Source organism: Bradyrhizobium sp. USDA 376 (assembly GCF_054063675.1).
This window is the reverse complement of sequence record NZ_JBSSGN010000001.1, coordinates 6723926-6780978: the sequence shown is the minus strand read 5'-3', so window position 1 is coordinate 6780978 and position 57053 is coordinate 6723926. Positions and strand designations below refer to the sequence as shown.

Annotated in this window: 53 protein-coding genes and 2 pseudogenes (1 of these 55 cut by a window edge); 34 read left to right on the top strand and 21 right to left on the bottom strand. The window is 65.1% G+C overall.

Annotation, left to right across the window (positions count from 1 at the left end; all coding sequences use genetic code 11):
• Positions 1–77, bottom strand: partial view of a transcriptional repressor LexA gene (gene lexA / locus ACVJ19_RS31550; RefSeq protein ID WP_453953041.1) — the 5' end (the start) only. The gene continues 625 nt to the left of window position 1, outside the view; the window shows 77 of its 702 coding nt (coding positions 1–77); it begins with the start codon at positions 75–77; its stop codon lies off the left edge, out of view.
• Positions 78–252: 175 nt separating this feature from the next.
• The gene (locus ACVJ19_RS31545; RefSeq protein ID WP_453953040.1) at positions 253–1464 is read right to left on the bottom strand and encodes a molybdopterin molybdotransferase MoeA; all 1212 of its coding nucleotides are present in this window, start codon (positions 1462–1464) and stop codon (positions 253–255) included.
• Between the two features lie 80 nt (positions 1465–1544).
• Here ACVJ19_RS31545 and ACVJ19_RS31540 point away from each other — a divergent pair, with 80 nt between their 5' ends.
• Together ACVJ19_RS31540 and ACVJ19_RS31535 are read left to right on the top strand one after the other, a co-directional pair.
• Entirely contained in the window at positions 1545–1826 is a 282-nt protein-coding gene (locus ACVJ19_RS31540) for a hypothetical protein (RefSeq protein ID WP_453953039.1), read from the top strand.
• A complete protein-coding gene (locus ACVJ19_RS31535) occupies positions 1823–2032 on the top strand; it encodes a type II toxin-antitoxin system RelE/ParE family toxin (RefSeq protein WP_453953038.1) in 210 nt (69 codons plus the stop codon). The genes ACVJ19_RS31540 and ACVJ19_RS31535 overlap by 4 nt, the downstream gene beginning before the upstream one ends.
• A gap of 180 nt (positions 2033–2212) precedes the next feature.
• Here the strand turns inward: ACVJ19_RS31535 and ACVJ19_RS31530 are convergent, their stop codons facing one another.
• From ACVJ19_RS31530 to ACVJ19_RS31520, 3 genes are all read right to left on the bottom strand, one after another.
• Positions 2213–2407, bottom strand: a complete 195-nt coding sequence (locus tag ACVJ19_RS31530; protein ID WP_018642274.1) for a hypothetical protein — start codon at positions 2405–2407, stop codon at positions 2213–2215.
• A gap of 156 nt (positions 2408–2563) precedes the next feature.
• Positions 2564–3196: an HAD family hydrolase gene (locus ACVJ19_RS31525; RefSeq protein WP_453953037.1), complete on the bottom strand. Its 633-nt coding sequence runs from the start codon at positions 3194–3196 to the stop codon at positions 2564–2566.
• A gap of 8 nt (positions 3197–3204) precedes the next feature.
• On the bottom strand, positions 3205–4338 hold the full coding sequence (locus ACVJ19_RS31520; protein ID WP_453953036.1) for an alpha-hydroxy acid oxidase: 1134 nt from the start codon (positions 4336–4338) through the stop codon (positions 3205–3207).
• Between the two features lie 294 nt (positions 4339–4632).
• Between ACVJ19_RS31520 and ACVJ19_RS31515 the strand changes: the two genes are divergently transcribed.
• Positions 4633–5970 (top strand): S41 family peptidase, encoded by a 1338-nt coding sequence (locus tag ACVJ19_RS31515; RefSeq protein WP_453953035.1) that lies wholly within the window; start codon positions 4633–4635, stop codon positions 5968–5970.
• A gap of 68 nt (positions 5971–6038) precedes the next feature.
• Here ACVJ19_RS31515 and ACVJ19_RS31510 read toward each other — a convergent pair whose 3' ends face one another.
• Complete coding sequence (locus ACVJ19_RS31510) at positions 6039–6794, bottom strand: SDR family oxidoreductase (protein ID WP_453953034.1); 756 nt, start codon at positions 6792–6794, stop codon at positions 6039–6041.
• A gap of 311 nt (positions 6795–7105) precedes the next feature.
• Positions 7106–9826 (bottom strand): bifunctional diguanylate cyclase/phosphodiesterase, encoded by a 2721-nt coding sequence (locus tag ACVJ19_RS31505; RefSeq protein ID WP_453953033.1) that lies wholly within the window; start codon positions 9824–9826, stop codon positions 7106–7108.
• Between the two features lie 313 nt (positions 9827–10139).
• Here ACVJ19_RS31505 and ACVJ19_RS31500 point away from each other — a divergent pair, with 313 nt between their 5' ends.
• The gene (locus ACVJ19_RS31500; RefSeq protein ID WP_453953032.1) at positions 10140–10304 is read left to right on the top strand and encodes a Flp family type IVb pilin; all 165 of its coding nucleotides are present in this window, start codon (positions 10140–10142) and stop codon (positions 10302–10304) included.
• A 4-nt stretch (positions 10305–10308) separates the two neighbouring features.
• Here ACVJ19_RS31500 and moaC read toward each other — a convergent pair whose 3' ends face one another.
• From moaC to ACVJ19_RS31480, 4 genes are read right to left on the bottom strand one after another with little or no spacing between them, the layout of a single operon-like run.
• Complete coding sequence (gene moaC / locus ACVJ19_RS31495) at positions 10309–10824, bottom strand: cyclic pyranopterin monophosphate synthase MoaC (RefSeq protein WP_453953031.1); 516 nt, start codon at positions 10822–10824, stop codon at positions 10309–10311.
• Between the two features lies 1 nt (position 10825).
• On the bottom strand, positions 10826–11647 hold the full coding sequence (gene trpC, locus ACVJ19_RS31490; protein ID WP_453953030.1) for an indole-3-glycerol phosphate synthase TrpC: 822 nt from the start codon (positions 11645–11647) through the stop codon (positions 10826–10828).
• Between the two features lie 7 nt (positions 11648–11654).
• Positions 11655–12668 carry an anthranilate phosphoribosyltransferase gene (gene trpD, locus ACVJ19_RS31485; RefSeq protein ID WP_453953029.1) on the bottom strand — a complete coding sequence of 338 codons (1014 nt, stop codon included), beginning with the start codon at positions 12666–12668 and terminating at the stop codon, positions 11655–11657.
• Positions 12669–12682: 14 nt separating this feature from the next.
• A complete protein-coding gene (locus ACVJ19_RS31480) occupies positions 12683–14581 on the bottom strand; it encodes a SurA N-terminal domain-containing protein (RefSeq protein ID WP_453953028.1) in 1899 nt (632 codons plus the stop codon).
• A 257-nt stretch (positions 14582–14838) separates the two neighbouring features.
• On the opposite strand from ACVJ19_RS31480, the gene tpiA reads away from it, so the two are divergent.
• The 3 genes from tpiA to ACVJ19_RS31465 all read left to right on the top strand — a co-directional run bounded on the left by tpiA (position 14839) and on the right by ACVJ19_RS31465 (position 17918).
• Positions 14839–15594, top strand: coding sequence for a triose-phosphate isomerase (gene tpiA / locus ACVJ19_RS31475; RefSeq protein WP_453953027.1), 756 nt, complete (start codon positions 14839–14841; stop codon positions 15592–15594).
• Between the two features lie 139 nt (positions 15595–15733).
• On the top strand, positions 15734–16120 hold the full coding sequence (gene secG, locus ACVJ19_RS31470) for a preprotein translocase subunit SecG (protein ID WP_453953026.1): 387 nt from the start codon (positions 15734–15736) through the stop codon (positions 16118–16120).
• A gap of 166 nt (positions 16121–16286) precedes the next feature.
• Positions 16287–17918 carry a CTP synthase gene (locus ACVJ19_RS31465; RefSeq protein ID WP_453953025.1) on the top strand — a complete coding sequence of 544 codons (1632 nt, stop codon included), beginning with the start codon at positions 16287–16289 and terminating at the stop codon, positions 17916–17918.
• A gap of 3 nt (positions 17919–17921) precedes the next feature.
• Here the strand turns inward: ACVJ19_RS31465 and ACVJ19_RS31460 are convergent, their stop codons facing one another.
• From ACVJ19_RS31460 to ACVJ19_RS31450, 3 genes and pseudogenes are all read right to left on the bottom strand, one after another.
• Positions 17922–18584, bottom strand: a complete 663-nt coding sequence (locus ACVJ19_RS31460) for a class I SAM-dependent methyltransferase (protein ID WP_453953024.1) — start codon at positions 18582–18584, stop codon at positions 17922–17924.
• Positions 18585–18691: 107 nt separating this feature from the next.
• Positions 18692–20071: pseudogene (locus tag ACVJ19_RS31455) on the bottom strand (sensor histidine kinase).
• A gap of 10 nt (positions 20072–20081) precedes the next feature.
• Entirely contained in the window at positions 20082–20759 is a 678-nt protein-coding gene (locus tag ACVJ19_RS31450) for a response regulator (RefSeq protein WP_211402030.1), read from the bottom strand.
• Positions 20760–20957: 198 nt separating this feature from the next.
• Between ACVJ19_RS31450 and ACVJ19_RS31445 the strand changes: the two genes are divergently transcribed.
• The 4 genes from ACVJ19_RS31445 (at position 20958) to glsA (ending at position 25466) form a co-directional block, all read left to right on the top strand.
• Positions 20958–21284: an NIPSNAP family protein gene (locus ACVJ19_RS31445; protein WP_453953022.1), complete on the top strand. Its 327-nt coding sequence runs from the start codon at positions 20958–20960 to the stop codon at positions 21282–21284.
• A gap of 126 nt (positions 21285–21410) precedes the next feature.
• Positions 21411–22274 carry a 3-deoxy-8-phosphooctulonate synthase gene (kdsA, locus tag ACVJ19_RS31440; RefSeq protein WP_453953021.1) on the top strand — a complete coding sequence of 288 codons (864 nt, stop codon included), beginning with the start codon at positions 21411–21413 and terminating at the stop codon, positions 22272–22274.
• Positions 22274–23482, top strand: a complete 1209-nt coding sequence (locus tag ACVJ19_RS31435) for an MFS transporter (RefSeq protein WP_453953020.1) — start codon at positions 22274–22276, stop codon at positions 23480–23482. The genes kdsA and ACVJ19_RS31435 overlap by 1 nt, the downstream gene beginning before the upstream one ends.
• A 109-nt stretch (positions 23483–23591) precedes the next feature.
• A complete protein-coding gene (gene glsA, locus ACVJ19_RS31430) occupies positions 23592–25466 on the top strand; it encodes a glutaminase A (protein ID WP_453953019.1) in 1875 nt (624 codons plus the stop codon).
• A gap of 170 nt (positions 25467–25636) precedes the next feature.
• Here the strand turns inward: glsA and ACVJ19_RS31425 are convergent, their stop codons facing one another.
• The 3 genes from ACVJ19_RS31425 to ACVJ19_RS31415 form a co-directional block, all read right to left on the bottom strand.
• Positions 25637–26434, bottom strand: coding sequence for a substrate-binding domain-containing protein (locus tag ACVJ19_RS31425; RefSeq protein WP_453953018.1), 798 nt, complete (start codon positions 26432–26434; stop codon positions 25637–25639).
• Between the two features lie 16 nt (positions 26435–26450).
• The gene (gene queF / locus ACVJ19_RS31420; protein ID WP_453953017.1) at positions 26451–26903 is read right to left on the bottom strand and encodes a preQ(1) synthase; all 453 of its coding nucleotides are present in this window, start codon (positions 26901–26903) and stop codon (positions 26451–26453) included.
• 137 nt (positions 26904–27040) lie between these two features.
• Positions 27041–28018: a Vgb family protein gene (locus ACVJ19_RS31415; RefSeq protein WP_453953016.1), complete on the bottom strand. Its 978-nt coding sequence runs from the start codon at positions 28016–28018 to the stop codon at positions 27041–27043.
• A gap of 174 nt (positions 28019–28192) precedes the next feature.
• On the opposite strand from ACVJ19_RS31415, the gene eno reads away from it, so the two are divergent.
• The 17 genes and pseudogenes from eno (at position 28193) to ACVJ19_RS31330 (ending at position 46675) form a co-directional block, all read left to right on the top strand.
• Positions 28193–29476, top strand: a complete 1284-nt coding sequence (gene eno / locus ACVJ19_RS31410) for a phosphopyruvate hydratase (protein ID WP_453953014.1) — start codon at positions 28193–28195, stop codon at positions 29474–29476.
• A 50-nt stretch (positions 29477–29526) separates the two neighbouring features.
• A complete protein-coding gene (locus ACVJ19_RS31405; RefSeq protein WP_453953013.1) occupies positions 29527–30666 on the top strand; it encodes a zinc-binding dehydrogenase in 1140 nt (379 codons plus the stop codon).
• A gap of 116 nt (positions 30667–30782) precedes the next feature.
• Entirely contained in the window at positions 30783–31781 is a 999-nt protein-coding gene (locus ACVJ19_RS31400; RefSeq protein WP_453953012.1) for an MBL fold metallo-hydrolase, read from the top strand.
• A 182-nt stretch (positions 31782–31963) separates the two neighbouring features.
• On the top strand, positions 31964–32515 hold the full coding sequence (locus tag ACVJ19_RS31395) for an NADPH-dependent FMN reductase (protein ID WP_453953011.1): 552 nt from the start codon (positions 31964–31966) through the stop codon (positions 32513–32515).
• 215 nt (positions 32516–32730) lie between these two features.
• On the top strand, positions 32731–33048 hold the full coding sequence (locus tag ACVJ19_RS31390) for an FtsB family cell division protein (RefSeq protein ID WP_453953009.1): 318 nt from the start codon (positions 32731–32733) through the stop codon (positions 33046–33048).
• A gap of 206 nt (positions 33049–33254) precedes the next feature.
• Positions 33255–34226, top strand: coding sequence for a GAF domain-containing protein (locus ACVJ19_RS31385; RefSeq protein WP_453953008.1), 972 nt, complete (start codon positions 33255–33257; stop codon positions 34224–34226).
• A gap of 277 nt (positions 34227–34503) precedes the next feature.
• Entirely contained in the window at positions 34504–36021 is a 1518-nt protein-coding gene (gene adh / locus ACVJ19_RS31380; protein ID WP_453953006.1) for an aldehyde dehydrogenase, read from the top strand.
• 192 nt (positions 36022–36213) lie between these two features.
• On the top strand, positions 36214–37551 hold the full coding sequence (locus ACVJ19_RS31375; RefSeq protein ID WP_453953005.1) for a glycerophosphodiester phosphodiesterase family protein: 1338 nt from the start codon (positions 36214–36216) through the stop codon (positions 37549–37551).
• Between the two features lie 255 nt (positions 37552–37806).
• On the top strand, positions 37807–38829 hold the full coding sequence (pdhA, locus tag ACVJ19_RS31370; RefSeq protein WP_453953004.1) for a pyruvate dehydrogenase (acetyl-transferring) E1 component subunit alpha: 1023 nt from the start codon (positions 37807–37809) through the stop codon (positions 38827–38829).
• A 29-nt stretch (positions 38830–38858) separates the two neighbouring features.
• A complete protein-coding gene (locus tag ACVJ19_RS31365; RefSeq protein ID WP_453953003.1) occupies positions 38859–40241 on the top strand; it encodes a pyruvate dehydrogenase complex E1 component subunit beta in 1383 nt (460 codons plus the stop codon).
• 3 nt (positions 40242–40244) lie between these two features.
• A pseudogene (locus tag ACVJ19_RS31360) lies at positions 40245–40551 on the top strand (DUF5076 domain-containing protein).
• Positions 40552–40553: 2 nt separating this feature from the next.
• A complete protein-coding gene (locus ACVJ19_RS31355; protein ID WP_018642238.1) occupies positions 40554–41006 on the top strand; it encodes a nucleoside deaminase in 453 nt (150 codons plus the stop codon).
• 62 nt (positions 41007–41068) lie between these two features.
• Entirely contained in the window at positions 41069–42421 is a 1353-nt protein-coding gene (locus tag ACVJ19_RS31350) for a pyruvate dehydrogenase complex dihydrolipoamide acetyltransferase (protein WP_453953002.1), read from the top strand.
• A 22-nt stretch (positions 42422–42443) separates the two neighbouring features.
• Complete coding sequence (locus ACVJ19_RS31345) at positions 42444–42677, top strand: hypothetical protein (RefSeq protein ID WP_212336090.1); 234 nt, start codon at positions 42444–42446, stop codon at positions 42675–42677.
• A 17-nt stretch (positions 42678–42694) separates the two neighbouring features.
• Positions 42695–44116, top strand: coding sequence for a dihydrolipoyl dehydrogenase (gene lpdA / locus ACVJ19_RS31340; protein WP_453953000.1), 1422 nt, complete (start codon positions 42695–42697; stop codon positions 44114–44116).
• 219 nt (positions 44117–44335) lie between these two features.
• Complete coding sequence (locus ACVJ19_RS31335) at positions 44336–45577, top strand: threonine synthase (RefSeq protein ID WP_453952999.1); 1242 nt, start codon at positions 44336–44338, stop codon at positions 45575–45577.
• Between the two features lie 126 nt (positions 45578–45703).
• The gene (locus tag ACVJ19_RS31330) at positions 45704–46675 is read left to right on the top strand and encodes a tripartite tricarboxylate transporter substrate binding protein BugD (RefSeq protein WP_453952998.1); all 972 of its coding nucleotides are present in this window, start codon (positions 45704–45706) and stop codon (positions 46673–46675) included.
• 59 nt (positions 46676–46734) lie between these two features.
• On the opposite strand, the gene ACVJ19_RS31325 is transcribed toward ACVJ19_RS31330, so the two are convergent.
• The 3 genes from ACVJ19_RS31325 to ACVJ19_RS31315 all read right to left on the bottom strand — a co-directional run bounded on the left by ACVJ19_RS31325 (position 46735) and on the right by ACVJ19_RS31315 (position 50297).
• Positions 46735–47121, bottom strand: a complete 387-nt coding sequence (locus tag ACVJ19_RS31325; protein ID WP_453952997.1) for a response regulator transcription factor — start codon at positions 47119–47121, stop codon at positions 46735–46737.
• Between the two features lie 87 nt (positions 47122–47208).
• Positions 47209–47874, bottom strand: a complete 666-nt coding sequence (locus tag ACVJ19_RS31320) for a response regulator transcription factor (protein WP_453952996.1) — start codon at positions 47872–47874, stop codon at positions 47209–47211.
• Positions 47871–50297, bottom strand: coding sequence for a PAS domain-containing sensor histidine kinase (locus tag ACVJ19_RS31315; RefSeq protein ID WP_453952995.1), 2427 nt, complete (start codon positions 50295–50297; stop codon positions 47871–47873). Before ACVJ19_RS31315 ends, ACVJ19_RS31320 begins: the two co-directional genes overlap by 4 nt.
• A gap of 717 nt (positions 50298–51014) precedes the next feature.
• Here ACVJ19_RS31315 and ACVJ19_RS31310 point away from each other — a divergent pair.
• From ACVJ19_RS31310 to ACVJ19_RS31300, 3 genes are all read left to right on the top strand, one after another.
• A complete protein-coding gene (locus ACVJ19_RS31310) occupies positions 51015–51410 on the top strand; it encodes a hypothetical protein (protein WP_456739474.1) in 396 nt (131 codons plus the stop codon).
• Complete coding sequence (locus ACVJ19_RS31305) at positions 51407–51595, top strand: hypothetical protein (protein WP_453952993.1); 189 nt, start codon at positions 51407–51409, stop codon at positions 51593–51595. Before ACVJ19_RS31310 ends, ACVJ19_RS31305 begins: the two co-directional genes overlap by 4 nt.
• A gap of 186 nt (positions 51596–51781) precedes the next feature.
• Positions 51782–51937 (top strand): hypothetical protein, encoded by a 156-nt coding sequence (locus ACVJ19_RS31300; protein ID WP_453952992.1) that lies wholly within the window; start codon positions 51782–51784, stop codon positions 51935–51937.
• A gap of 83 nt (positions 51938–52020) precedes the next feature.
• Here the strand turns inward: ACVJ19_RS31300 and ACVJ19_RS31295 are convergent, their stop codons facing one another.
• Positions 52021–54207 (bottom strand): lytic transglycosylase domain-containing protein, encoded by a 2187-nt coding sequence (locus ACVJ19_RS31295; protein WP_453952991.1) that lies wholly within the window; start codon positions 54205–54207, stop codon positions 52021–52023.
• Between the two features lie 318 nt (positions 54208–54525).
• Between ACVJ19_RS31295 and ACVJ19_RS31290 the strand changes: the two genes are divergently transcribed.
• The 3 genes from ACVJ19_RS31290 (at position 54526) to ACVJ19_RS31280 (ending at position 56932) form a co-directional block, all read left to right on the top strand.
• On the top strand, positions 54526–56262 hold the full coding sequence (locus ACVJ19_RS31290) for an adenylate/guanylate cyclase domain-containing protein (protein WP_453952990.1): 1737 nt from the start codon (positions 54526–54528) through the stop codon (positions 56260–56262).
• Between the two features lie 127 nt (positions 56263–56389).
• Positions 56390–56566 (top strand): hypothetical protein, encoded by a 177-nt coding sequence (locus ACVJ19_RS31285; protein ID WP_453952989.1) that lies wholly within the window; start codon positions 56390–56392, stop codon positions 56564–56566.
• Positions 56567–56719: 153 nt separating this feature from the next.
• A complete protein-coding gene (locus ACVJ19_RS31280) occupies positions 56720–56932 on the top strand; it encodes a hypothetical protein (protein ID WP_453952988.1) in 213 nt (70 codons plus the stop codon).
• Positions 56933–57053: the final 121 nt, after the last annotated feature.

Genomic DNA, 57053 nt, shown 5'->3' with positions numbered 1-57053 from the left:
AAGGAGGGCGGCACGCCGCTTTCCTTCAGACGCTCGCTGATGAATCGCAGAAGCTCGTATTGTTTGCGCGTTAACATCTCGACCAAATCCCCCGGTTGATGTCGTTCGATTCCGAGACGCTGGGTTCAGCGATAAGTCGCTGCATGCTCGAAACAAATCATGAACGGACACTATATGTTCGATACATGTTCCGCAACTGCTTAATTTACCGTGAACAAGGCAAAGTTCGCGGAACGCGTGTGGCCGTGCAGCTCAGACGGGCAGGCGCAGCACCTCGCAAGGCGAGCCGGCGTCGGCCTTCGGCGCGAACGGCGCGCGCACGAGAAGTACCTGTGCCGCAGCGAGATTCGCAAGCAGTGAGGAATCCTGATGATTGACGGGAAGGGCGATCAGCGTGCCGTCGTCGCGCATTTCCAGGCGCGCGCGGAGATAATCCTCGCGCTGGTCGTTGGCATCGAGGTCGCGGCCAAGCACGGCGTGCTCGCGGCGATGGTGAATCACGGTGCGGCCCGACAGCGCGCGAATCAACGGCACCATGAACAGGAAAGCACAGACGTAGGATGACACGGGATTGCCGGGCAGGCCGATCACGCGCATCGTGCCGAGCCGCCCGTGCATCATCGGCTTGCCCGGCCGCATCGCGATCTTCCAGAACGACATCGCGATCCCCTCGGCCTTGAGCGCCTGCTGGACCAGATCGTGGTCGCCGACCGAGGCGCCGCCGGTCGTGATCAGGATGTCGGCGCCGCTCTCGCGGGCCCGGCGGATCCCGGCGGTGGTGGCTTCCAGCGTATCGGCGGCCACGCCGAGGTCGACGGTATCGGCGCCCTCCTGGCGGGCGAGTGCGTGCAGGGCATAGCCGTTGGAATAGACGATCTGGGCGGGGCCGGGTGTCGCGCCCGGCATCACCAGTTCGTCGCCGGTGGCGAGGATGGCGACCTTCGGACGGCGCTGGACGGGAAGGTGCGGATGATTCATCCCGGCAGCGAGCGCCAGGTCGCGGTCGGTGAGCCGGGTTCCCCTGCGCAGCAGCACGTCGCCCTCGGCAAAGTCGACCCCGGCGCGCCGGATGTGCCGTCCTGGAATCGCTGCTTCCTTGATCGTGATGCGCTTGCCGTCCGCGACCGTATCCTCCTGGATCACGACCGCGTCCGCGCCGGCGGGGACGACGCCGCCGGTGAAGATCCGGACCGCTTCGCCGGCGCCGACCGACCCGGCAAACGGCCGCCCGGCCGCGACCTCGCCGATGACCATCAGCCGGGAATCGATCGTCGCCGCATCGGCCGCACGCACGGCATAGCCGTCCATCGCCGACATCGCCTGCGGCGGCTGCGTGCGCCGCGCCGCGATGTCGCTGGCGAGCACGCGGTGGTAGGCTTGGTCGAGGGAGACCGTTTCTTCGGCCAGAGGCTCTGCACCCGCGAGCACGGCGGCAAGCGCATCGGATACCGGCATCAGGGCCACGGTGAACTCCCGCAACAATCGAAGGACTCGGTTGGCAGGGTTCTAGCCGAGCGGAGAGGCTGAAGCAAAAGGGCTCCTCAATGGAGCGAGAAGCCACACTTCCTTTTGGCGCAGGCGCGGCTTATCTTCCGTCAATGACAAAACTGCTCGAAAAAGCGCTCCAGGCCGTGCGGCAGCTTCCTGCGGATAGCCAGGACGAAATTGCGCGCGCGATGCTGGCCTTGACCGGCAACGCAGGAGAAGCCGAGGAGATCGACCCAGGGCATCTTCCAGCGGTCCTTGAGGGGCTTGCACAAGCCAACCTCCGGCAGTTTTCATCTGACGCCGAGGTGGAAGCCGCATTTCGCGGCTTCGAGCGATGAAGCTCCGATTCACCCCGCGCGCGACACAAGATCTCATCAGCATTGCCGAATATGTTCGGGAGTACAGCCCGCAAGGCGCGTTGCGCGTGCGTGCTGCGATCCTTCAATCGCTTCAGAATCTCGTTCGCTTCCCGCGACTTGGTAGACCGCAGCAGGTTGAGGGCGTGCGCAAGCTGGTGACGCGGCGATACCCGTATTTGGTCTAATATGCGCTGGATGAGGGCGCCGGCGAAGTCGTTCACGATCCAGCATCCCGCGCGGGAACGCGAGCATTCGGACACCTGAGGAACTCAAATCCTCCGCGGCATGATCCGGAAGGCGAGACAGACCGGCACGAGGACGGCCATGGCGAGCACGAGAAGAACGAGCGCCACGGCCAGCATCGGTCAACTCCCGGCCGGCGCGTCCGGACTGACATCCGGCGCTTTGGGACCCTGATCCTTATCGGGCAGCGGGTCGGCCTGGGATTTCAGGTCCGCGGCCTTGCTGATCAGCTTGGCGGATAGGTCGGAGTCCGAGGTGGTTCTTGCGAACTCGAGCAGGAGAGAGGCTTGCTTGGTGAGGTAGGATTTGCCCAGCACGTCGATCAGTCCAATGTAGAAGTCCCAACGGACTCAAGAGTCCGGAAGGGCGGATTCTGTTCCCGGAACTCCGTACAAAAATGCACAAAGGTGATTTGGTTCCTCATTTTGGGCGGAAACGAGTTTCTGGAACCGCGCCTGCCGGGGTGGGGGCCGTCAAATCCCGAGCTTTTTCAGCGCATCGCCGACGTCGCGGGGGGAGGTCACGTGCACCGTGGTCAACCCCCGCGCCCGTGCGCCCTCGATGTTCTCGGCAAGGTCGTCGAAGAAGACGATGCGGCCCGCCGGCACGCCTATTGCCGCCACGACATGGTCGAAAGCCTCCGCGTCCGGTTTGCGCAGGCCGATGCTGGACGACAGATAGAGCTCGCGGAAATGGCCGAGCAGGCCGGCATATTCCTTCGAGAAATGATCGACATGCGGCCGGTTGGTGTTGGAGAAGGCGTAGAGCGGCATTTGACTCGCCGCACGCGGCAACAGCTCGGCGATGTCAGGCATCTCGCCGGCGAAGATCGCGTTCCAGCCCTCCAGGAACTGCGCGTCGGAAATCGCGATCCCGAGCGAGTGCCGCAGCGAGGCGAAATAATCCTCGTCGCTGATCTTGCCGACCTCGTGCAGCCGATAGGCTTCGCTGTCGCGCACATAGCGCGCGACGATGGCCTCGGGCTGGCACCGGGCATGTCCCGCCCAGCAGGCGATCGCCCTGGAGAAATCGATGTCGAGCACCACGCGCCCGAGATCGAACAGAAGCGCATCGGCGCTGCCGGGAGAGAGCGAGGTCACGTGCATCCTTTCACTCAGTATCGGTACGGGTCGTGATCGAACAGCGGGAACGCGCTGAACACGCTCGGCGCGTTGGTCGCGGTGGCCGGATGCAGGCAGGACTTGCCAACCTCGGCGAACGAGGTGGCGCCCAAAAGGCCGAGGCAGCGCAGCACCTCGTCTTCCAGCAGCTCCAGCATCCGCGTCACGCCGGCTTCGCCGGCCGCCGCCAGGGCCCAGCATTGCAGCCGGCCGATGCCGATGAGGTCGGCGCCTGCCGCAATCGCCTTGACGATGTCGGTGCCGCGGCAGAAGCCGCCATCGACCATGATCTTGGCACGGCCTTTCACGGCATCGACGATTTCAGGCAGCACATGCATGGCGCCGCGCCCGTGATCGAGCTGGCGGCCGCCATGGTTGGAGACGTAGATCCACTCGACGCCGTGATCGAGCGCGATCTGGGCATCCTCGGCGGTGGCGATGCCCTTGAGGATCAGAGGGATCTTGAACTTCTCCTTGATCATCTTCACGGTCCGCCACTCCAGGCCCTTCTGGTAGTCGCCGCCAGTGGCGCGCAGGCGGCTCTCGCGAACATAGCGCTTGGCGATGTCACGTTCGCGACGGCTGTAATGGGCGGTATCCACGGTCAGGCAGAAGGCGGCGTAGGCGTTCTTCTCGGTGCGGCTGACGACATCGGTGACGAAGGCGTCGTCGCCGCGCACATAGAGCTGGAACAGGCGCAGCGCATCGGGCGCGGCCTCAGCGGTTTTCTCCAGGCCCGGCTCGGTGACCGAGCTCAGCATGTGTGCCGCACCGAACGCGCCGGCGGCGCGGGCGACAGCCGCCGCGCCGTGCGGGTCGAAGACTTCCAGCGCCCCGACCGGGGCCAGCACCACCGGCAGGCGCATCCTGCGGCCGAACTGCTCGACCGAACCGTCGATCTCGTGCACGTCACGCAACACACGCGGGCGAAAGGCGATCTCATCCAGCGCCATGCGGTTGCGGCGCATCGTGGTCTCGGTCTCGGCGGCGCCGACGATATAATCCCAGGCGTTCTGGTTGAGGTTGGCGCGCGCCTTCTTGATGAATTCGTGCAGATTCTGGAACGGCTCGTTGCTGGCGCCGAGTTCGACGTTCCGTTCCGGCCGGATGCGGGGCGCTTCGTTCATTGTTATCCTCCCGAGAATTTGAAGCCTTGTGTCATCGCCTAACCCGTCCAGCTCTCCAAAACCATCCTAAAATCGCATAGCTGCGAGGCACGGGCCGGCCGACCGAGCCCCGTCTTTTGCGCGAGACGGTTTCGGAACGTTGCCAAAAGTTTAGGTCCGGACGAAGGGGTTTTTGCGGGTAACCCGCCAGCGCGGGGGCGGCCTTGAAGAAACCTGAATGGTGTTGTGAGAAGCGGGCTGGATCGCCATTTGCATGGCGGCTCCCGAGCCCCGAGCAAGAAGGCTAACTCATCCATGCGGAAATCCCTGCTGTTCCCCCTGGGCGCGCTCACCGGAGTGTGCCTGACCCTTCTGGTATCCGGTCCGCAGGGCGGGCTATGGGCGGCGAGGGCGGCAGCGGGCGCGGACGATGCCTATTCCAAGCTCAACCTGTTCGGCGAAGTGTTCGAGCGGGTGAAGGCGAGCTATGTCGAGAAGCCTGATAACTCCAAGCTGATCGAAGGCGCGATCACCGGCATGGTGACCTCGCTCGATCCGCATTCGCGCTACATGAACGACAAGGCCTGGACCGAGATGCAGGAGACCACCTCCGGCGAGTTCGGCGGGCTCGGCATCGAGGTCACCATGGAGGAGGGCCTCGTCAAGGTCGTCTCGCCGATCGACGACACGCCGGCCTCGAAGGCCGGCATCATGTCCGGCGACCTCATCAGCAAGATCGACGGCGAGGCCGTGCAGGGCATGACGCTCGAGCAGGCCGTCAACAAGATGAAGGGCCCGGTCGACACCAAGACCAAGCTTACCATCGTGCGCAAGGGCGCGGACGCCCCGCTCGACGTCGCGATCACGCGTGAGATCATCCATGTGCGCCCCGTCCGCTTCCATGTCGAGAACGGCGATATCGGTTATATCCGCGTCACCTCGTTCAATGAGCAGACCACCGATGGCCTGAAGAAGGCGATTGCCTCGATCTCCAAGCAGGTCCCGCAGGAGAAGCTGGTCGGCTACGTGATGGACCTGCGCAACAATCCGGGCGGATTGCTCGACCAGGCCGTGTCGGTGTCGAGCGCGTTCCTGCAGCGCGGCGAGGTCGTCTCGACGCGCGGCCGCAATCCGGAAGAGACCCAGCGCTTCACCGCGCATGGCGGCGATCTCACCAAGGGCAAGCCGCTGGTGATTCTGGTCAATGGTGGCTCGGCTTCGGCCTCGGAAATCGTGGCTGGTGCGCTGCATGACCACAAGCGTGCCACCATCATCGGCACGCGCTCGTTCGGCAAGGGCTCGGTGCAGACCATCATTCCGCTCGGCTCCGGCAACGGCGCGCTGGCGCTGACCACGGCGCGCTACTACACGCCGTCGGGCCGCTCGATCCAGGCCCAGGGCATCGCGCCCGACATCGAGATCCTCCAGGACGTGCCGCCCGAGCTGAAGGGCCGGATGGACACCATGGCGGAGTCCCAGATGCGCGGCCATCTGCAAGCCGCCGACGGCACCGAGCAGACCGGCTCGCAGTCCTACGTCCCGCCGGAGGAGAAGGACGACAAGGCCTTGCACGCGGCCTATGACTTCCTCCACGGCGTCACCGCCAATGCGGTCGCCGCCAAGCCGGCGCCGAAGGCTGCGGTGCCGAACTAGATCTTGCGACTTCCAGACGCCGATGGCCCGGGAGCGGATGACCGCTCCCGGGCGAATTCGTTTTGAGTTCAGCTCGGATTCATGGCCGCAAAGGTCGCCTCATAGCGGCCCTCGCGCTCGGCCCAGCGGCGGGCGCGGTCGCGTTCGACCAGCACCTCGTCGCGGGGATGGACCCGCAACTCCAGCAATTGCATGACCTCCGCGATGTAGGCAGGGAGCGGCATGGCGCGCGCATCGCTCGCCTGCACGGCGCCGGTGAGCTCGGTCTGCACATAGGGCGGCGCAAGCTCCAGCACTTCGACCGGGATCTTGCGCAGCTGATGCCGCAGCGACTGGAGCCAGGAGTGCAGGAACGCTTTGCTGGCGCAGTAAGTCGGGAAGTCGGCGCGGGGCACGAAGGCGAGGTTCGAACTGGTCGCGATGATCGTCGCGTTCGGCTGCCCTTTCAGGAGCGGCAGGAACGCCGCCGTGACGCGCAGCACGCCGAGAATGTTGGTCTCGACGATCGCCTCCGCGTCGCAGGCATTCCAGCCGTCCGCACTCATGTCCTCCGTCCGCGAGATGCCGGCGTTGGCGATCAGCACGTTCAGTTCGGGGAAGCGGGTGCAGAGTTCGGCCGACAGGCGCGGCAGGCTTGCGGGATCGTCGAGGTCGAGCCGCATGCCGATCAGGCCGGGGCGCTCAGCCGTGATCTGATCGAGCAGGGCTTGCCGTCGCCCGGTGACGACGACGCGGTTGCCGCGGTCGTGGAATGCTTCCGCGAGCGCGCGGCCGATGCCGCTGGTGCCGCCGGTGATGAGGATCGTGTTGCCAGTCATCTTCATGGTTGCTGCCTTTCGATTGAAAGAGGCCACGGCAACCCCGGAAACCCTCATGGCGAGCCAGCCGACAAGACAACCGACATCGCAGCACGCGCGTGCCGGATTGGGCATCGTGAACGGATGAGCGTTCGCAAACGGGAGGATTGATGGCATGACCGTGGCGTCTCGTGAATCGAGATCTCCCTGCTGGGATCCTCTCGACAAAGGACGCGTTGGATGACGGTAACGCCTACGGCAGCACCTTTTCGGCGGCTGCAGGTGGGGAAATACTTTGGCCCGAGGTCATCGTCAAGCGTGACGGGCCGGCCGAAGAGCTAACCGGCCTCGCGCCGGCGGCTCTCGCTGCCGCCGCGCTGTGCGAGCCGGCTGCGGTGCAGCGCGAACAGCTCCAGCATCTTGTCGGCGGGCTTGGCGGCGCTGAACAGATAGCCTTGCATCTCGGAGCAGCCGAGCGTGCGGAGCAGCCGCTGCTGCTCCTCGGTCTCGACCCCCTCGGCCGTGGTGGTCATGCGACGGGCGGCCGCCAGGTTGACCACGGCCTGGACGATGCTGGCGGAGCCGTCGGGGCCGGCGATGTCGTCGACGAAGCAGCGGTCGATCTTGATCTTGTCGAACGGGAAGCGGTGCAGATAGCTCAGCGAGGAATAGCCGGTGCCGAAATCGTCGAGCGCGATACGCACGCCGATGGCGCGGAGCTGATGCAGGATCGCAAGCGCCGTGTCGTCGTCGCGGATCAGCACCGCCTCGGTGATCTCGAGCTCGAGCCGGCTTGCCGGCAGGTTGGAGGCGGCGAGCGCCGCCATGATCTTCAGCGCCAGCGTGCCGCTCTTGAACTGCACCGGCGAGACGTTGACGGCGAGGCGGATGTCGTCGGGCCAGCCGGCCGCATCCCGGCAGGCGGTCGCCAGCACCCATTCGCCGATCTCGTTGATCAGGCCGGTGTCTTCGGCGATCGGGATGAATTCGGCCGGCGAAACCATGCCGCGCTCGGGATGGCGCCAGCGCACCAGCGCCTCGCAGCCGGTGATGCGGTCGTCCTTCAGGCCGAGGCAGGGCTGGTAGTAGACCTCGAGGCCGCCATGCGTGATGGCGTGGCGCAGGTCGATCTCGAGCTGCCGCCGCTCGCGGACCTTGGCGTCCATCTCGGGCTCGAAGAACCGATAGGTCCGGCGTCCCGCGGATTTGGCGGCGTACATTGCGAGGTCCGCCTTCTTCAGGATCTGGTCGAGCGCCGTGCCGTGTCCCGGCGCCAGCGCGATGCCGATGCTGGCGTCGCTGGTGAGATGATGGCCCATGCAGTCGAAGGGCGTTCGGATGGCCTGGAAGACCCGGGCGACAAGATCGTTGACCTGATCCGGCGAGGTCACCTCGCTCTGCACGATAGCAAATTCGTCGCCGCCGAGCCGCGCCACGAAATCCGTCGGGCCGACGCAGCGGCTGAGGCTCGTTGCGACCGATTTCAGCAGCTCGTCGCCGACGAGATGGCCGAGCGCGTCGTTGACGCCCTTGAACTCATCGATGTCGATATAGTGCACCGCGACCTCTTCGCCGTCGGCGATGGCGGCCAGCTCCTGCCGCAGATGCTCGTGGAACATGGCGCGGTTGGGCAGATCGGTCAGCGCGTCGTAATGGGCAAGATGGGTGATGCGCTCCTCGATGCGCCGCCGTTCGGTAATGTCCTCGTGCGTCGCCACCCAGCCGCCGTCCGCGAGCGGTTCGTTGAGGACCTGGATCGAGCGGCCGTCGGCGGTGTCCACGATCATGGAATTGCGGACATGAATGTCGCGCAGCACGCGTTCACAATATTGATCGACGTCGCCGGTGAACGAGCCGGTCGTCTTGCGATGAGCGATGATGTCGCGGAAGCTGCAGCCCGGCGTCACCACGGCGGCCGACAGGCCGTACATGTCGATGTAGCGCTGGTTGCACACCACGAGCCGCCGGTCCGAGTCGAACAGCAGCAAGCCCTGGGTCATGTTGTTGACCGCGCGGTCGAGACGCTGCTTCTCCAGCGTCAGCCGTTCCCTGGAGAGGCGGTGCTGCTCCAGCAGCTTGCGCACGATCGCGATCAGGACGCCGGCGATGGCGAGCGCGGAAGAGGCGGCGACCGAGATCAGGATGCCGATCTGCTCGCGCCAGTCCGTCAGGGCCGCCGCGCGTGTCGTGGTGGCCATCATCAGGATCGGGAAGTGGGGCAGGGCGTGCGAGGCGATCAGGCGGTCCTCTCCATCGACCGGGCTCATGAAGCGCCCGGCGAAGTGATCGAGCCCGAAGACCCGCTGCTGCTCGAACGGGCCGGCCTTGAAATTCCGTCCCATCAGCTCGCTGGAATGGGGATAGCGGGCGAGCAGCGTGCCGTCGCGATGCAGCATCGAGATCGTCGCACCTTCGCCGAGCACGACGGACTCGAAGAATTTCTCGAAATTGGCCGGCTCGATGCCGCGTCCGACCACGCCCATGAATTCGCCGTTCGGGCCCACGATCTTGCGGACGATCAGGATGGTCCAGGCGCCGGAGATGCGGCTGTGCAGCGGCTCGATCAGGACGTCGGGCGAATAGGGGTCGTATTTGAAGGTGCGGAAATAGGAGCGATCGGCAACGTTCACCTTGGGGGCCGGCCATGCCGTCGACGAATTGATCAGATTGCCTTCGGCATCGATGATGTTGACGCCGCCGATGTAAGGAAGCGCCTCGATCTTCGAGCGCAGCATCCGGTGGATGTCCTGGCCGGAGAGACGCTTGCGATAGTCGTCCGCGCTGGCAACGCCGATCGCGCGGACGTGGTCGACGAAGTCCTTCTGGATGACTGCGAAGTCCTGCAATTGCTGATCGAAATGATGGGCCAGCATCAGCACGGTGTTTTCCAGCTCGCGGCCGGAGTTGCGAAGCGCGCGCTCGCGGAAATTCTGCGCCATCAGCGTCGCGCCGACGGCGATCGCGGCGATCAGCAGCGTGCCGCCCACGACCAGCCAGCGGATCGGTCCGCTGCGCGCGAAGGCCTGGTCGAAAAGGCGACTGCCGAATTTCGTCATCATGTCGATTGTTGCCGCGCACACGCCAGGATCAATTCTTGATCCTCAAAACATCCGTTGGTTTACGGGAACGGTATGGAGGCGAAGTTAGGAAGCGCGGTTAACGCGACATGAATTGAGACACACAAAAGCGATCGATGCGCGCTGTGCAAGCCGTGCAGGAATTGCCGCAAGACATCTGCGCTGCCGGTCAGTTCCTGCCGGTCGTGCCACGATCAACCAAGGCTTAACCATCTAAGGCGTTGGCGATCCTCAAGTCGCCATTGGCACGTGATTTGCGAACACGCCTGCCAACGACACAGTGAGGAGCAGATCCATGAAAGCCGTTTTGAGGAACTTCATTGCCGACGAATCCGGTGCGACCGCGATCGAATACGGCCTGATCGCCGCCGGCATCGCGCTTGCGATCATCGCCGTGGTCAACAATCTCGGCTCGACGCTGAAGCTGAAGTTTGGATCGATCAGCACGTCGCTGAAGTAGAAGATCAGGCGCGGTAATGGCCCGACTTGCCGCCGAGCTTTTCGACGAGATGAATCCCCTCGATGCGCACGCCGCGCTCGACGGCTTTGATCATGTCGTAGATGGTGAGGCAGGCGACCGACACGGCCGTGAGCGCCTCCATCTCGACGCCGGTCGGGCCTGTCACCTTGACGCTGGCACGGACGAGGCAGCCCGGCAGCTTGGCGTCGGGCTCGATGTCGACGGTGACCTTGGACAGCGCGAGCGGATGGCAGAGCGGGATCAGCTCGGAGGTGCGCTTGGCGGCCATGATGCCGGCGATGCGCGCGGTCCCGAGCACGTCGCCCTTCTTGGCGTTGCCGGAGACGATCAGATCGAGCGTCGCCCTGGTCATGACGACACGGCCTTCCGCGACCGCGAGCCGCTCGGTCGCGGGCTTGGCCGACACGTCCACCATCCGCGCCTCGCCGGAGGCGCCGATATGGGTGAGGGCAGGGCCTGCTTTCTTCGAAGGCTTGGTCGTGGCAGTCTTGCGCGCCATGTCAGCGCGTACCGGTCGCGTGCGTTGCACGCTCGCGCGCGAGCAGTGTTCGCGTTGCGGCGGTGACGTCGGCCTGCCGCATCAGGCTCTCGCCGACGAGGAAAGTCGACATGCCGACGCGCTCGAGCCGGGCGAGATCGGCAGGCGTGAAGATGCCGCTTTCGCCGACCATCAGCCGGTCCTTTGGGATCAGCGGCGCCAAGGCCTCGCTGGTCGCGAGCGTGGTCTCGAAGGTGCGCAAATTGCGGTTGTTGACGCCGATCATCGGCGAACGCAGTTTCAGCGCCCGGTCGAGCTCGGCCCGGTCGTGGATCTCGATCAGCACGTCCATGCCATGGGCGAGGGCGGCGTCTTCGAGGTCCTTGGCCGTGGCGTCGTCGAGCGCGGCCATGATGATGAGGATGCAGTCGGCGCCATGCGCGCGCGCTTCGGCCACCTGGTAGGTGTCGAACATGAAATCCTTGCGCAGCACCGGCAGCGAGGTTGCCGCGCGCGCGGCCACCATGAAGTCGAGATGGCCCTGGAACGAGGGCGTATCCGTCAGCACCGAGAGACAGGCGGCGCCGCCGGCCTCATAGGCCTTGGCGAGGATCGGCGGATCGAAATCGGCGCGGATCAATCCTTTCGACGGCGAGGCCTTCTTGACCTCGGCGATCAGCGCGTAATCGCCGTTGGCATGCTTGGCCTTGATCGCGCGCACGAAGCCGCGCGGGGCGGGCTGCGCCTTGGCTTTCGCCTCCACCGCCGACAGCGGCTGTGCGCGCTTGGCGGCGGCGATTTCCTCGCGCTTGTACGCCTCGATCTTGGTCAGGATGTCCGACATGTCAGGCTCAGCCGTTCGAGATCGCGATCAGGTGCTTCAGCCGCGCGTTCGCCGCGCCGCTGTCGAGCGATTTCGCGCCGATCGCAACGCCCTCCTTGAGGTCCTTGGCACGGCCGGCCACGACCAGCGCGGCGGCGGCGTTCATCAACGCCACGTCGCGGTAGGGGCTCGGCTTGCCGTTGAGCACGCTTTGCAGCGCGATCGCATTGGCGTCGGCATCGCCGCCTTTGAGCGCACCGGTCTCGCAGCGTGAGAGCCCGGCTTCCTCCGGCGTCACCTCGAAATTCCGGATCTCGCCATTGTGGAGCGCGGACACGAAGGTCGGGCCGGTGAGGGTGATCTCGTCGAGACCGTCGGAGCCGTGCACCACCCAGGCGGATTCGGAGCCGAGGTTCTTGAGCACCTGCGCCAACGGCTGCACCCATTGCCTGGAGAACACGCCGACCATCTGCCGCTTCACGCCGGCCGGATTCGACAGCGGGCCGAGCAGGTTGAAGATCGTGCGGGTCGCCAGCTCGACCCGGGTCGGGCCGACGTTCTTCATGGCGGGATGATGGGCGGGGGCGAACATGAAGCCGATGCCGCATTCGCGCACGCAGCGGCCGACTTGCTCGGGCTTGAGGTCGATCTTCACCCCGAGCGACGCCAGCACGTCGGCGGCGCCCGAGCGCGACGACAGCGCGCGGTTGCCGTGCTTGGCCACCGGCACGCCGGTACCCGCGACGATGAAGGAGGCGCAGGTCGAGACGTTGACCGAGCCGGAGCCGTCGCCGCCGGTGCCGACGATGTCGACGGCGTCGGGCGGTGCCGTCACGGTCAGCATCTTGGAGCGCATCGCCGCGACCGCGCCGGTGATCTCGTCCACGGTCTCGCCGCGCACCCGCAGCGCCATCAGGAGGCCACCCATCTGCGAGGGCGTAGCCTCGCCCGACATCATGGCATCGAAGGCGGAAGCGGCTTCGTCACGCGACAGGCTGGCGCCGGTCGCCACTTTTCCAATGATCGATTTCAGGTCGTCCATCGCGTGCTTTCAACTCACTGGTTCGCGCCGGTCACCTGCGCGAAGGCGGCCTGATTAATGGTGGTCCCGATGTCGGTTTCAAGCTTGTTGACGTAGGCGGCGACCTGCTCCTCGATCTGGGCACGGTCGAGGCTGTCCTTCAGCTTCTTGACCGCGTCGGAGGCGGCATCGACCGTGGGATCGATGATGTCGGTTACGCGGAACACGATTACCTCGCTGCCGCCGCTCACGGGCGTCTGTCCGACGCCGTCCTTGACGGTGCGGAATGCGGCCGCCACGACGGTGCCGGGCACGCCGGCGGGCGAGTCGTCGCGCTTGAAGCCGGTTGCGGTCTCGACCTTGGCGCCGATCGCGGCCGCCTCATCCGCGAGCTTGCCGCCCGCTTCGAGCTTCTGCACCATCTCGGTCGCCTTGGCCTTCAGCTTGGTCGCGATCTGGTCCTGGCGCCAGCGTGCCTCGACCTGGTCGCGGACCTCGTCGAGATTGCGGTCGCGCGACGGCGTGATCGCAATCACGTCGTACCAGACATAGCCGCCCTTGAACGAGATCGCATCGTTGTCGACGCCGACATCGGTGTTGAAGGCCTGCGACACCACGTCGAGACCCTGCGGGATGTTGGCCACCGGCTGGCCGTTCGGGGCGCGGCCGGAGCGGTCGACGGCGTCGATGGTCACGGCGGTGAGGCCGAGCTTCTGCGCCGCGTCGATCACGCTGGAGCCGCCGCCGCGCTCGTCTTCCATCTTGTCGCGGAGGTCGGCGACCTTGACGCGCGCGCGGTCGGCCGCGATTTCGCGCTTGATGTCGCCGGCAAGCTTCGCGTAGTCGGCCTCGACGCCCGGCTCGATCTTGTCGACCTTGACGATGGACGTACCGAGGGCGCCCTGGATCGGCTGGCTGATCTCACCGGCCGGAAGTGCGAATGCAGCATTCGCGACCGCGGGGTCGAGTGCGGATTTGGTCACCAGTCCGAGGTCGACGTCGGAGGCGCTCAGCCCGCGCTCCTTGCCGAGATCCTCAAACGACATTCCGCTGGCGAGCCGCTCGCGTGCGGTCTTTGCCTCGGCCTCGTTGGGAAACACGATCTGATGGATCTGGCGCTTCTCCGGCGTGCCGAGCCGGTCCTTGCGCTGCTCGAACAGCTTCTTGGCGTCCTCGTCGGAGACTTCGGTCCATTTGCCGATCTCTTCCGGCGAGATCACGACGAAGGCGATCTTGCGATATTCGGGCGCGCGGAACTGGACCTTGTGATCCTCGAAATAGGCGGCGAGCGCCTCGGGCGAGGGCGCATCGATCTGACCAGCCTGGGCCGCGTCGAGCCTGACGAACTCAATGGAGCGCTGCTCGTTCTGGAAGCGCGTCAGCACGTCGATCATGGCCTTCGGCGGCTCGAGGCCGGCCCCGATCGTGCCGGTGATCTGCCGGCGCAGCGACACCTTGCGCTGCTCGGCGACGTAGCGCTGCTCGGTGTAGCCGAAATTGCGGATCACGGCCTGGAAGCGGTTCGCATCGAAGTTGCCGCCGACACCCTTGAAGTTGGGGTCGTTCATGATGACCTGGCGGATCTGCTCGTCGGACTGGCCGAGTCCAAGCCGGCGCGCCTCTTCGTCGAGGGCGGCTTCGGCGATCGTCTGCTGCAGCACCTGGCGGTCGAGGCCGAAGGCGCGCGCCTGGTCCGGCGTCAGCGGACGGCCGAACTGGCGGCTGATCTGCTGCAGGCGGTCGGTATAGATCTGCCGGAACTCGTTCAGCGAAATCTCTGTGCGGCCGATCTTGGCCACCGTGGACTGTCCGAAGCCCTTGAAAATGTCGGCGATGCCCCAAACGCCGAAACTGACGATCAACACGCCCATCACCACGGCCATAATGGTTTTGCCGAGCCAGTTTGATGAGGCCTTGCGCATTCCTCGAAGCATTTGGTCCAACTTGTTTGGTCAGGAGGGGAACGGGAGCGCGTCTTAATGCAGATTCCGCAAAAGCGCGTCACCAAATTGATAGATCATCATAAAGTGGCGGCTTTCCCCCCGCAACCTCAGGTCATGCGACGGCGAGAAGCTGCGGTTAAAAGCCCCAAAGCGTTTTCCGTCAGGAAAACGCGTCAGAACAAGAATCTGGAACTGCGGCAGGTCCTCTGCTAGCGCATGAACAAAACCTCATATCGCTGGAAATTGACATGACCGACGCCATTCGACCGCTGATCGCCGGCAACTGGAAAATGAACGGCCTGAAAGCCCAGGCTGCCGAATTCGACGCCATGCTCAATGGAGCGGCAGATGTGGTGGCCAAGGCCGATCTGCTGGTTTGCCCGCCGGCGACCCTGGTCGCCGCTTTCGCCGAGAAGGCACGCGGCAAGAAAGTTGCGGTGGGGGCGCAGGATTGCCATCCGAAGACCTCCGGCGCCCATACGGGCGATATCGCCGCCGAAATGCTGGCGGATGCAGGCGCGACCGCCATCATCGTCGGTCATTCCGAGCGCCGCGCCGATCACGGCGAGGGTGATGCCCTCGTCAGGCAGAAGGCCGAGGCGGCCTGGCGGGCAGGGGTCACGGCGATCGTCTGCATCGGCGAGACGCAAGGCCAGCGCGACGCGGGCCAGACCCTGGACATCCTGCGCGGTCAGCTCGACGGCTCGCTGCCGAACGGCTCCACCGCCGCCAACTTGGTCGTGGCCTATGAGCCGGTCTGGGCGATCGGCACCGGCCTGACCCCGACGGCCCAGGATGTTGAGCAGATTCATGGGTTTATCCGGGATCTCCTGACCTCCCGGTTCAAGGATGAGGGCGCGAAGATGCGGATCCTCTACGGCGGCTCGGTCAAGCCCTCAAACGCGGCCGAGCTGATGGCCGTGAAGAACGTCAATGGCGCGCTGGTCGGCGGCGCCAGCCTGAAAGCGGCCGATTTCCTTGCCATTGCCAAGGGCTGCCCCTAGCTAACCCAAAGCTTTGGTTCAGGGCCGATCGGGGGTGGCAATACCCCCTCCGATCGTGTAACACCGCGCAACTTCAGGAAAACCCGCGAAGCGCGATCGGCCGCCGTCAGGCGCCGCCCGCTTGTGACGGAAGGATACTATGCAGACCGTTGTCATCGTCATCCACCTCATGATCGTCGCCGTCATGATCGGCGCCGTCCTGCTCCAGAAGTCGGAAGGCGGCGGCCTCGGCATGGGCGGCGGTGCGGGCTTCATGTCGAGCCGCGGGACCGCGAACCTCCTGACGCGGACCACCGCTATCCTGGCTGCGGGCTTCTTCCTGACCAGCATGTTCCTGTCCTGGCACGCGGGCTACAGCCGCGCGCCGTCGTCGATCATCGGCACGCCGGCGTCGCAGGGCCAGCCGGCCGGCGGATCGCCGATCGCGCCGCCGACCTCGGGCGGCATCCTGGATACGCTGAAGAAGGCCGACGAGCAGCAGCAGGCTCCGGCCCCGAGCGGCCCGCAGGTACCGCGTTCGCAATAAAGCAGGGGGGCCATGCAGGGCGGCCGCTACCGTCCTGCATCAACAATCCCCATCAAGGCACTGTCACCACTCTTAGTTCTGGCTCACCCACAGGCCCGCAAAATCTTTGGGGCGGAATACGAATCGCTTTGGCGAATCGAATTCGAGGGATTAGAGGTTAAGTCCCATGGCGCGGTACATATTCATCACCGGCGGCGTGGTTTCTTCGCTCGGCAAGGGTCTGGCTTCAGCGGCACTCGGTGCCCTGCTGCAGGCCCGGGGCTACAAGGTCCGCCTCCGCAAGCTCGACCCCTATCTCAACCTCGATCCCGGGACGATGTCGCCGTATCAGCACGGCGAAGTGTTCGTGACCGATGACGGCGCGGAGACCGATCTCGATCTCGGTCACTACGAGCGCTTCACCGGCCGGCCGGCGACCAAGGCCGACAACATCACGACGGGGCGCATCTACCAGGACATCATCACCAAGGAGCGACGCGGCGATTATCTCGGCGCGACCATCCAGGTGGTTCCGCACGTCACCAACGCCATCAAGGAATTCGTCCTCGACGGCAATGACGATTACGACTTCGTGCTGGTCGAGATCGGCGGCACCGTCGGCGACATCGAGGGCCTGCCGTTCTTCGAGGCGATCCGCCAGCTCAAGAACGAGCTGCCGCGCGATCACGCCGTCTACATCCATCTCACGCTGCTGCCCTACATCCCGAGCGCCGGCGAATTGAAGACCAAGCCGACGCAGCACTCCGTGAAGGAGCTGCGCTCGATCGGCATCCAGCCGGACATCCTGCTCTGCCGCACCGATCGCGAGATCCCGAAGGAAGAGCGGCGCAAGCTCGGCCTGTTCTGCAACGTGCGCGAAAGCGCCGTGATCGAGGCGCGCGACGTCGACAACATCTATGCGGTCCCCGAGGCCTACCACAACGCGGGCCTCGACGACGAAGTGCTCGCTGCCTTCGGCATCGGCTCGCGGATTCCGCCGGTGCTGCAGAGCTGGCAGCAGATCAACGAGCGCATCCGCAACCCCGAAGGCAACGTCACCATCGCCATCGTCGGCAAGTACACCGGCATGAAGGATGCGTATAAGTCGCTGATCGAGGCGCTCTCGCATGGCGGCATCGCCAACAAGGTGAAGGTCAATCTCGACTGGATCGAGAGCGAGATCTTCGAGAAGGAGGATCCGGCGCCGTTCCTCGAGCACGTCAACGGCATCCTGGTGCCGGGCGGATTCGGCCAGCGCGGCGCGGAGGGCAAGATCAAGGCGGCGCAGTTCGCGCGCGAGCGCGACGTGCCGTATTTCGGCATCTGCTTCGGCATGCAGATGGCGGTGATCGAGGCCGCGCGAAACCTCGTCGGCATCGAGGATGCCAACTCCACGGAGTTCGGACCCACCAAGGAGCCCCTGGTCGGCCTGATGACGGAGTGGCTGCGCGGCAACGAGCTCGAGAAGCGTTCGCAGGCCGGCGATCTCGGCGGCACGATGCGGCTTGGCGCCTATCCCGCCACGCTCAATCGCGGCAGCCGCGTTTCGCAGGTCTATGGCGGCGCGACCGAAATTTCCGAACGCCACCGTCATCGCTACGAGGTCAACACCGCCTACAAGGACCGCCTCGAGCAGCACGGCCTGAAATTCTCCGGCCTGTCGCCCGACGGGGTGCTGCCGGAGATCGTCGAGTACGAGGATCACCCCTGGTTCATCGGCGTCCAGTTCCACCCCGAGCTGAAGTCGCGACCGTTCGAGCCGCACCCGCTGTTCGCCTCGTTCATCGAGGCGGCGGCGAAACAGAGCCGCCTCGTCTGACGGTCAGCGCGCGGCCGAGTAGTCGCGCGCGTGGTGCATCGGCTCCAGCGCCATCCGCGTTGACGGTTCAGGCGCAAACGATCCCGTGATCAGCTTCATCTGTGGCCGCCGCGTCAGCCTGTAGACGGCGGCGGGTGGCACGTTCAGCAAGGCACGATCCACCAGCTTTGCGCGCAGGCCCAGCCGGTCGAGGACGGGCCGCGGCACCGGGCAGCTCATGCCATAGGTGAACTGGTAGAAGGCGCCGCCGGCGCGGACATAGCTGAACGCGCCGCTGAGGATCGAGATGACCTTGCGCCTCGACATGTTGAGCAGCGGCAGGCCGCTCACGACCGCGCCGACGGGGGCGCCGTCATAGAGGCGCTCGGTCGCAAGCCGCGCCGCGTCCATCCACAGCACGCGCGACCCGGGAAAGCGCATTTGCAGGAGCTTCATGAAGTCGGAGCCGTATTCGATCAGCGTGAGATCCTGCGGCCGGACGCCGCGTTTGAGCAGCTTGTAGGTGAACGCGCCGGTGCCGGGACCGAGCTCGAGGATTGGTCCCGTCGTTGCACTGATCTCGCGTGTGATGAGATCGGCGAGCGCCGCACCCGATGGTGCGATCGCGCCGACCCGACGCGGGGACGACATCCAGGACAGGAAGAAGGACAGGAAATCGTTGGGCATGCGCACTCCGGCATCTTGGTTTGCACCTCAATGGAGGTGCGACGCATGGAGTGTCGCGGGAGCGCATTGCGACAGCATTGCGCTGTCGGACGCGAATACCAATTGAATCAGCTCTGCCGCACTTCCGGCAGTGTCATCCGGAAACAGGCGCCGCCGTCAGGCCCGTCCGTCACCGAGACGTGGCCGCCATGCAGCTGCACGATCTCGCGCACCATGTTGAGGCCGAGGCCGGCACCGCGATCGAGCGGCGTCAGCCGATAGAACGGCTCGAAGATCTGTTCGCGCTGATCGGCGGGAATGCCGGCGCCTTCATCGGTGACCTCGATATTCGCGGGTCTGCCGACGCGAATCCCGATCGTGCCGTGGCGCGGGCCATGCTGGATCGCATTCTGCACGAGATTGGTCAGCGCGCGCTCCGAGCGCTGCCGCATCGCCAATCGTCTCGATCGGTGTCGCCGGCGCATCGAGCGCCAGCTCGTAACCGGCCGCGATCGCCAGCGGGGCAAGGTCGGCGGCGACGCTTTGCGCAACGGCGACGAGATTGACCCGCGTGAAGGGATGGCCGCAGCGGTCGAGCCGCTGGATATCGAGCAATTGCTCGGCGAGCGTCGCCAGCCGCGCGGCATCCTCCAGCAGCCGGGTCTTGTCCGGGCCGGGGCTAAGTGACTCCAGCCGCGTGTTCAGGATCGCGATCGGCGTGCGCAGCTCGTGTGCAGCATCCGCGACGAAGCGCTTGTGACGGGCATAGCCCTGGTCGAGCCGCGCCAGCGCGTCGTTGATCGCGGTCACGAGCGGCACGACCTCCAGCGGAATCCGCTCCACCGGGAGCCGCGCGCCGCGTTGATGGATGTCGATGCGCCGCGCCTCGTCCGCCGCGGTATCGAGCCCCCTGAACGCGCGCTGCACGATCATCGGCGTTGCGATGAACGTCGCCGTTCCCATCAGCAGCAGGCCGGGCAGGGCAATGCCGAGGAACGCAAGTGATGTCATGAACAGGGCCTTGGCGCCGGTCAGACGTCCTTGTGTCGCCGTGATGATCTGCACGTTGCCTGCGTCGGTATCGACCCGCTTCATCCGCGCCGCCAGCTTGCGCGGATCGTCCTCGAACAGCTGCCAGCCGAGCCGCGCCTGGCCGATCTGGTCGAGGCCGTTGCCGATCGCGGCGAATTCGGCCGGCACGGTGCCTTCGCTGAGCGAGCGACCCTGCCTGTCGCGTACCAGGAACCAGAGATCCGGCGTCTCGCTGCGCAACTGCTGCAGCTCGGGCGTTGGCCGCAAGGCCAGTCCACCTTGCGCATCGCGCGAGAGCGCGCGCTGGACGACGTCGATGACGCGGTCCTCGTCGCGCTCCGCCAGCACGAAGCCGGAGGCGCAAAGCCCGGCCAGGACGACTGCAACCAGCGCGACCAGGATCGCGCGGCCTGGAGCGAGAGCAGGCGCCAGCTCAAGCGCGAGCGCAGGCAGTAGGGATCGTCGTGTTTGCTCATGTTAGCTTCTTCAGGCTGGCAGCTTCTTGAGGAGATAGCCGACGCCGCGAATGCCGTGGATCTCGATGCCCGCGTCGGCTTCCGCGAGCTTTCGCCTGAGACGCGAGACATGCGTGTCGAGTGCGTTGGACTGGATCTCGTCGTCGAAATTGTAGACCGCCTCTTCGAGCGCCGAGCGCAGCACGGTCCGGCCCATGCGGCGGACCAAGGCTTCGAGCACCAGGAGCTCGCGGCGCGGCAGCTCGAACGGCGCGCCGTCGATGCTGGCTTCGCGATGACTGAGGTCGAAGGCGAGGCGGCCGGCGCGGATGATTTCGGGGGAGAGGCCCGCGGGCCGCCGCAGCACGGCGCGCAGCCGTGCCAGCAACTCCTCGACCGCGAAAGGCTTGGCCAAATAGTCGTCGGCACCGCCGTCGAGCCCGGCAATGCGGTCGGCGAGCTCGCCCCGCGCCGTCAGGACGATGATCGGGACGCCGTCGGCGCGCGCGCGGAGCTTTGGGATCAAAGCGAGGCCATCGCCGTCAGGAAGCTGGCGGTCGAGCAGGACGGCCGCATGGACGTCGGCGGAAATGGCCTCCTCCGCCTCGGCGAGTGTCGGCGCGTGGTCCACCACCATGTCGTAGCGCTTCAGCGCCGACGCCAGCGCGCCGGCCATTTCCGCTTCATCCTCGACGAGCAAAATCCGCATGTGACAGGCACCTGAACCGCAACTGAGCCTTTCTAGCGGCCCGATCATTGCGGCAGCATTGCGGGGAGCCTGGCGGAGCGCAGTTCGGGGGAAGCTTTCTAGCCATGCGCAGAACGCCACGGGGTCGGCCGGGCGGGGCTCAAGACACCGTCGGGGCCAGCCGCTATAACCGCCGGACCTGTTCAGGGAGGAACATGAATGATCTACGAAATGCGCGTCTATCACTGCGTGCCCGGCCGCCTGCCGGCGCTTTTGAAGCGGTTCGAGACGGTGACGCTGAAGCTGTGGGAGAAGCACGGCATCAAGCAGGCCGGGTTCTTCACCACGCTGATCGGCGAATCCAACCAGGAGCTGACCTATTTCCTGGCCTGGGAGTCGCTTGCCGAGCGCGAGACGAAGTGGGGCAAGTTCATGACCGATCCGGACTGGATGAAAGCACGCGCCGAGAGCGAAGCGGATGGCCAGATCGTCGGCAATATCGTCAGCCAGTTCCTGACGCCGACTGCCTTCTCGGCGGTGAAGTAGGAACCTGCCGGTGCAAGGGCGGCGCCGGGAGCCCCGGCGCAACCCTGATATTCGGACGGCCCGGGCCGAATAGGGTTGATCCGACCCTCACGGCGGTTATGGTCGCGCCGAAACGAGGGATTTACCTTGAGCTCTTCGACGTCAGCCGCGCCGGTCGTCACCATCGGTAAGGTCAAATTCGGCAATGATCTGCCGATTTCGATCATTGCCGGGCCCTGCCAGCTCGAAAGCCGCCAGCATGCGCTGGAGGTGGCCTCTGCGCTCAAGGAGATCGCGGCGCGGCTGAACATCGGCCTCGTCTACAAGACCTCGTTCGACAAGGCCAACCGCACCAGCGCGTCGGCGGCGCGCGGGCTGGGCCTGGCGCAGTCGCTGCCGATCTTCGCCGAGATCCGTTCCTCGCTCGGCCTGCCTGTTCTGACCGACGTGCACGACGCCGCACAATGCGCCGAGGTGGCGCAGGCGGTGGACGTGCTTCAGATCCCGGCCTTCCTGTGCCGGCAGACTGATTTGCTGCTGGCGGCGGCCGCGACCGGCAAGGTCGTCAACGTCAAGAAGGGACAGTTCCTGGCCCCCTGGGACATGGCCAATGTCGTGACCAAGATCACCAGCGCCGACAATCCCAACGTGCTCGTCACCGAGCGCGGTGCGTCCTTCGGCTACAACACGCTGGTCTCCGACATGCGCGCGCTGCCGATCCTGGCGCGCACCACCGGCGCGCCCGTGATCTTCGACGCCACCCACTCGGTGCAGCAGCCGGGCGGGAAGGGCACGTCCTCCGGCGGCGAGCGCGAATTCGTGCCGGTGCTGGCGCGCGCGGCCGTCGCGGTCGGCGTTGCCGGCGTCTTCATCGAGACCCATCCCGATCCCGATCGCGCGCCGTCGGATGGCCCGAACATGGTGCCGCTGCGCGAGTTCGAGGGACTGATCGCCAGGCTGATGGCGTTCGACGCGTTGGCCAAGAATGCGTCAAAGGGCACTACGCGCTGATGCACCAGCCTGTGAACAGGCCGTCGTCCGACCAGAAATTTCCGCCCGCGATCAACATCATTGCGCTCGCCGGCTTCTCGGCCGCACTGTCGACGCGCGCGCTCGATCCCGTCCTGCCGCATGTCGCGGATGATTTTGCGATCAGCATCACGACGGCCGCAAGCATCGCGGCCGGCTTCGCCCTGATCTACGCGCTGGTTCAGCCGGCGATTGGAGCGGCCGCCGATCTGTTCGGCAAGGCGCGATTGATGACAGCGTGCCTGGCGCTGCTCGGCGTCGCCTGCATCCTGGGCGCGCTCGCCACCTCCTTCTCCGGGTTGTTCGCAAGCCGCATCCTGGCCGGCATCGCCGCAGGCGGCGTGTTTCCGGTTGCACTCGGGCTCACGGCCGATCTCGTTGCACCCGCCAAGCGGCAGGTTGCGATCGGACGCACGATGGCGGGCTCGATGACCGGCAATCTGCTCGGCTCATCCGCCAGCGGAATCATCGGCGATTTCATCGGCTGGCGCGGCGTGCTCGTGATCCTCGGCGCACTCGGCCTGATTGCAGCCGTGGCGGTTGCGGCGGGTTTTCGCGGTGCCGCGCTGACGGCGCCGCCGAAGACGGATTTCAAGACGTTGCGGCAGGGCTACCGCACGATCTTCTCCAATCCCAACACGCGCTTCTGCTATTCGGCGGTGTTCGTCGAAGGTTGCTGCGTGTTCGGCCTGTTTCCCTTCATCGCCGCGTTCCTGTTCGATCTCGGTGAAAAATCGCTCTCGATCGCGGGCATCGTGATCGCGGGGTTTGCGGTCGGCGGGTTGCTCTACACCCTCACCGTATCGCGCATGCTGCCGCAGCTCGGCGTCAAGGGCATGATGATCGCTGGCGGCAGCATCGTGGCGTTGCAACTCGGTGCGCTCGCCTTCGGTCCCGGCTGGAAGCTGCAATTCGCCAGCATGCTGGCGATGGGCTGGGGCTTCTACATGATCCATGGCTGCTTGCAGGTGTTCGCCAGCGAGCTGTCGATCGGGGCGCGGGCGACCGCGATGTCGCTGCATTCATTCTTCTTCTTCATGGGACAGACGGTCGGGCCGCTCGCCTACGGCTTCGGACTCCACCATGCCGGCAAGGTGCCGACCTTGCTCGCGAGCGCCGCAATCATGGTGGTGCTGGGCCTCGTCTGCGCGTGGCTGTTGAAACAGCGCGCCCCATCGGACGCGCGCTGAGATCCAGACGGCCGCGCTGGTGGGGCGTCGTCCCTCACCATGACACCAGCGGCAACGTATACATGGCACACGAATTGCTTTGATTCTGGGCAAATCGAGGTGTGAGATCGTGGACGCCCAGACCAGCCGTTCCGCCAGCGCAGCCAGCTCGCCCCGCCTGACCGGGTATCTCACCAAGCCACCGCTGCGGCGTTTCCTCACCGATTGCCACGCCGAATTCCGCTCCGACAATTCCGGCGAGCTCGCCGACTACATCCCCGAGCTGAAGCGCGCCAATCCCGATCATTTCGGCATCGCGCTCGTCACCATCGACGGCCATGTCTACGAGGTCGGCGACAGCGACGTGCCGTTCACGATCCAGTCGGTGTCCAAAGCCTTCGTCTTCGCGCTGGCGCTGGAGATGGTCGGTGAGGAGCGCGTCGCGGCCACCATCGGCGTCGAGCCGAGCGGCGAAGCCTTCAACTCGATCCGGCTCACCAACGACAACCGTCCTTTCAATCCCATGGTCAATGCCGGCGCCATCGCCTGCTCGGGCCTGATCTATGAGGTGGACGGGAAGGGCGCTTTCGAGCGCGTCCGCTCAAAGCTCAGCCAGTTCGCCGGCCGCGAGCTCGGCGTCGACGAGGCCGTGCACGCCTCGGAGACCGCGACCGGCAACCGCAATCGCGCGATTGCCTGGCTGCTGCGGAATTACGCGGTGCTGCCCGACGATGTCGACGCCGTGCTCGACGTCTATTTCCGCCAATGCGCGATCCTGGTCACCGCGCGCGATCTCGCCGTGATGGCGGCAACGCTCGCCAATCGCGGCATCAATCCGGTCACGGGCGTCCAGGTGATCACGCCGAACATCGTCGCGCGCACGCTGTCGGTGATGACGAGCTCGGGCATGTACGATTATGCCGGCGAGTGGACCTATCGCGTCGGCATTCCCGCCAAGAGCGGCGTCGGCGGCGGCATCGTCGCGGCGCTGCCTTCGCAGCTCGGGCTCGGCACCTTCTCGCCGCTGCTCGACAACCATTTCAACAGCGTGCGCGGCCTGAAGGTCTGCGAGGCGCTGTCGGCGCGGTTCGACCTGCACATGCTCAACCGCAACGCGGACGTGCGCACCAGCATCATGGCGGATTACGACGTCTACGGCATCTCGTCCCGCCGCAGCCGCCAGCCGCACGAGCAGCAGATCCTCGACGAGCACCACAGCGACATCCGCGTGCTCGAGCTGGTCGGTGCGATGAATTTCGGCACGATCGACTACGTCACGCGACGGCTCACCAGCGAGCCCCCGAACGCGCCGCTCCTGATCATCGATTTCCGCCGCGTTCCCGACATCACCGCGGCCGGCGCGGAGCTGCTCGGCGAGACGCTGACCGCGCTCGGCAATGCCGGCGTCACCGCCATTCTGTCCGGCTTCGAGGAGAGCTCCGCGGTGTGGAGCGCGATCGCCGCGCGCACGGCCGAGCCGCGCCGGCTGCGCCATTTCGCGCTGCTCGATGATGCCATCGAATGGGCCGAGGACCAGGTGATCTATCGCTTCGGTGGCTTCACCGACGTCAAGGAAGGCGTGAATCTCGGCGAGCAGGCGCTGCTCGCCGAGCTCGACGCGGAGGAGATCGCCGCGATCGTCAAACTCTCGACCACGCGGCACTACGCGGCCGGCCAGCGCATCATCGCCGCCGGCGAGCTCGCCAATTCGCTGTTTTTTCTCCAGAGCGGCATGGTCAGCGTGAAGCTGCGCAGCGGCGTGCGGCTGGCATCCCTCGGCCCCGGCATGGAGTTCGGCGAAATGGCGATCCTGGAGCAGAGCCGCAGCGCCGACGTTCTCGCCGATACGCCCGTCACCTGCCTCGAGCTGCCGCTCGACAGCTTTGCCGACTACCGCCGCCTGCACCCGGAGACGTCGTTGAAGATCATGCGCAACCTCGCCGCTATCCTGGCGCGGCGGCTGGTTGCGGCCAATGCGAAGGTCGATCTGCTCAGCGCTTACTGACTATACCGAGGAATTGTTGTTCGTTCCCCGGATGCACCGCAGCGCGCCGCACTTGCGGCGTGGTGCGGTGCTGATCCGGGGTCCAGAATTCGTTGCGTTGGGTCCCGGCTCAGCGGCGCAGCGTTTCACGCTGCACCGCGTCCGGGACACAAGCAAGAGTCCGGCTCGCCTCAGTTCGCTCCACCGGTCGGGATCGGCTCCATCCCGCTCGCGACGATCGCTTCGCGTGCGGCGGGGGAGGCGAGGAAGTTTATCAAAGCCCGTCCAGCCTCGGGCTCCTTCGAGCCGGTCGCAATCCCGGCCGAGAAGATCGTGATCTTCTGCAATTCGTTCGGCAGCGGTCCGACGATGTCGATGCCCTTCACGGGCTTCAATTCGCTGATCTGCTGAAAGCCGAGTTCGGCCTCGCCATGCGCGACGATCTCGCCGACCGGCGTTGCCGGAATCTTGCGTGCCTTATCCTTCATGACGTCGGCAATGCCGAGCTTGTCGAACATCTCGGTCGAGACGTAGACGCCGCTGGCGCTGTCGGAATAGGCGATGGTTTTCGCCGCCAGCAGCGCACGCTTGACCGCGTCCACCGAGCTGATGTCCGGCTTCGGCGCGCCCGATTTCACGGCGATCCCGATCGGGGATTTGGTGAGATCGACCTGGCTGCCGGCCACGACCTTGCCCTTGCTGCCGAGGTCGTTGAGGGCATAGCCCACCATGATCAGGACATCGGCCGGCTCGCCGCGCTCGAGCCGCACCGGAATCGCATTGGTGGTGGTCCCCATCGACGGCCCATATTCCGTCAGCACCTTGTTGCCGGTGGCTTTCTCGAATTCCGGCACGAGCGCCTTGTAGGCAGCCGTCAATCCGCCCGAGATCATCACCCGGACTTCGGCAGCGTTGGAGGCGCCGGTGAGCCAAACGACGCTCAGAAGGCCCAGGGCAGCGCTGCGGAATGTCGCTGACATCGATTTCATTGTTGTTCTTCTCCTATTAGCCCCGCCCGCGATAGGGCGCGACGCCTTGCTCGGGCACCCACAGGCCCTTCGGCACGCGGCCGGTCTGCCAGAACACGTCGATCGGGATGCCGCCGCGTGGATACCAGTAGCCGCCGATGCGCAGCCATTTCGGCTTGATCTCGCTCGCGATGCGCTTGCCGATCATCACGGTGCAATCCTCGTGGAAGGCGCCATGATTGCGGAAGCTCGCGATGTAGAGTTTCAGCGACTTCGACTCCAGCAGCCACGCACCCGGCGCGTAGTCGATCATCAGATGCGCGAAATCCGGCTGGCCCGTGACCGGGCAGAGCGAGGTGAATTCCGGCACGGTGAAGCGCACCAGATAGTCCGTGCCGGCTTGCGGATTGGGCACGCGATCGAGCTGGGCTTCTTCCGGTGTGTGCGGCCATTCGACCGCGCGGCCGAGCTGGAGGGATTTTTTCGCCATCGTCGTCACATCCTTTGGAGCATGATCCGGAAAAGTGGGCACCGGTTTTCCGAAAGATCATGCTCAATCAAAAACGGCTAGAGCGCGATAAGATCGCGCTCTAGAGGATGTCGGGATGGACGCAATCGCGGCCGTCGTCAACCCGAGGCGATCGTCTGGATCATGACGATCCGGTCGTTGCCGGACTCGCAGCCCCACAGCTCGCCCGGACGGCCGTCGAGCTGGCGGACATTGGCGTTGGCCTTGTCGCTGACGAAGACGTTGAACGTCTCGGTGGCGGGATCGAAACGCACGATGGCATTGGCCGAAAAATCCGTCAGCCACACCTTGTCCTTGTCGTCGACATAGACCGCGTAGGCGCGGGGACGCTCGCCCGGCAGCTTCCATGTCTTCCAGTATCCGTCGGCGGGATCATGCACCGAGACATGGCCGCTGTTCCACTCGCTGACCCAGATCCGGCTCTTCGAATCCGACCAGACCCGCCGCGCGCCCTGGTTGGGTGTCGGCGGCTCGACGACATGGGCGCTGCCCGTCGCAAGGTCGATCCTGGCGATATGGCTGCCGGCGAGCGAGGCGTACCAGACGTCGCCCTTGGGCGTCACGGTGATGCCGTAGGGCCCGATGCCCTTCGGTGCCCTGAACACGCTCATCTCGCCCGACTTCGGCGCGAGGCGGCCGTAATATCCGGACAGGCCAGTGAACCAATAGGTCCCGGTCTTGTCGAACACGCCGGTGTTGAGATTGGCGGAGGCGAACTTTTCCGGCAGGCGGAACAGCGTGACCTTGAGATCGCCGGGATCGACCCGCGCGATCGCGTTCTGGCCGCCTTCGGTGATCCAGGGGGCGCCGTCGGGGCCGATCGTCACGCCGTGCGGGGCGGCGCCCTGGCCGAGGCTGACCGTCTTGAAACCGCCATCCCGGGGATCGAGCCTGCCGAGCAGGCCCTTGCCCTGGGCGGTGAACCAGACCGTGCCGTCAGGGGCGGGCGTGAGATCGTGCAAGCCAATGCCGGCGCTGATCGGGAAATATTTTGTCCGGAACGAGGCCTCCTGCGCAAGGCTTGGGCGGGCGGCAAGGACGGCGGCGCTCGAAGCAAGAAACTGGCGGCGATTCATGGCGTTACCTCGACTCCTTGGGATTGAGGATGGACGCGCAGACCCGGCGTTCTCAAGCTTAGTCCCGGGTGCTTCACGCGTCAGCCGAAGCGGCTCGTCCAAGCGTTCACATTTGCTTGCGGCCCGTGTAAGACCCGCGGCACCGATCAGCCCTAACGAACGGAAGTGCACATCATGACCGCCATCATCGACATCATCGGCCGCGAAATTCTCGATAGCCGGGGCAATCCCACCGTCGAGGTCGACGTCGTGCTGGAAGATGGCGCGCTCGGCCGCGCCGCCGTGCCGTCGGGCGCCTCGACCGGCGCCCATGAGGCGGTGGAACTGCGCGATGGCGACAAGGCCCGCTATCTCGGCAAGGGCGTCACCAAGGCGGTCGGCGCCGTCAATGGCGAGATCTTCGAGGCCCTGAGCGGCCTCGACGTCGAGCAGCAGGCCCAGATCGACCAGATCATGATCGATCTCGACGGCACGCCGAACAAGAGCCGGCTGGGCGCGAACGCCATCCTCGGCGTGTCGCTGGCCTGCGCCAAGGCTGCCGCGAATTCGCTCGACATGCCGCTCTACCGTTACGTCGGCGGCACCTCGGCGCGGCTCCTGCCGGTGCCGATGATGAACATCATCAATGGCGGCGTGCATGCCGACAATCCGATCGACTTCCAGGAATTCATGATCCTCCCGGTCGGCGCCTCGTCCTTCGCCGAGGGCCTGCGCTACGGCGCGGAGGTGTTCCACACGCTGAAGTCGGAGCTCAAGAAAGCCGGCCACAACACCAATGTCGGCGACGAGGGCGGCTTCGCCCCGAACCTGCCGTCGGCCGACGCCGCGCTCGACTTCGTCATGAACGCGATCGGCAAGGCCGGCTTCAAGGCGGGCACCGACATCGTGCTTGGCCTCGACTGCGCTTCGACCGAGTTCTTCAAGGACGGCAAATACGTCTACGAAGGCGAGGGCAAGACGCGCTCGATCTCCGAGCAGGCCAAGTATCTCGGCGACCTCGTTTCGCGTTATCCGATCGTCACCATCGAGGACGGCATGTCGGAAGACGACATGGACGGCTGGAAGGAGCTCACCGACCTCGTCGGCAAGAAGTGCCAGCTCGTCGGCGACGACCTGTTCGTCACCAACGTCAAGCGCCTCGCCGAAGGCATCAAGGCCGGCCGCGCCAACTCGATCCTGATCAAGGTCAACCAGATCGGCACGCTGACCGAGACGCTCGCCGCCGTCGAGATGGCGCACAAGGCCGGCTACACCTCCGTGATGTCGCACCGCTCCGGCGAGACCGAGGATTCCACCATCGCCGATCTCGCGGTCGCCACCAATTGCGGGCAGATCAAGACCGGCTCCCTTGCGCGTTCCGACCGCACCGCCAAATACAACCAGCTCCTGCGCATCGAGCAGCAGCTCGGCAAGCAGGCGCTGTATGGCGGCAAGGCGGCACTGAAGGCGCTGGCATAAGCCGGCGTCACCGCGCGAAAGCACGAAAAACAGGACAGGGGAGGATCGACATGAGCGACGGCAAGACCGGACTGCAACTGCGTTCGCTGATCAAGGCGAGCGGTGAGCTGGAAATCTCGCTGGTCGACGTGCCGACCCCCGAGCCCGCCGCGGACGAGGTCGTCGTCCGCGTCGAGGCGACGCCGATCAACCCGTCCGACCTCGGCCTGCTCGTCGGCGCCGCCGACATGAGCACGGCCAAGGCTTCGGGCACGAAGGATGCGCCCGTCATGACGGCAACCGTGCCGCAAGGCGCGATGCGCGCGATGGGGGCGCGGCTCGACCAGTCGCTGCCGGTCGGCAATGAAGGTGCCGGCGTCGTCATCAAGACCGGCTCGTCGGATGCTGCGAAGGCGCTGATGGGCAAGACGGTCGCGATGATCGGCGGCGCCATGTACGCGCAATACCGCACCCTGAAGGCGAGGGACTGCCAGCCGCTGCCCGAGGGCACCACGGCGGCGGAGGGCGCGTCCTGGTTCGTCAATCCGCTCACCGCGCTCGGCATGACCGAGACGATGCGGCGCGAGGGCCACAAGGCGCTGGTGCACACCGCGGCGGCCTCCAATCTCGGGCAGATGCTGAACAAGATCTGCCTTGCCGACGGCATCCCGCTGGTCAACATCGTGCGCAGCAAGGAGCAGGCGGAGATCCTGAAGAAGATCGGCGCCAAATATATCGTCGATTCCAGCGCGCCTAGCTTCCTCGACGATCTCACCAATGCCTTGGTCGAGACCGGCGCCACCATCGCCTTCGACGCCATCGGCGGCGGCAAGCTTGCCGGCGACATCCTCAATTGCATGGAAGTCGCGATCAACAAGACCGCCAAGGAATACAGCCGCTACGGCTCCAGCGTGCACAAGCAGGTCTATGTCTATGGCGCGCTCGATGTCCGTCCGATCGAGCTGCCGCGCGGCTTCGGCATGGCCTGGGGCGTCGGCGGCTGGCTCTTGACCCCGTTCCTCCAGAAGATCGGTCCGGCCGATATCGGACGGCTGCGCCAGCGCGTCGTGAACGAACTGAAGACCACCTTCGCCAGCCACTACACCAAGGTGGTGTCGCTTCCCGAGGCACTCGATCCCGTCAACATCGCGTCGTATGCCAAACGCGCCACCGGCGAAAAATTCCTCATCAACCCAAATAAATTGTCGTGATGTGCGACGGCAGATCACCGAAAGAAGGACTTGCCTTCTGAGCGAAGCGGGGGATTATTCCCGCCGCCGTTGAAAGCGGAAAAACCGCAAAGGCGCTCAGAAGGGGACTTCATTCCATGGCCGATCTCAATCGTCGTCATCTGCTCGCGGGCGTCGCCGCCGTCGGTGCGGCTGCCGCCACCGGACTTCGCCCGACCACTGCCAATGCCTCAGTGCCGCCAGCCGGGACGCAGGCGCCGGGCTTCTATCGCTACAAGGTCGGCAGCTTGGAGTGTACGTCGATCAACGACGGCGCGCGCACCTTCCCGATGCCCGACAAGTTCGTCGTCAACGTGCCGAAGGAAGAAGCCGCGGCCGCCGGCGAAGCCGCTTACATGCCCAAGGGCATGGTCACGGTGCCGTTCAATCCGCAGCTGATCAACACCGGCTCCAAGCTCGTGCTGATCGATACCGGCAACGGCGTCGCCAATCTCGAGCCGAGCAAGGGCGCCGTCGGCCGCACCTTACAAAACCTTGCCGCCGCTGGCGTCGACCCCAAGAACATCGACGTCGTGCTGCTGTCGCATCTGCACCCTGATCACACCAACGGCATCCGTCTCGCCGACGGCGCGCTCGCGTTCCCGAACGCGGAGATCATGGTGCCGGGCAAGGACTGGGAGTTCTGGACCAGCGAGGACAACGCCGCCAAGGCCGAGTCCAATCCGATGATGAAGAACTACTTCGCCAACGTGAAGAAGACCTTCGCCGGGCTTGAGTCCAAGGTGACGAAGTTCGAGTGGGGCAAGGAGGTGGCGCCCGGCATCACCTCGATCGCGACCCCCGGCCATACGCCCGGCCACACCTCGTTCGCGGTCGCCTCGGGCGATGCCAAGGTCCTGATCCAGTCCGATGTCACCAACATTCCGGAATTCTTCCTGCGCAATCCGGACTGGCACGTGATGTTCGACACTGACGCCGCGCTGGCGCAGGCGACGCGCCACAAGTTCTACGACATGGCGGCGGCGGAGAAGGCCACCGTGATCGGCTTCCACTTCACCTTCCCCTCGGTCGGTCACGTCGAGAAGGACGGCGCCAAATATCGCCTGATCCCGTCGGCCTGGAATCCAACGATCTGATCCGGGCGAGACGTTTGTGCGAAACATCAGGCCGCCGCTGGGCGGCCTGATTGTTTTGGACGACCATCTGCTTTCGAGAAACTCAGTGTTTCCAAATCGCACCGGTTCATGCACTTGCATCCATCGCGCCGGATCGCTTAAGTGCCGCCCCGGCACTCCCGCTCAAGCCCTCGAGGACACCCATGGCCTACAACATCGTCGTTATCGCCGGCAGCCTGCGCAAGGACAGCTTTTCGCTCAAGATCGCCAATGCGCTCGCCAAGCTCGCGCCGGCCTCGCTCAAGCTCGAGGTCGTCACGCCGGCGGGCATCTCCTTCTTCAATCAGGACCTCGAGGGCGCGCCGCCCGCGGACTGGCTGGCCTTCCGCGACAAGCTGCAGAAGTCGGACGGCGTCATCTTCGTCACCCCCGAATACAACCGCGCCATTCCTGGCGCCCTGAAGAATGCCATCGACGTCGCCTCTCGGCCCTATGGCAAGAGCTCGTTCAACGGCAAGCCGGTCGGCATCATGTCGAACTCGCCGGGACCGCTCGGCGGCGTCAGCGCCGCCAAGACGCTGCAGAACATCCTGCCGGGCATTACCGGCCCGATCATGCAGCAGCCCGAGACCTACCTGAACGCCGTCGGCGACGCCTTCGATGCGGACGGCAACCTCGCCAAGGACTCGCTGAAGGGTGTGCTGCAGGCCTACATCGACGCCTTCGCCACCCACGTGGGGAAGCATCACGGCTGAGGCTGAATACCTCGCGGCCGCACTGAAAGTCCTCATCCTGAGGAGGCGCGTCAGCGCCGTCTCGAAGGATGGCCGCGGGGACACCGGGGCCTTCATGGTTCGAGACGGCCGCTATGCGGCCTCCTCACCATGAGGGTCGCGTGTCACGGGCCGCGGAGAGGCAGGGATGGTTTGGCGTTAGCGCTCCCTTAACCAAGCTGCCCCATCATCCCAAGATGGTCTCCCGTGCACGCCTGAAATCGATCCTGACCGGTCTCGCCCTCTATGCGATGGCGGCCGCCATCGTCGGCTATTTCGGCGTCAACGCATATACCGGCAAGTACGGCCTCAACGCGCGCCAGGAACTTGATCAGGAGATCATCGCGCTGACGAGCGAGCTGGCGCAGCTCAAGCGCGAGCGTGCCAGGAGCGAGCAGCGCGTCTCGCTGCTGCGCACCGCGAGGATCGATCCCGACATGCTGGACGAGCGGGCCCGGTTCCAGCTCGACTACGTCAATCCGCATGATCTCGTTCGGATAATTCCGGCGAAGTAGCGCTTTCCGCGCTATTCGAAACCGGCCTCGAAAGCTGGCGCTGGACCGGCAGTTGCTTCTCCATCACACCAAGGTCGCAAGGCGGCAGCCTTGACGGAGTAGCGCCGGCGGGGGCATGGCTTGTTCGACGCGCTGCCCCCAAGGTTGACAAAGATCAACCTGGCCGCGCCGGCACGCCTTAAGATTGCCATCCGGAGGAAACGGTGATGAATGGGCAAGCCCCCCAGCATCACGCGGCCCGTGTCGAGGCCGCCATCGCATCAGGCCAGGCGGCTCGTTCCGCGCTCGTGGCCTCCTGGCGCCGTTCCTCCCGACTGCATCATCTCGACCCCTCCGGCCGCGGCCTGCCGCAGCGGCTGACGGAGGCGGAACTGCGCGAGGCGCGCGAGCGCATCGCGCCGTTGCTGGCCGCCGCGCAGGGCGCCATGGACCGGCTCTATCAGGCGGTGGGCGCGGCCGGCTGCTGCGTGCTGCTCGCCGACGGCGAGGGGGTGCCGGTCGACCGTCGCGGCACGCCCGCGGACGATGCGACGTTCCAGTCCTGGGGCCTGTGGACCGGCGCGCTCTGGAGCGAGGAGCACGAGGGCACCAACGGCATCGGCACCTGCGTCGTCGAGCAGCGGCCGCTGACGATCGATCGCGACCAGCACTTCTTCACCCGCAACACGCTTCTGAGCTGCACCGCCGTTCCGATCTACGACCACGAGGCGGCGTTTGCCGGCGTGCTCGACGTCTCCTCCTGCCGCGCCGACCGCACCGATGCGTTCTCCAGTCTGATCGCGCTGGCGGCGGGCGAGGCGGCCAAACGCATCGAGGCCGACATGTTCCGCCGCGCCTTCGCCCATGCCCGCATCGTGCTGACGCCGGCCGCGGACGGCCAGTGCGGCGGCCTCGTGGCCGTCGATGCGGACGATCTCGTGATCGGCGCGACCCGTTCCGCCCGGGTCGGACTTGGCATTGGACTTGGGATCGCGCCCGGCCGCCCGTTGCGGCCAGTGCCCGCGGCCGATCTGCTCGGCGGCGATATCGCGCGCGACCACCTTGCCGGCGGTCAGCGCGCGGTGTTGCAGCGGGCGCTGCTCCGCGCAGGCGGCAATGTTTCCGCCGCCGCCAAGGCCCTCGGCGTCAGCCGCGCCACGCTGCACCGGAAGCTCAAGCGGTTCGAGCTGAACCACTGAGCTCTATCCCTCATGGTGAGGAGACCGCGAAGCGGTCGTCTCGAACCATGCAAGCCCCCACTGCATCTGCAGCCATCCTTCGAGACGCGCGCAAGGGCGCACTCCTCAGGATGAGGACTGAGCACGCCGGTGCAGCCCACGACTGTCGCAGAACTGCGACAGGTCCGCTCCGCCATCGCTTCCGCCCGGGCTGACAGAAAACGCCTCCCGCATCATCGTCTGCGCAAGTCGCGAACACGCGACGACAAGCGCAAACAGCAACATCGGGAGTGATCAAATGAACAAGGTGGAATTCCTCGGCGTCACCCAGCATCCCTTCGCCGAACGCTATGACAATTTCATCGGCGGCAAGTTCGTCCCGCCGGCTGCCGGCAAGTATTTCGACAATGCCTCGCCGGTGAACGGCCAGATCGTCTGCAAGATCGCGCGCTCCGACGCGCAGGACGTCGAGGCAGCCCTCGATGCGGCGCATGCTGCGAAGGGCGCCTGGGGGCGCAAAAGCGTCGCCGAGCGCGCCGCGATCCTGAACAAGATCGCCGACCGCATGGAAGAGAATCTCGAGCGCCTCGCGGTTGCCGAGACCTGGGACAACGGCAAGCCGATCCGCGAGACCCGCGCCGCCGACCTGCCGCTCGCCATCGATCATTTCCGCTATTTCGCCGGCGTGGTGCGTGCCCAGGAAGGCTCGATCGGTGAGATCGATCACGACACCATCGCCTATCATTTCCACGAGCCGCTCGGCGTGGTCGGCCAGATCATTCCCTGGAACTTCCCGCTGCTGATGGCCTGCTGGAAGCTTGCGCCTGCGCTGGCCGCCGGCAATTGCGTGGTGCTCAAGCCCGCCGAGCAGACCCCGGCCTCGATCATGGTCTGGGCCGAGATCATCGCCGACCTGCTGCCGCCTGGCGTCCTCAATATCGTCAACGGCTTTGGCCTCGAGGCCGGCAAGCCGCTGGCGTCCAGCCCGCGCATCGCCAAGATCGCCTTCACCGGCGAGACCTCGACGGGCCGGCTGATCATGCAATATGCCAGCCAGAACCTCATCCCTGTCACGCTGGAGCTCGGCGGCAAGTCGCCGAACATCTTCTTCAAGGACGTCACCGCCGAGGACGACGATTTCTTCGACAAGGCGATCGAGGGCTTCGTCATGTTCGCGCTGAACCAGGGCGAGGTCTGCACTTGTCCCAGCCGGGCGCTGGTCCATGCCGACATCTACGACCGTTTCATGGAGCGGGCGCTGAAGCGCGTCGCCGCGATCAAGCAGGGCGATCCGCGTGTGGCCGACACCATGATCGGCGCGCAGGCCTCGAGCGAGCAGCTCGCAAAGATCCTCTCCTATATCGACATCGGCAAGCAGGAAGGAGCCAAGGTGCTGGCTGGCGGCGGTCGCGCCGAGCTTGGCGGCGATCTCGCCAGCGGCTTCTACGTCCAGCCGACGGTGTTCGAGGGCCACAACAAGATGCGCATCTTCCAGGAGGAGATCTTCGGCCCGGTCGTCTCGGTCACGACCTTCAAGAACGATGACGAAGCGCTCGCGATCGCCAACGACACGCTCTATGGCCTCGGGGCCGGCGTCTGGAGCCGCGATGCCAACCGCTGCTATCGCTTCGGCCGCGCGATCCAGGCCGGCCGGGTCTGGACCAATTGCTACCATGCCTATCCCGCGCATGCGGCGTTCGGCGGCTACAAGCAGTCGGGCGTCGGTCGCGAGACCCACAAGATGATGCTCGATCACTATCAGCAGACCAAGAATCTCCTGGTCAGCTACAGCCCGAAAAAGCTCGGCTTCTTCTGATCGAGCCGGATAGGGCGACGCAACCCTGCGCCGCCCGTTCCACCGTCATCGATCTGTCAGAGAATTGGGACAAGACGGCAGCGCCGCGCCTATCTGGGTTCGGCGCTGCCGGCATTCGCTGCAATGCCGGGCAAAGACGGAGGCTTGGTGATGCGGAACCCTCGTTCTCGACGGACAATGTATTTTGGAGGGATGCTGTTCGGTGCAGCGATGTTCCCGCTGTCGATGGCCCTCGCGCAGACCGGCGCCGCGCCATCGGGCGCAAAACCATTCCTGACCGTCGATGGAAAGGCGCCCCTGGTCCTCGGACATCGCGGCCTGCCGGGACTGGTGCCGGAAGAGACCGAGGCCTCGTATGACCTCGCTTCTGCCGTCGGGACCGACGCGCTCGAAGAGGATTTGCACCTGACCAAGGATTGCGTGCTGGTCGTGCGGCATAATCCCTGGCTCAGCGACAACACTGACATTGCCGAGGTTGCGAAGACCAATGCGACCGTGGCCGCGCGCAAGCGCACGGTGCCCGGCGTGCGCGTCAAGGCGCCGGCTTCCCCGAGCGCGCCTGCCGATTACCTGACGGATCTCACCGATCCGGCTGATCCGAAATCGGTGCTGAAGTCATTGATCGTGGACGGCGAGGACCACACCAACGACTGGTCGATCACCGACTTCACGATGGCCGAGCTGAAGGAATGGATCGCCGGCACCACCTATGACGCGGCCAACGAGCGGCCGAAGGTCTTCAATGGCAAGCTCCCGATCATCAGCTTCCAGGACGTCATCGACATCGCCAAGGCCAGGAGCAAGGAGACCGGGCGGTCCATCCTCGTCTACCCCGAAACCAAGAACCCGACCTGGAACAATGCCCAGGCGATCGCCAATGGTTGCGGCGCGGCCGGCAGCCGTCCGCTCGAGGATGCCCTGATCAAGATCATCAAGGACAATGGCCTCAACACCAGGGACGCCCCCATCCTGGTCCAGAGCTTCGAGCCCGGCAGCCTGAAATATATGCGCAGCCACGGGCTCCAGACGCGGCAGGTCCAGCTGATCGACGGCAACGGCATCGACTTCAAAACCGGCAAGGTTCTCCTCAACAACATCACGAGCTCGCGTCCGTTCGACTGGACGGTTGCGGGCGTTGCGCGCCTCTACGATGCGATGCTGACTCCGGAGGGGCTTGCCGAGATCAAGACCTATGCCGACGGCATCGGTCCGTGGAAGGCCTATATCGTTCCACTCAAGATCGCGCCGTGGAAGGACAGCAATGCCGACGGCACGCCCTACAAGGGATCGACGCCGGAGGCTTCGACACAGGAACCGACCAGCCTCGTCACCGATGCGCACAAGCTCGGCCTGTTCGTGCACGTCTTCACCTTCCGGAACGAGAAGAAATATCTCGCCGCCGACTATCGCGGTGATCCCAGCCTTGAATATCTCAAATTTTTCCGGCTCGGCGTCGATGGGGTCTTCAGCGACTTCACGCATACCGGCGTTGCGGCCCGCGCAGCGTATTTGCGCGAGCTGGGCTGGTAGGCGGCATGGCGAATCGGACGTGTGCGAGGGATCAGACCCGACGATAAACGCGCCCGAATTTCGTTGCGTGGGTGGCAAGCGCCACGTTCGCTGGCGGGTGAGCTAAAGTTGCCTGATCAGGCCCAAAGGTTTTGCAAAGTTTCGGCCACGTTGCAGTGCGGCATAATGAAAGTCGTGCCATGCCGCCGCGGTGCTTTCCAAGGGCGTTTGACTTGGGTTAGAGAGGGCGAAAGTTTTCTCTGACCCGGAATTCCCATGGCCGCACCCAAGAAAGCCGCCGCAGGCGCTGCACAGGACAAGACCGACGGCGGTTCGCCCCCGGAATTCACCAGAGAGCAGGAGCTCAAGGCGCTCCGCGACATGCTCCTGATCCGGCGGTTCGAGGAAAAGGCCGGCCAGCTCTACGGCATGGGCGCCATCGGCGGCTTCTGCCATCTCTATATCGGCCAGGAGGCCGTGGTGGTCGGCATGCAGATGGCCCTGAAGGAGGGCGATCAGGTCATCACCGGCTATCGCGATCACGGCCATATGCTTGCCACCGGCATGGATGCCAATGGCGTGATGGCCGAGCTCACGGGACGCCGCGGCGGCTATTCCAAGGGCAAGGGCGGCTCCATGCACATGTTCAGCAAGGAGAAGCACTTTTACGGCGGCCACGGCATCGTCGGCGCCCAGGTCTCGCTCGGCACGGGTCTGGCCTTCGCCAACAACTATCGCGGCAACGGCAATGTCAGCGTCACCTATTTCGGCGACGGCGCGGCCAACCAGGGCCAGGTCTATGAGAGCTTCAACATGGCGGAGCTCTGGAAGCTGCCGGTGATCTACGTCATCGAGAACAACCGCTATGCCATGGGCACCTCTGTCTCGCGCGCTTCGGCGCAACAGGATTTCTCCAAGCGCGGCGCGTCCTTCAACATCCCTGGCAAGCAGGTCGACGGCATGGACGTCCGCGCCGTCAAGGCTGCCGGCGACGAGGCGGCCGCCTGGTGTCGCGCCGGCAAGGGTCCCTTCATCCTGGAGATGCAGACCTACCGCTATCGCGGCCACTCGATGTCCGATCCTGCAAAATATCGCACACGCGAGGAGGTCGAGAAGGTCCGCCACGACCAGGACCCGATCGAGCAGGTCCGCAATCGCCTGCTGGCGGCCAAGGTCAGCGAGGCCGATCTCAAGGCGATCGACGCCGAGGTGCGCGACATCGTCAACGCGTCCGCCGATTTCGCCCAGCATGATCCCGAGCCGGATGCCGCCGAGCTCTGGACCGACATTTACCGCTGAACGCGCGCAAGCTTTCTTTTGGAGTCGATATGCCAATTCAAGTGCTGATGCCCGCGTTGTCGCCCACGATGGAAAAGGGCAACCTTGCCAAATGGCTGAAGAAAGAGGGCGAGACGATCAAGTCGGGTGACGTGATCGCCGAGATCGAGACCGATAAGGCGACCATGGAGGTCGAGGCGACCGACGAGGGCACGCTCGGCAAGATCCTGATCCCCGAGGGCACCGCCGATGTCGCGGTGAACACGCCGATCGCGACCATCCTCGCCGATGGTGAAAGCGCGGCGGATCTTGCGAAAGCACCTGCGCCGGCCGCGAAGGCTGCAGAGTCCGCGCCGCCTGCTGCAGCAAAGGCCGAAGCGCCTGCGCCGAAGGCCGCGCCCGCTCCGCAGGCCGTTGCCGAACCCGATCCCGAGGTGCCCGCCGGCACCGAGATGGTGACGCAGACCATCCGTGAAGCGCTGCGCGATGCCATGGCCGAAGAGATGCGCCGCGACGCCGACGTCTTCGTGATGGGCGAAGAGGTCGCTGAATATCAGGGCGCCTACAAGGTCACCCAGGGTCTGTTGCAGGAGTTCGGCGCCAAGCGCGTCATCGACACCCCGATCACCGAGCACGGCTTCGCCGGCGTCGGCGTCGGTGCCGCCATGACCGGGCTGAAGCCGATCGTCGAGTTCATGACCTTCAACTTCGCCATGCAGGCGATCGACCAGATCATCAACTCCGCGGCCAAGACGCTCTACATGTCCGGCGGCCAGATGGGCTGCTCGATCGTGTTCCGCGGGCCGAACGGCGCCGCTGCGCGCGTCGCCGCCCAGCACAGCCAGGACTATTCGGCCTGGTATTCGAACATTCCGGGCCTCAAGGTCGTCGCGCCGTTCTCGGCCGCCGACTACAAGGGCCTACTCAAGGCCGCGATCCGCGACCCCAATCCGGTGATCTTCCTCGAGAACGAGGTGCTGTACGGGCACACCGGCGAGGTGCCGAAGCTCGACGATTTCGTGATCCCGATCGGCAAGGCGCGCATCGTGCGCTCCGGGAGCCACGTCACCCTGATCTCCTGGTCGAACGGCATGACCTATGCGCTGAAGGCCGCCGACGAGCTCGCCAGGGAGGGCATCGAGGCCGAGGTGATCGATCTGCGCACGCTGCGCCCGATGGATACCGAGACCATCATCAACTCCGTCAAGAAGACCGGCCGCGCGGTCACGGTGGAAGAGGGCTGGGCCCAGAGCGGCGTCGGCGCCGAGATCGCCGCGCGCATCATGGAGAACGCGTTCGACTATCTGGATGCGCCGGTCGCCCGTGTCTCCGGCAAGGACGTGCCGATGCCCTATGCCTCGAACCTGGAGAAGCTCGCGCTGCCCTCGGCGGCGGAAGTGGTCGAGGCCGCCAAAGCCGTCTGCTACAGGTAGACCATGGCGGGCCCGAAGGAGCAGCCACTACCGCCCGACGTCATGACCCGCGAGGATGCGGTCGAGATCCTGCGCGTGTTCGTGCTGGATGGCGGGCTGTCGATGGCGTTCCAGCGCGCCTTCGAGGAGCCCGACATGTGGGGCCTGCTGCTCGTCGATCTCGCCCGCCACGCCGCGCGCGCCTATGCGCGCGAGAGCGAATATACCGAGGAAGACGCGCTGAATCGGATCCTCGACATGTTCCAGGCCGAGATCGAGCGTCCGTCCCACCGACACCGGCACCACGACGCCGCGCGGGAAGGGACACTGAAAGTGGCGATCGAATCCTATCACTTCGATTTCATGCTGGAGGCGATCCGCGAGGCGGAGGCTTCGATCGCGCAGGGCGGCCTGCCGATCGGCGCCGTGCTGACGCGCGACAACAAGATCATCGCCCGCGGCCACAACAACCGCGTGCAGGAGAACAACGTGATCCTGCACGGCGAGATGAGCTGCCTGCGCGAGGCCGGCGCGATCACGTTCCACGACACCGTCATGTACACCACGCTGTCGCCTTGCTCGATGTGCGCCGGCGCGCTCGCCCTGTTCAAGGTCAAGCTGGTGGTGATCGGCGAATCCGTCACCTTCGAGGGATCCAAGGATATTCTCGACAAGTTCGGCATCCCCTGGATCGACCTTGCCGACGACCGCTCCATCACCATGATGAAGAATTGGCGTTCCATCCCTGCCAATGAGCGCCTCTGGCAGGGCGACATCGGCAACTAAACCTGGTCTGTTCGTCTCCGCTGTCGGAGACGACGTTTTGCAAAGTTCTTCTTGAGGTCAGCATGCCCATCAACATCCTGATGCCCGCTCTCTCGCCGACGATGGAGAAGGGCAACCTCGCCAAGTGGCTGAAGAAGGAAGGCGACAAGGTCAAATCCGGCGACGTCATCGCCGAGATCGAGACCGACAAGGCGACCATGGAGGTCGAGGCCATCGACGAGGGCACGATCGCCAAGATCCTGGTGCCCGAGGGTACGCAGGACGTTCCGGTCAACGACGTGATCGCGGTGCTCGCCGGAGAAGGCGAGGACGTGAAGGCGGCCGGCGCCGCAAAGCCCACCGCCTCGGCTGCTCCGCCGAAGGCAGAGAAGCCCGCTGACGCTGCTGCGCCGGCGCCCGCGCCGGCTGCGCCCAAGGCAGCACCGCCGCCAGCCGCCGCACCCGCGCCGCAGGCCGCCGCACCGGCCGCGCAGGGCAACGGCCATGGCGGCCGCGTGTTCTCGTCGCCGCTGGCGCGTCGCCTCGCCAAGGATGCCGGCATCGATGTCGGCATGGTCACCGGCACGGGCCCGCACGGCCGTGTGGTCGCGCGCGACGTCGAGCAGGCCAAGTCCGGCAAGGGCCTCAAGGCGCCCGCCGCGGCGCCGTCGGGCGCGCCCGCGATCGCGCCGACCATGTCGGACAAGCAGATCCTGTCGCTGTTCGAGCCGGGCTCCTACGACATCGTCCCGCATGACGGCATGCGCCGCACCATCGCGCAGCGCCTGACCGCGTCGATCCAGAACGTCCCGCACTTCTATCTCACCATCGACTGCGACATCGGCAAGCTGCTCGCCGCCCGCGAGGAGATCAACGCCGCCGCGCCGAAGGACAAGGAGAAGAAGCCGCTCTACAAGATCTCGGTCAACGACTTCGTCATCAAGGCGATGGCGGTCGCGTTGCAGAAGATCCCGAACTGCAATGTCAGCTGGACCGAAAGCGGCATGGTCAAGCACCACCATTCCGACGTCGGCGTTGCCGTGGCGATGCCCGGCGGTCTGATCACGCCGATCATCCGCAAGGCCGAGACCAAGACGCTCTCGACCATCTCCAACGAGATGAAGGATTTCGCCGCGCGCGCCCGCTCGCGCAAGCTGAAGCCCGAGGAATATCAGGGCGGCACGACGGCCGTCTCCAACCTCGGCATGTACGGCATCAGCCACTTCACCGCCGTGATCAACCCGCCGCATGCGACAATCCTCGCGGTCGGCACCAGCGAGGAACGGCCCGTCGTGCGTGGCGGCAAGATCGAGATCGCGCACATGATGAGCGTGACCTTGTCCTGCGATCACCGCGCCATCGACGGCGCGCTCGGCGCCGAGCTGATCGGCGCGTTCAAGCAGCTGATCGAAAATCCCGTCATGATGATGGTCTGACGCGGCGGCAAAGGGGGCAACCTTGCATGTCCGTACCCGCTGGCCATGGATATCGCTGCTGCTTGGAGCCGTCGTCGCGCTCAACCCGGTTGGGCTCGAATTTCTTCACTCTGCGTTCTTTGCCGGCGAGCAACTGGCACGGAACATCGCCCAGCCCATTGTGCTCACCGCGTTGGCCATCATGGTCCTGGCGGTGCTGCTCGAATGGCTGGTGAGATCTTTTCTGGTCAAGCGCCGCGCCCGCGGCGCCTCTTGAGTTGAACGGGAGCCGACATGGCCGATACATCCTTCGACGTCATCATCATCGGCTCCGGTCCCGGCGGCTACGTCACGGCGATCCGCGCCGCGCAGCTCGGCCTCAAGACTGCGATCGTCGAAAAGTCCTATCTCGGCGGCATCTGCCTGAACTGGGGCTGCATCCCGACCAAGGCGCTGCTGCGTTCGGCCGAGATCTATCACTACATGCAGCACGCCAAGGATTATGGCCTGTCTGCGGAGAAAGTCTCGTTCGATCCGAAGGCCGTGGTGCAGCGCTCGCGTGGCGTCTCGAAGCGGCTGAACGATGGCGTCGGCTTCCTGATGAAGAAGAACAAGGTCAGCGTGATCTGGGGCGCGGCCTCGATCGACGCGCCCGGCAAGGTCACCGTGAAGAAGTCCGATGTCGAGGGGCCCAAGGGCTCGCTGGGCGAGGGGACCTACCAGGCCAAGCACATCATCGTCGCGACCGGCGCGCGGCCGCGCGTGCTGCCCGGGCTCGAGCCCGACAAGAAGCTGATCTGGACCTATTTCGAGGCGATGGTGCCGGAGCGGATGCCGAAGTCGCTGTTGGTGGTCGGCTCTGGCGCGATCGGCATCGAGTTCGCCTCCTTCTTCCACACCATGGGAAGCGACGTCACCGTGGTCGAGGTGCTGCCGCAGATACTGCCCGTCGAGGACGCCGAGATCGCAGGTCTCGCGCGCAAGCGCTTCGAGAAGATGGGCATCAAGATCATGTCCTCGACCAAAGTGACAAAACTGGAGAAGAAGGCCGACAGCGTCGTCGCCACCATCGACGACGGCAAGGGCAAGCCTGTCACCACCGAGTTCGAGCGCGTGATCTCGGCCGTCGGCGTCGTCGGCAACATCGAGAATCTCGGCCTCGAAAAGCTCGGCGTCAAAACCGACCGTGGCTGCATCGTCATCGACGGCTACGGCAAGACCAATGTCCCCGGCATCTACGCCATCGGCGACGTCTCTGGTCCCCCGATGCTCGCGCACAAGGCCGAGCATGAGGGCGTGATCTGCGTCGAGGCGATCAAGGGCCTGCATCCGCATCCCATGGACAAGAACATGATCCCGGGCTGCACCTATTGCCATCCGCAGGTCGCCTCCGTGGGCCTCACGGAAGCCAAGGCCAAGGAGAACGGCCGTGAGATCCGCGTCGGACGCTTCCCCTTCGTCGGCAACGGCAAGGCGATCGCGCTCGGCGAGGACCAGGGCCTCGTCAAGGTGATCTTCGACAAAAAGACCGGCCAGCTGCTCGGCGCCCACATGGTCGGTGCTGAGGTCACCGAGCTGATCCAGGGCTACGTCGTCGCCATGAATCTGGAGACCACGGAAGAAGAGCTGATGCACACGGTGTTCCCGCATCCCACCCTGTCGGAGATGATGAAGGAAGCCGTGCTGGATGCGTACGGACGGGTGCTGAATATCTAAGGGGGCTGCCCTCGCATTTGCCTGTTCCGTCATCCTGAGGTGTGAGTTCGGCGGTGCGCAGCACCGCCGAGCGAGCCTCGAAGGATGAACGGCCAAGATGCAGCAGCGGGGCCCGTCGCCCTTCGAGGCTCTCCATGTGGCGCGTTGCGCCGCATGGTTCGCACCTCAGGGTGACGGGCTAAAGACTAGAACACCAGAATAAGAAGAGGAAACCAGCCCATGCAAGACAACGACAACCTCACCATCGAACGCCCGACCTTCGTCACCCATCTGGAATGCGCGATGGAGGGCGATCACTACGCGGCCGACCAGGTCCACAACCTCTCCAAGGCCGGCAAGCCGCTGCTGGTGCGCTATGATCTCGCGGGCGTGAAGAAGGCGCTGACCAAGGATGCGCTCAGCAACCGTCCCGGCGACATGTGGCGCTACCGCGAGCTGCTGCCGGTGCGCAAATGCAAGGACATCGTCTCGCTCGGCGAAGTCACGACGCCGCTGATCCGGCTGCCGAAGCTCGGAAAGAAGCTCGGCGGCGGCGAGATCATCGTGAAGGATGAGGGGCGCCTGCCGACCGGCTCGTTCAAGGCGCGCGGCCTGGTGATGGCGGTCTCGATGGGCAAGGCACTCGGCATCAAGCACATGGCGATGCCGACCAATGGCAATGCCGGCGCGGCGCTGGCGGCCTACGCCACCTCCTGCGGCATCAAGACCACGATCTTCTGCCCGGCCGACACGCCCGAGGTGAACGTCAGCGAGATCGAGCTCCAGGGTGCGACCGTCTACCGGGTCAACGGCTATATCGACGATTGCGGCAAGATCGTCGGCGAGGGCAAGGCGAAGGTCGGCTGGTTCGACACTTCGACGCTGAAGGAGCCGTACCGCATCGAGGGCAAGAAGACGATGGGCCTCGAGCTCGCCGAGCAGCTCGGCTGGGACGTGCCGGACGTGATCTTCTATCCGACCGGCGGCGGCACCGGCCTGATCGGCATGTGGAAGGCGTTCGACGAGCTGGAGAAGATCGGCTTCATCGGCTCAAAACGCCCGCGCATGGTCGCGGTGCAGGCCTCCGGCTGCGCGCCGATGGTGCGCGCTTACGAGGCCGGCACCGAGCACGCGACACGCTGGGAGGACGCCCACACCATCGCATCAGGCATCCGCGTGCCGCAGGCGATCGGCGATTTTCTCATCCTGCGCGCGGTGCGCGAGAGCAAGGGTTTTGCCATTGCGGTCGATGACGACAAGATCTCCGGGGCACTGAACGAGGTCGCGCGCGAGGAGGGGCTGCTGCTGTGCCCGGAGGGCGCTGCGACCTATGCCGCCTACAAGGAGAGCCTTGCCGACGGCCGCGTCAGCAAGAGCGATCGCGTGATGCTGTTCAACTGTGCGACCGGCCTGAAATATCCGCTGCCGCCGGTCACCCGCACGCTCGACCGCCACAAGCCGATCGACTACTCGCAGTTCTAGGTACGACCAATCAGCCGGAGCGCGATCATCGCGCTCCGGCGCGTCAATTGGTCTCTTCACGACCGATCCCTCTTCCCGTACGCGGGAGAGCACAAAAACAACAATGACATCGCTGGGGAGAACACAATGAAGAAGGCCGTCCGGGCCGGACTGATCGGTATTCTCGCTATTGCAGGCGCAGCTCGCGCCGACGACTATCCCTCGCGCCCCATCACCATCATCGTTCCCTTCGCAGCCGGCGGTCCGTCGGACGCGATGGCGCGCGTGCTCGCCGAGCGGATGCGGACCTCGCTCGGCCAACCCCTGGTGATCGAGAACGTCACCGGCGCGGGCGGCTCGATCGGCGTCGGCCGCGCCGTGCAATCGCCGCCCGACGGTTACACCATCTCCTTCGGCCATCTCGGCACGCACGTCGCCAACGGCGCCGTCTACAAGCTCAGCTACGACCTCGTCGCGGACCTCGAACCCGTGGTGCTGCTGCCGAGCAACCCGATGATCGTGGTCAGCAAGAATGCGGTGCCCGCGACCTCGCTGAAGGAGCTGATCGAATGGCTGAAGTCGCGGCCCTCGCCGCCGACCGCCGGCACCGCCGGCGCAGGCTCCGGCAGCCACATCGCCGGCGTTTATTTCGAGAGCGTGTCCGGCATCAAGCTGCAATACGTCCCGTACCGCGGCACCGCGCCCGCGCTGAACGACCTGATCGCCGGGCAGATCGATATCATCGTCGACCAGACCTCCAACTCCATCAACCAGGTTCGCGCCGGCACCATCCGCGCCTACGCCATCACCGACAACAAGCGCCTCGCCTCCGCGCCCGACATCCCGACCGCGGAGGAGGCCGGGCTGAAGGGCTTCAACATGACGCTGTGGTCGGGCATGTGGGTGCCGAAGGGCACGCCGAAGGAGATCGTGACCAAGCTCAACGCCGCGGCCGTGGAGGCGCTGAACGATCCCGCCGTGAGGAAGCAGCTCGAAAGCCAGGGCCTGGAGATGACGCCGCAGGACCAGCTCACCCCGGACGCGCTCGGCGCGCGGCAAAAAGCCGAGATCGCAAAGTGGTGGCCGATCATCAAGGCCGCGAACATCAAGGTGGATTGAGGGCCACGCAGCGCACAATGTCCTGGCCGTGAGGACCGGCGGGACGCGGCGCCGCCGCGTCACATCTTGGCCTCACCGGCGCCCGACAGTGCCGTGTCCAGGCACTCGATCAAGGCTCGCGTTGAAAACGGCTTGGCGAGAAAGCAGATCGCGCCGGCCTTCAGCGCGCGGTCGCGCACGGCCTCGTCCGGAAAGGCCGTCATGAAGATGAAGGGCGTGATGCGCCCGATGCCGCGCAGATGCGTCAACAGCTCGACACCGCTCATGGCGGCCATCTGCACGTCCGCGATCACGCAGGAGGTCGTCTCCAGTTCGGCGGATTGAAGAAATTCGTGAGCGGAGCCAAAGGTGTAGACCGTGTATCCGCGCGACGTCAGGAGGTTGTTCGTCGCAAGGCGAACTGAGGCATCATCATCAATGACGGAAATGATCGAAGGCACTGACAAGATGATCGCTCCTGAACGGGGAGCCGCCGGCCGCGGTTCAGCCGCTTCAGGGAAGGTGGGCCACCAGAGCGAGCTTGGAAAGCATACTTAGGTTTGCAAATGACCCCTGTTGCGCGGGATTCCGAGCGCGTCCGTCATTCTGACGAGATCGGCCAGCGACTTCGCCCCCATCTTCCGCATGATCTGCCCGCGATAGATCTTCACGGTGATTTCGGCCAATCCGAGCTCGGCGGCGACCTGCTTGTTCATCAGGCCGGATGCAACCAGGGCGAGGACGTCGCGCTCGCGTGTCGTCAGCCCCTCGAAACGGGATCGCACACCCGAGATCGACTTTTCGGCATCGCGCCGCTTGCGATCTCGTTCGATCGCCGCTTGTACCGCATCCAGCATGTCCTGGTCACGCACCGGCTTGGTCAGAAAATCGACGGCACCGCTTTTCATGGCTCTCACGGTCATGGGGATATCGCCATGACCGGTGATGAAGATGATGGGCGTGTGAATGTTGGCCTTGGCGAGGTCGGCCTGGAGGTCGAGGCCGCTCGAGCCCGGCAGGCGGATGTCGAGCACGAGGCAACTGGGGACCGCAGGCGGTTTGGCTTCCAAGATCTCCGCCGCCGAGCTGAAGGCTTGGACCTTGAGACCGACCGATTGAAAGAGATTGGTGAGCGCACGGCGCATCGAGGGATCATCATCGACGATCAGGACGATCGGTTCACCGGCGCTCGCCTCGGCCTGCTTGGCATGGTCAGTCACGACGTGTCCTTGTGTGGCAAGGGCAGGGCGATCTGGAATGTTGCACCGCGCCCCTCATTTTGAAGGGCCGAAAGCCGGCCCGCGTGAGCCTCTATAATCGATCGGCAGATCGAAAGTCCCATTCCCAGACCGCCCGATTTCGTCGTGAAGAAGGGGGTGAAGATGCGTTCCTTGACCTCTTTGCCGAGGCCGATACCGCGGTCCGTCACCGTGAGGAGCAGGCTGTCGTCGTCGTCCGCCTGGCACGAGCGGATCGCCAGTTCGCGCGGGCGATCGACATTGCCCTGCATGGCTTCGATGCCGTTCATCACCAGGTTGATCAGCACCTGCTGGAGCTGAATCCGGTCGCCGCAGATCCGGGGCAGGTCGGACGCCAGCTCCATTCGCACCGAGACCGCGTGCGTCGCGAGCTCGCGCCGAACGAGCGCAACGGCCTCCCTGACGACCTCGTTGATGTCGAGTGGGACGACTTCGATCTCGGTCTTCTTCGCAAGCGCCCTGATCCGGCGGATCACCTCGCTCGCCCGATTGGCGTCCTCGACAATCCATTCGGCGGAACGGCGCGCGGCCTTCATATCGGCCGGTTCGCGGTCGAGCCAGGCGATGCAGGCGTCCGCGTTGGAGATCACCGCGGCAAGAGGCTGGGTGATTTCATGGGCAATCGAGGTGGTCAGCTCGCCGAGCGTCGTGACGCGCGTGACATGGGCGAGTTCGCCTTGCGCCTTGCGTAGCGCCTCTTCCGCCTGGTCGACGCGGATTGCCGCCGTGATGTCGCTGCTGACGCCGCGATAGCCGAGAAAATTGCCTTGCGCATCATGGAAGGGCTTGCCGCTGGTGCGCACGTAGATGGGAGATCCGCTGCGATCCCTGCTGCGGTAGATCAGATCGCGGAACGGGACGCGGGCATCGAGCGCCGCGCGATGCTGCTCCCATTTCTCAGGCTCGAGCTCGGCATCGGGTGGAATGTCCCAACGGGTCAGGCCGATCAGACCCGTCGGCGGGGCGGTGGAGGTGTCGGCATGTTCCGATATCCGCGTGATGCGGTGGTCCGGCCCGGTCTCCCAGAACCAGTCCGATGCGGTTTCGGCATAGTCGCGGAATCGCTGCTCGGATGCCTTGAGCTCGTCGAACGCCTTATGCAGCGCATCTTTTGCCGCGAGCTGCTCGGTGACGTCCACATGCGTGCCGATGATTTCGATCACCTCGCCGTCGCCGCCGATCACGGGATGTCCCTCGCTATGGACGCGTCTGATCGAGCCGTCGGGGCGGGCAATCCGGAAGTCGATCTGGAAGGGCTGCTTCTGCCGAACCGCTTCGCGCTCCATCTCGACAATCCGCTGAAAGTCCTCCGGCAGGATACGTTGCTGAAAAGCCCGGGCCGGGACATCGATCTGATCCGGCTCAAACCCGAACAGGCGGTAGAGTTCAGCCGATCGGTAGGCGAACTCCTGACGATGAACGTCCCAGGACCAACTGCTCGTATGGCTGAGGCGTTGGGCTTCACTCAAATAGGCCTCGCTGCGACGTAGCCTCTGTTCCGCTTCCTTGGCAATCGTGACATCGGTCACCGCCCCGACGAACTCGATGCGCCCGGATGGATGTCGAACCGCGCGCGCCACGGAATGGAGATATTTGACCGATCCGTCGGGCATCAGCAGGCGGTATTCGTGGTCGAAATCCTCCGCCAGGCGGTAGGCCCGATCGAGGGTGCTGCGCACCGTAGCGCGATCTTCCGGATGGATGCGCTGAAAGACAAAGCGGAGGGTCGGCTTGGTCGCCGGGTCGCACTGGAAGATGCGAAAGGTCTCCCTCGACCAGACCGCTTCACCGGTCGCAAGGTTCAAGCCGAAGCTGCCGGTGTGGCTCAATTCCTGGGCCTGGGCGAGATAGGCCTCGCTCTGGCGCAGCGCGTCCTCGGTCTCCTTGCGCTGGGTGATGTTCTCGCAGGCGACCAGCAGGATCGGCGTGCCGTCGCCGCGCAGCATCGCCTTGGCGTTTTCACGGACCCAGAGCACCGACCCGTCCTTCCGGAACTTGCGAATCTCCCAGGTATGCGACTGGTCCAAGGTCGTAAGGCACAACGCGACGCATTGACGAACGAAGTCGTGGTCTTCCTCGAAGAAGACGTTCAGCACGGATCGGCCGATCAGCTCGTCCGTCGTGTATCCCAGTTGTGCGGCGCCGAACGTATTGACGTTGAGCACCGTTCCGGCCGGATCGACCATGAAGTACATGACCGGATTGTGCTCGAACACCTCGCGCCATTGCTTCATGGCGTCACGCAGATCGGCGTTCTGCCGCGAGGCGTCCGCGACCGCGGGCCCATCCTTTACGCCGTTGCCGAATGATCGAAGCGCCGCAAGGCCGCCGAGCAGGAGTTGTGCGGCCGAATTCCCGAGTTTCATGATCTGGCCAGGCATCATCGCAAGCGTCCCGGCTCGCCAGCGTCAAAGCGAAGTAGAGCACTTTGCCATAACAGGGGCAATTCCCTCCGACCAAAGTCGAATCCTCGGCAGAATTCCCGATTGCCGTGCAGCTTGCGCGCGTTGCGCCGTCTCGTTGCGCAGGTGGGGCGGAGTCCGGAAAACTACGGCACAAACCTACGTATAGCTCGCACAACCCTAGTTCTAGCGCGCATTTACCTCCGTACAATTGAGCGGTGCATTGCAGGGGGCCTAGTCTTGCGGTCAATCGAGAGGAGACGATTGCGGAGCGCAAATTGCCCAAAAGCTCGGCGTGTTGCCTCCAAAGAGCCAGGCTCTGCGTCCGCCGCCCTGACTTGCCGGCTGAATGAGCCGGTCACGATTGAGAAGCCGCATTTTCCGTGACGACCGTGGCGAACTCTGCATTTGCGCACGAGGAAGCCAGGACCCCAAGAGGTCAAGAGGAGAGGATGATGTGCGATAGCCCCGAGTACTCAGAACGCCGTCCCGAGTCCAAAGGCTGTGCCGTCTGTGCCGGCAAGTTTGGCCTGATCCGATACTACTCCTGGCGGACGCCGCTCTGCTCGCGGAAATGCCTCGACCGGTTCAGGGCGCGTCGCGAACGCGACCGCAGCTGGCTGTTCCGGTGCCAGGCGGCATGAATATCGGCAGCCCCACCTAGCCCGTCAGGCCATTTCGCCGTCCGGAGGCTGTGAGTTGAACCGTAGCTGCAAGCTCCTGATGGCGATCGCGCTACCGCTTCCGCTGCTGACGGGCGTCAAGGCCGAGGAAGCCGCACGGGATGGTTCTCATCGTCACCATCCGCCTCAGGATCGACAGCTGCACGAGAAGTTCTATTCGAACTGGCGCATGCCGGACAATCCGGTTCTGAGCTGCTGCAACAATGCGGATTGCTACCCGACCGAGATACGCTACGTCGACGGCAAAATCTACGCGCGGCGCCGGGAAGACGGGAAATACATCCCGATCCCGTCCCAGAAGGTCGAGCGCAACAGAGACAATCCCGACGGTCGCAACCATATCTGCGCGCCGCCGCCGTCCGCCTCTCTGGTCGACACGGTCTACTGCTTCGCGCTGGGAGGTGCCACGTGAGATTCATATTGGTGAACGGCAGAACCCCGTTTCGCAAGACGTCGTGTCTGTGGTGCTGCGAAGAGATCGAGGGTGGCTATCTGCGCGATGCCAGGACACTGCTGCGCTACTGCGGCTACGAATGCTACGCGCTTCATCAGGAAGCAGCGCCGTTGATCGATGGGCGTACGCGCGCTGCATCCTGAGCAGGCAGGCCGGAGAGACGTGAGGACACGGCATTGAGATTCATGCTCGTCAACCAGGAACATCCTTGCCACGGCGCGGTCTGCGGCGCATGCGACCGGCCGCTGGGTTCGAGTTACGTCCGGCACGTGTCCAAGCAAGAGCGGTATTGTGACTACGATTGCTACCGCCAGCGGACGGCCATGGACATGCTGAGGCCCCACAGCCCGTTCGAGGCGATCGCGGTGCTGACGGCAATGGCGAGCTGGAGCTGGATGATTCAGATGGGCGCGCTGTCGCGCGCGCTGGCTGAGGTCTATCTGCGCGAGTACGACCTTCTGACCACGGAAGGAGGTGACCGCTAGCTGCCGATGCAGGCGCGCGCAGAGCCGTCGGCCGCAGTCACCGCGTCCAGCCCGCGCCGCGTCCAGCCCCGGCGGTCGCGAGGCTAGGGCGACGGGGCTGCGGCCGATACCGTCGGATCCGCGCTCACTTCCTGGGTCGTGACGCGCTGCTCTGACTTCGACGCGACCATGCCGCTGCCCTCGAACCGTACGCGGTAGACCAGCACGTTCTCGATGACGCGCTGGACGTAATTGCGCGTCTCCGACAGCGGGATGCGCTCGACCCAGTCGACCGGATCGACATTGGGATCCCTGGGGTCGCCGCGCGCCTGCACCCATTCGCGCACGCGGCCACGGCCGGCATTGTAGCCGGCGAAGGTCATGATCTGGTTGCCGCGATATTCCGACAGCAGCGCACTGAGCTCGGCCGCGCCCATCTGCGTGTTGTAGACGGGATCGGAGACCATCCTGTCCCAGTCATAGGTCAGGCCGAAGCGTTTTGCGGTGTCGCGGCCGGCTTCCGGCGTCACCTGCATCAGCCCGACCGCGTTGGCGGGCGACTTGTCGCGCTGGTCGAACGAGCTCTCGGTGCGTGCCACCGAGTAGATCACGCTGGTGTCGATCGCAGGCGCGACCTGCCTGTGCTCGGGGATGCCGATGGTCGGGAAGGCGTAATGGTCGAGCGCGAGCCCGCGCGCCAGCGCCGACTTGCCGACCTCCAGCATCACGCGGGCATCGTTGCGCCGGCCGGCGAGCTCGCCGAGCGCTTCGAGCGCTGCGACGTCGGTGCTCTCCTTGGCAAAATCCTCGGCGTAGTAGAACACCATGTCGCGCTCGCCGATCCCGTACAGCATGTCGGCGGCGCGCACGCGCTCATCAGTGGGAGGTGTGTCGGCAGAGGCCAGCACGGGCGAGGGTGCACGCAGCTCGATGCGGTCGAGCCCGAGCTTGGCGCGGGCGAGCTGGCCGTAATAGGCGGTCGAATAGCGCGCCGCGGCCTTGTAGCTCGTACGGGCGTCGGCGGTCGCGCCCATGGCTTCCGCCGCGCGGCCGCGCCAGTAATGCGCGCGCGACAGCGCGATCGGATTGGCCGAGCCCTCGTCGATCGCGGCGAAATGCACCATCGCCGTCCTGGGATCGTCGAGATAGCGCAGCGCGATCCAGCCGCACATGAAATGGTAGTCGACGCGGTAGACTTCCTTCTCGGGCACGGCCGCCGTGCGCACCACATCGTAAGCGGTCTTGAACTTGCCCTGATCGAGCAGCTTGCGCGCCAGCATGCGGCGCTCGCGCCACCAGGCGTCGGTGTCCTGCGCGGCCATCGTCTCGGGCGCCGCGGCGAGGATCACCTCGGCCGCATCGTCGATGCGGTCTTTCTGGAGATGCCATTGCACGCGGCACAGCACATAGCCGAGATCGCGGCGCGCCTCGCTCCCAACGTCGTCGAGATAGTCCTTGGCCTTGTTCGCCTTGCCCGTAACCGCAGCACAGGCCTTGACGATCGCGAGCGCATCCTCGCCGAGCCGCTTTGCCGCGCGCCTTGCGGCGGCATAGTCCTTGGCGCCGAGCCGCTTGTCCATGCGGGCGCGATGGTCGTCGGCGTTCAGCAGATCGCGGAACGCCTCGTAGGAATCTTCTTCGCTGCGCTCGGACAATTCGTCCGTGCGCCAGGCCTCGCGCACCAGCCGCGCGGCCCTGTCGGTCTCGCCTTCCGTGAGCAGCACGCGGGCGAGCGCGAACTTGCCCTTGGCGCTGGTCGGGCGGTCCATCGTGAATTTGTGCACGGTGGCGGCGTCGGTCTTCTCTTGCCACAGCCGGGCCTCGGCGCGGCGGCGCAGAAGCGCGCTGCTCGGCCAGTCCGGGTTGGCGGCGAGGAAGCCGGCGTAGCGCTTGAAATTCGCGGTGCTCTCGGAATGGCGCAGCATGAACCAGTCGGCGAGCTTCTGACCGGCGGGGTCGGCGATGCGGTCGCGCGCCGCGCTCGCGTCGTCGGTCTTGCCCCTGCGCGCGAGATCGATCGCGTCCTTCAGCGCGGCGAGATCGCCGGTGAGCGGCGGCGCGGCCGGCTTGTCCGCGCGCTCGTCGTCCTGCTTCTTCGACTTGCGCTTGGCCTCGGCATGCTTGCCATGGCGGGATTTTGCCGCGGCATGGCGCTGCTTGCCGGCTTTCGCCTCATGCGTCTTCTTCGACGCATGCGACTTGTGACTGCTCTTCGCCGCCAGCTCCGACGGAAGGAGGGCCAAAGCGGCCACGGCAACGACACACGCGAGCGAGCGTAGGCACTGGTTCATTGGATGGTCCCCCTGCGAAACCACTACAAACCAAGGTCCGCGATCGTATGCGGCTTGAGAATCAAAGACACCAAACGATGCCACGGCATCGTTTCGCATTTCTCACGCTGTCGCAACAATGCGGCAAAATACGGATGAGGCAAGGGAACTTCCGCAAAGGAGAAAAGGGCAGGTGCTTTAACCTTTGTTAACGATTTGGGCTCGCACGACGGTTGTGCGCGTCTGGAGCGTCGCCGCGGCCAGATTGCGCGTGTTCCCGGTGCCAAATCCGGTGTATTGAGTTCCCTAAACCATCGTTGCAGCCTTTGCCCCGCACCTATGCCGATTTTCAACCAGTCGATCCGGCGCAAGATTGTCGGCATCGCCCTCGGACTCATCGTTCTGATGCTGGTCACCTCGATCCTGTCGATGGTGATGTCGAGCCAGGTCGGCGTCCTCCTTGACGAGCTGACCAATCGCTACATCCCGGCCTATGGCGACCTGGCGCGCGCCAACATCCGTTCGCTGGAGCGATCGGTGGCGCTGCGGCGGATGATCATGATGAAGATGCAGGCGTCCTCGGACGAGGAGGCCTACGCGGCGCGCCTGCGCGAGTTCGAGGAAGCGGACCGCAAGATCGAGGAAGAGGCCGAGGGCGCGCGCAAGCTGATCAATGCGATCATCGATGATACCAGGACGCCATCGGACAATGCCGCGCTGGCGCGGATCGAGACCCGCATCGAGACCGCCGTCAGCGAGCTGCGCCGCGATCAGAACGCGGACCACGCAAAGCTCCTCAAGCAGATCGACGCACAGCAGATGGCGGAGGCCCGCGCCACGCTCGAGCATATCGACGCGCTGCGCGACCAATTCAACCAGAAGATCGACGCCATCCGTGGCGACATGCTCAAGCAGGTCTTTGCCTCCACGGCGACGGTGATTGGCCGTCAACATCAGGCGATCCTCATCTCGGGCCTGGTCACCGTCCTCGCCGCCGTCGTGGGATTTGTCTTTGCGCTGCTGGTCTCGAGCGGCATTACCCGCCCGGTGCGGCTCCTGCTGGCCGGCACCCGCGAGGTCGAGGCGGGCCACTTCGACAAGCCAATCACCGTCTCCACGCGGGACGAGATCGGCGAGCTCGCCGCCGCCTTCAACCGCATGATCGAGCAACTCCGCCACAACGAGCGCATCCGCGAGACTTTTGGCCGCTACATCGATCCCAAGGTGGTGCAGGGCCTGATCGAGCGGCCGGAGGTCGCCATCGACGGCCAGCGCCGGGTGATGACCATCATGTTCTGCGACATGAGCGGCTTCACCTCGATGAGCGAGGGCATGACCCCGCGCGGCCTCGTCAAGGTGATGAACCACTATTTCACGGTCATGTCCGCTCCCGTGAGGAACAATCGCGGCGTGATCGACAAATATATCGGCGACGCCATCATGGCCTATTGGGGCCCGCCCTTCATCGAAGGGGACGAGCCGGCGCTGCTCGCCGGCCTTGCCGCCGTCGAGATGGCCGATGAGGTGCCCGCGCTGCAGAAGCAGCTGCCGGATCTGCTCGGCATCCGCGCCATGCCCGCACTGTGCGACCTGCGGATCGGCATTGCCACCGGCGAGGTCCTGACCGGCAGCATCGGCTCCGAGTTGATGATGAGCTTCACCGTGATGGGCGATGCCGTGAACCTCGCCTCGCGGCTCGAGGCCGTCAACAAGGTCTACGGCACCCGCATCCTGATCGCGCAGGCGACGGCGGATGCGATCGGCGCGCATCTCGAGCTGCGCGAGATCGATCGTCTCGCGGTCGCCGGCCAGAGCGCGCCGCAGGCGATCTTCGAGGTGATCGGCAGGGCAGGCGCGCTGACGGAGGCGCAAGCGAGCCTGCGAGAGCATTATGCCGAAGGTCTTGCCGCCTATCGCACCTGCCGCTTCGCCGAAGCCCGTGCCGCCTTCAACGCGGCGCTCGAAGCTGTGCCTGGCGATGGTCCCTCGCGCACGCTGCTCGATCGCATCGCGCAGTTGGAGGCCAATCCGCCGGAGGAGGGCTGGGACGGCGCCTGGCGGTTGGAGCAGAAATAGGTAGCGGCATCCTCTTCTCGCCGCCTGCGCCGACGAAAATTGATGCTACCCCATAACCATGTTCGCCGTGACCTATTTCCGGGGCTTAGGCTCATTGGTCCTTGTGGCGTTTGATGGGGACACGCCGATGACAGAACTTGAGGACAGGCTGGAACGGTTCGAGACGCTCACGGCCGAATGCGAGCTGATCGCCAAGCTCGCCACCGACAGCACCAAGCGCGCATTCTATCTGAAACTGTCAGAACAGTACCGCCAACTCGCGGTGGACATGCGGCAGGTGATCGCGACGAAAACTGCGGCCTGACGCCGGCTGCAATCCGTTTTTAATCTTTGGCGCGCATCCTCCAGGGATGCGAGCGCGGGGCTTCCACGGTTGCTCGCGGTGGGAATGCAGGGGTCCGTTGCGGTGCAACGTGCCTCGCTGACGTCGCTTTGCCACTCTCTACAGGGCAATCCCATGCGCCTTCTTGCAGTCCTTGTTCTCGCGCTCGCAATGGCAGCCTGCAACCAGGAACAGGACATCACCGGGTCGACCTCGACCTGCCCGATGCGGAACTACAGCTCGTACAATGCGCGCGACATGAACCAGTGCGTGGCCGCCTGCAAGGCGTGCGACCACGGCACCACGGTCACCTGCACCACCTCCTGCACCCTCAAGGGCGCGCACTGAGCCTTTCAGCCGGATGCCGGCGGATCGGGAACAGCGAGTCCGTTGGCGCCGCACGGCATGAGGCGGGCGGTGCTTGGGCACCGGAACGATTCACATGGGTTAATCATTGAAGGAGCGGGCA

Bases quoted from the DNA above. Each gene is read 5' to 3' on its own strand.
- ACVJ19_RS31505 (WP_453953033.1), bottom strand. From the start codon at position 9,826: ATGATGACGAAATTCGGCAGTCGCCTTTTCGACCAGGCCTTCGCGCGC.
- ACVJ19_RS31285 (WP_453952989.1), top strand. From the start codon at position 56,390: ATGACAGAACTTGAGGACAGGCTGGAACGGTTCGAGACGCTCACGGCC.
- ACVJ19_RS31515 (WP_453953035.1), top strand. From the start codon at position 4,633: ATGCGGAAATCCCTGCTGTTCCCCCTGGGCGCGCTCACCGGAGTGTGC.
- queF (WP_453953017.1), bottom strand. From the start codon at position 26,903: ATGGCGAAAAAATCCCTCCAGCTCGGCCGCGCGGTCGAATGGCCGCAC.
- secG (WP_453953026.1), top strand. From the start codon at position 15,734: ATGCAGACCGTTGTCATCGTCATCCACCTCATGATCGTCGCCGTCATG.
- ACVJ19_RS31385 (WP_453953008.1), top strand. From the start codon at position 33,255: ATGAATGGGCAAGCCCCCCAGCATCACGCGGCCCGTGTCGAGGCCGCC.
- ACVJ19_RS31290 (WP_453952990.1), top strand. From the start codon at position 54,526: ATGCCGATTTTCAACCAGTCGATCCGGCGCAAGATTGTCGGCATCGCC.
- moaC (WP_453953031.1), bottom strand. From the start codon at position 10,824: ATGGCGCGCAAGACTGCCACGACCAAGCCTTCGAAGAAAGCAGGCCCT.
- ACVJ19_RS31500 (WP_453953032.1), top strand. From the start codon at position 10,140: ATGAAAGCCGTTTTGAGGAACTTCATTGCCGACGAATCCGGTGCGACC.
- ACVJ19_RS31450 (WP_211402030.1), bottom strand. From the start codon at position 20,759: ATGCGGATTTTGCTCGTCGAGGATGAAGCGGAAATGGCCGGCGCGCTG.
- ACVJ19_RS31460 (WP_453953024.1), bottom strand. From the start codon at position 18,584: ATGCCCAACGATTTCCTGTCCTTCTTCCTGTCCTGGATGTCGTCCCCG.
- ACVJ19_RS31350 (WP_453953002.1), top strand. From the start codon at position 41,069: ATGCCCATCAACATCCTGATGCCCGCTCTCTCGCCGACGATGGAGAAG.
- ACVJ19_RS31335 (WP_453952999.1), top strand. From the start codon at position 44,336: ATGCAAGACAACGACAACCTCACCATCGAACGCCCGACCTTCGTCACC.
- ACVJ19_RS31465 (WP_453953025.1), top strand. From the start codon at position 16,287: ATGGCGCGGTACATATTCATCACCGGCGGCGTGGTTTCTTCGCTCGGC.
- ACVJ19_RS31315 (WP_453952995.1), bottom strand. From the start codon at position 50,297: ATGATGCCTGGCCAGATCATGAAACTCGGGAATTCGGCCGCACAACTC.
- ACVJ19_RS31525 (WP_453953037.1), bottom strand. From the start codon at position 3,196: ATGCACGTGACCTCGCTCTCTCCCGGCAGCGCCGATGCGCTTCTGTTC.
- ACVJ19_RS31535 (WP_453953038.1), top strand. From the start codon at position 1,823: ATGAAGCTCCGATTCACCCCGCGCGCGACACAAGATCTCATCAGCATT.
- ACVJ19_RS31425 (WP_453953018.1), bottom strand. From the start codon at position 26,434: ATGAAATCGATGTCAGCGACATTCCGCAGCGCTGCCCTGGGCCTTCTG.
- ACVJ19_RS31300 (WP_453952992.1), top strand. From the start codon at position 51,782: ATGCTGAGGCCCCACAGCCCGTTCGAGGCGATCGCGGTGCTGACGGCA.
- ACVJ19_RS31445 (WP_453953022.1), top strand. From the start codon at position 20,958: ATGATCTACGAAATGCGCGTCTATCACTGCGTGCCCGGCCGCCTGCCG.
- pdhA (WP_453953004.1), top strand. From the start codon at position 37,807: ATGGCCGCACCCAAGAAAGCCGCCGCAGGCGCTGCACAGGACAAGACC.
- trpD (WP_453953029.1), bottom strand. From the start codon at position 12,668: ATGGACGACCTGAAATCGATCATTGGAAAAGTGGCGACCGGCGCCAGC.
- ACVJ19_RS31280 (WP_453952988.1), top strand. From the start codon at position 56,720: ATGCGCCTTCTTGCAGTCCTTGTTCTCGCGCTCGCAATGGCAGCCTGC.
- adh (WP_453953006.1), top strand. From the start codon at position 34,504: ATGAACAAGGTGGAATTCCTCGGCGTCACCCAGCATCCCTTCGCCGAA.
- ACVJ19_RS31510 (WP_453953034.1), bottom strand. From the start codon at position 6,794: ATGAAGATGACTGGCAACACGATCCTCATCACCGGCGGCACCAGCGGC.
- ACVJ19_RS31480 (WP_453953028.1), bottom strand. From the start codon at position 14,581: ATGCTTCGAGGAATGCGCAAGGCCTCATCAAACTGGCTCGGCAAAACC.
- ACVJ19_RS31540 (WP_453953039.1), top strand. From the start codon at position 1,545: ATGGAGCGAGAAGCCACACTTCCTTTTGGCGCAGGCGCGGCTTATCTT.
- ACVJ19_RS31390 (WP_453953009.1), top strand. From the start codon at position 32,731: ATGGTCTCCCGTGCACGCCTGAAATCGATCCTGACCGGTCTCGCCCTC.
- ACVJ19_RS31405 (WP_453953013.1), top strand. From the start codon at position 29,527: ATGAGCGACGGCAAGACCGGACTGCAACTGCGTTCGCTGATCAAGGCG.
- ACVJ19_RS31400 (WP_453953012.1), top strand. From the start codon at position 30,783: ATGGCCGATCTCAATCGTCGTCATCTGCTCGCGGGCGTCGCCGCCGTC.
- ACVJ19_RS31295 (WP_453952991.1), bottom strand. From the start codon at position 54,207: ATGAACCAGTGCCTACGCTCGCTCGCGTGTGTCGTTGCCGTGGCCGCT.
- tpiA (WP_453953027.1), top strand. From the start codon at position 14,839: ATGACCGACGCCATTCGACCGCTGATCGCCGGCAACTGGAAAATGAAC.
- lpdA (WP_453953000.1), top strand. From the start codon at position 42,695: ATGGCCGATACATCCTTCGACGTCATCATCATCGGCTCCGGTCCCGGC.
- ACVJ19_RS31365 (WP_453953003.1), top strand. From the start codon at position 38,859: ATGCCAATTCAAGTGCTGATGCCCGCGTTGTCGCCCACGATGGAAAAG.
- ACVJ19_RS31520 (WP_453953036.1), bottom strand. From the start codon at position 4,338: ATGAACGAAGCGCCCCGCATCCGGCCGGAACGGAACGTCGAACTCGGC.
- trpC (WP_453953030.1), bottom strand. From the start codon at position 11,647: ATGTCGGACATCCTGACCAAGATCGAGGCGTACAAGCGCGAGGAAATC.
- eno (WP_453953014.1), top strand. From the start codon at position 28,193: ATGACCGCCATCATCGACATCATCGGCCGCGAAATTCTCGATAGCCGG.
- ACVJ19_RS31435 (WP_453953020.1), top strand. From the start codon at position 22,274: ATGCACCAGCCTGTGAACAGGCCGTCGTCCGACCAGAAATTTCCGCCC.
- ACVJ19_RS31330 (WP_453952998.1), top strand. From the start codon at position 45,704: ATGAAGAAGGCCGTCCGGGCCGGACTGATCGGTATTCTCGCTATTGCA.
- ACVJ19_RS31395 (WP_453953011.1), top strand. From the start codon at position 31,964: ATGGCCTACAACATCGTCGTTATCGCCGGCAGCCTGCGCAAGGACAGC.
- ACVJ19_RS31415 (WP_453953016.1), bottom strand. From the start codon at position 28,018: ATGAATCGCCGCCAGTTTCTTGCTTCGAGCGCCGCCGTCCTTGCCGCC.
- ACVJ19_RS31375 (WP_453953005.1), top strand. From the start codon at position 36,214: ATGCTGTTCGGTGCAGCGATGTTCCCGCTGTCGATGGCCCTCGCGCAG.